Origin of the sequence: Anaerovibrio slackiae (assembly GCF_009695585.1) — a bacterium.
In the GTDB taxonomy this organism is placed as follows: Bacteria; Bacillota; Negativicutes; order Selenomonadales; family Selenomonadaceae; genus Anaerovibrio; species Anaerovibrio slackiae.
In genome coordinates this window covers 1-57,671 of record NZ_VUNR01000009.1, presented here as the reverse complement: position 1 = coordinate 57,671, position 57,671 = coordinate 1, and the positions used below count along the sequence as shown (strand labels likewise).

43 protein-coding genes, 3 tRNA genes and 1 pseudogene (1 of these 47 running past the window's edge) are annotated in these 57,671 nt (G+C 51.3%); 3 read left to right on the top strand and 44 right to left on the bottom strand.

Annotated elements, in window-relative coordinates; translation table 11 throughout:
• The 5 genes from FYJ84_RS06220 to FYJ84_RS06200 all read right to left on the bottom strand — a co-directional run.
• On the bottom strand, positions 1–422 hold the 5' end (the start) of the coding sequence (locus FYJ84_RS06220; RefSeq protein WP_154406732.1) for a pullulanase X25 domain-containing protein. Its footprint begins 2,692 nt before the window's first position; the window shows 422 of its 3,114 coding nt (coding positions 1–422); its start codon is at positions 420–422; its stop codon lies beyond the left edge, outside the window.
• 380 nt (positions 423–802) lie between these two features.
• The gene (locus FYJ84_RS06215; protein WP_154406731.1) at positions 803–2,179 is read right to left on the bottom strand and encodes an S-layer homology domain-containing protein; all 1,377 of its coding nucleotides are present in this window, start codon (positions 2,177–2,179) and stop codon (positions 803–805) included.
• A gap of 347 nt (positions 2,180–2,526) precedes the next feature.
• Positions 2,527–4,020 carry a 4-alpha-glucanotransferase gene (malQ, locus tag FYJ84_RS06210; protein WP_154406730.1) on the bottom strand — a complete coding sequence of 498 codons (1,494 nt, stop codon included), beginning with the start codon at positions 4,018–4,020 and terminating at the stop codon, positions 2,527–2,529.
• Positions 4,021–4,025: 5 nt separating this feature from the next.
• Positions 4,026–4,877, bottom strand: a complete 852-nt coding sequence (locus FYJ84_RS06205) for an endonuclease/exonuclease/phosphatase family protein (RefSeq protein WP_154406729.1) — start codon at positions 4,875–4,877, stop codon at positions 4,026–4,028.
• A 312-nt stretch (positions 4,878–5,189) separates the two neighbouring features.
• Positions 5,190–7,406 (bottom strand): PTS transporter subunit IIBC, encoded by a 2,217-nt coding sequence (locus FYJ84_RS06200; protein ID WP_154406728.1) that lies wholly within the window; start codon positions 7,404–7,406, stop codon positions 5,190–5,192.
• Between the two features lie 296 nt (positions 7,407–7,702).
• Between FYJ84_RS06200 and FYJ84_RS06195 the strand changes: the two genes are divergently transcribed.
• Positions 7,703–8,764: a LacI family DNA-binding transcriptional regulator gene (locus tag FYJ84_RS06195; protein WP_205764124.1), complete on the top strand. Its 1,062-nt coding sequence runs from the start codon at positions 7,703–7,705 to the stop codon at positions 8,762–8,764.
• A gap of 247 nt (positions 8,765–9,011) precedes the next feature.
• Here FYJ84_RS06195 and FYJ84_RS06190 read toward each other — a convergent pair.
• From FYJ84_RS06190 to pth, 6 genes and pseudogenes are all read right to left on the bottom strand, one after another.
• Positions 9,012–9,887: pseudogene (locus tag FYJ84_RS06190) on the bottom strand (HAD-IC family P-type ATPase); the annotation flags it as partial.
• Positions 9,888–10,124: 237 nt separating this feature from the next.
• Positions 10,125–11,681, bottom strand: coding sequence for an ABC-F family ATP-binding cassette domain-containing protein (locus tag FYJ84_RS06185; RefSeq protein WP_154406725.1), 1,557 nt, complete (start codon positions 11,679–11,681; stop codon positions 10,125–10,127).
• A gap of 4 nt (positions 11,682–11,685) precedes the next feature.
• Complete coding sequence (locus FYJ84_RS06180; RefSeq protein ID WP_154406724.1) at positions 11,686–12,696, bottom strand: phenylacetate--CoA ligase family protein; 1,011 nt, start codon at positions 12,694–12,696, stop codon at positions 11,686–11,688.
• Between the two features lie 20 nt (positions 12,697–12,716).
• On the bottom strand, positions 12,717–13,496 hold the full coding sequence (locus FYJ84_RS06175) for a CheR family methyltransferase (RefSeq protein WP_154406723.1): 780 nt from the start codon (positions 13,494–13,496) through the stop codon (positions 12,717–12,719).
• Positions 13,497–13,624: 128 nt separating this feature from the next.
• Positions 13,625–14,803 (bottom strand): radical SAM protein, encoded by a 1,179-nt coding sequence (locus FYJ84_RS06170; RefSeq protein ID WP_235901372.1) that lies wholly within the window; start codon positions 14,801–14,803, stop codon positions 13,625–13,627.
• A gap of 109 nt (positions 14,804–14,912) precedes the next feature.
• Entirely contained in the window at positions 14,913–15,587 is a 675-nt protein-coding gene (gene pth, locus FYJ84_RS06165; RefSeq protein WP_154406721.1) for an aminoacyl-tRNA hydrolase, read from the bottom strand.
• 438 nt (positions 15,588–16,025) lie between these two features.
• Between pth and lgt the strand changes: the two genes are divergently transcribed.
• Positions 16,026–16,823, top strand: coding sequence for a prolipoprotein diacylglyceryl transferase (lgt, locus tag FYJ84_RS06160; protein WP_154406720.1), 798 nt, complete (start codon positions 16,026–16,028; stop codon positions 16,821–16,823).
• Between the two features lie 192 nt (positions 16,824–17,015).
• Here the strand turns inward: lgt and FYJ84_RS06155 are convergent, their stop codons facing one another.
• The 4 genes from FYJ84_RS06155 to FYJ84_RS06140 form a co-directional block, all read right to left on the bottom strand.
• Positions 17,016–18,185 carry an FprA family A-type flavoprotein gene (locus FYJ84_RS06155; RefSeq protein ID WP_154406719.1) on the bottom strand — a complete coding sequence of 390 codons (1,170 nt, stop codon included), beginning with the start codon at positions 18,183–18,185 and terminating at the stop codon, positions 17,016–17,018.
• 152 nt (positions 18,186–18,337) lie between these two features.
• Positions 18,338–21,460, bottom strand: a complete 3,123-nt coding sequence (locus tag FYJ84_RS06150) for an efflux RND transporter permease subunit (protein WP_154406718.1) — start codon at positions 21,458–21,460, stop codon at positions 18,338–18,340.
• Positions 21,457–22,701, bottom strand: coding sequence for an efflux RND transporter periplasmic adaptor subunit (locus tag FYJ84_RS06145; RefSeq protein ID WP_154406717.1), 1,245 nt, complete (start codon positions 22,699–22,701; stop codon positions 21,457–21,459). The genes FYJ84_RS06150 and FYJ84_RS06145 overlap by 4 nt, the downstream gene beginning before the upstream one ends.
• Before the next feature lie 241 nt (positions 22,702–22,942).
• Complete coding sequence (locus FYJ84_RS06140) at positions 22,943–23,815, bottom strand: polysaccharide deacetylase family protein (protein ID WP_235901370.1); 873 nt, start codon at positions 23,813–23,815, stop codon at positions 22,943–22,945.
• Positions 23,816–23,999: 184 nt separating this feature from the next.
• Between FYJ84_RS06140 and FYJ84_RS06135 the strand changes: the two genes are divergently transcribed.
• Positions 24,000–24,200 carry a DUF1858 domain-containing protein gene (locus FYJ84_RS06135; protein ID WP_154406716.1) on the top strand — a complete coding sequence of 67 codons (201 nt, stop codon included), beginning with the start codon at positions 24,000–24,002 and terminating at the stop codon, positions 24,198–24,200.
• Between the two features lie 125 nt (positions 24,201–24,325).
• Here FYJ84_RS06135 and FYJ84_RS06130 read toward each other — a convergent pair whose 3' ends face one another.
• From FYJ84_RS06130 to FYJ84_RS05990, 29 genes are all read right to left on the bottom strand, one after another.
• Entirely contained in the window at positions 24,326–25,900 is a 1,575-nt protein-coding gene (locus tag FYJ84_RS06130; RefSeq protein WP_154406715.1) for an AAA family ATPase, read from the bottom strand.
• A 251-nt stretch (positions 25,901–26,151) separates the two neighbouring features.
• Positions 26,152–27,363: an AAA family ATPase gene (locus FYJ84_RS06125; protein ID WP_205764123.1), complete on the bottom strand. Its 1,212-nt coding sequence runs from the start codon at positions 27,361–27,363 to the stop codon at positions 26,152–26,154.
• A gap of 98 nt (positions 27,364–27,461) precedes the next feature.
• The gene (locus FYJ84_RS06120; RefSeq protein ID WP_154406714.1) at positions 27,462–27,665 is read right to left on the bottom strand and encodes a hypothetical protein; all 204 of its coding nucleotides are present in this window, start codon (positions 27,663–27,665) and stop codon (positions 27,462–27,464) included.
• Positions 27,666–27,782: 117 nt separating this feature from the next.
• A complete protein-coding gene (locus FYJ84_RS06115) occupies positions 27,783–28,727 on the bottom strand; it encodes an Rpn family recombination-promoting nuclease/putative transposase (RefSeq protein WP_205764122.1) in 945 nt (314 codons plus the stop codon).
• A 250-nt stretch (positions 28,728–28,977) separates the two neighbouring features.
• Entirely contained in the window at positions 28,978–29,922 is a 945-nt protein-coding gene (locus FYJ84_RS06110; protein WP_154406712.1) for a nitronate monooxygenase, read from the bottom strand.
• A 162-nt stretch (positions 29,923–30,084) separates the two neighbouring features.
• Entirely contained in the window at positions 30,085–30,489 is a 405-nt protein-coding gene (locus tag FYJ84_RS06105; RefSeq protein WP_154406711.1) for a biotin/lipoyl-containing protein, read from the bottom strand.
• A 111-nt stretch (positions 30,490–30,600) separates the two neighbouring features.
• Positions 30,601–32,136: a methylmalonyl-CoA decarboxylase subunit alpha gene (gene mmdA, locus FYJ84_RS06100; RefSeq protein WP_154406710.1), complete on the bottom strand. Its 1,536-nt coding sequence runs from the start codon at positions 32,134–32,136 to the stop codon at positions 30,601–30,603.
• 44 nt (positions 32,137–32,180) lie between these two features.
• Positions 32,181–32,603, bottom strand: a complete 423-nt coding sequence (gene mce, locus FYJ84_RS06095; RefSeq protein WP_154406709.1) for a methylmalonyl-CoA epimerase — start codon at positions 32,601–32,603, stop codon at positions 32,181–32,183.
• A 23-nt stretch (positions 32,604–32,626) separates the two neighbouring features.
• Positions 32,627–33,649 (bottom strand): methylmalonyl Co-A mutase-associated GTPase MeaB, encoded by a 1,023-nt coding sequence (gene meaB / locus FYJ84_RS06090; protein WP_154406708.1) that lies wholly within the window; start codon positions 33,647–33,649, stop codon positions 32,627–32,629.
• A gap of 105 nt (positions 33,650–33,754) precedes the next feature.
• Complete coding sequence (locus FYJ84_RS06085) at positions 33,755–34,147, bottom strand: cobalamin B12-binding domain-containing protein (protein WP_154406707.1); 393 nt, start codon at positions 34,145–34,147, stop codon at positions 33,755–33,757.
• A 20-nt stretch (positions 34,148–34,167) separates the two neighbouring features.
• Complete coding sequence (locus FYJ84_RS06080) at positions 34,168–35,814, bottom strand: acyl-CoA mutase large subunit family protein (protein WP_154406706.1); 1,647 nt, start codon at positions 35,812–35,814, stop codon at positions 34,168–34,170.
• Positions 35,815–35,832: 18 nt separating this feature from the next.
• On the bottom strand, positions 35,833–37,338 hold the full coding sequence (locus FYJ84_RS06075) for an acetyl-CoA hydrolase/transferase family protein (protein WP_154406705.1): 1,506 nt from the start codon (positions 37,336–37,338) through the stop codon (positions 35,833–35,835).
• 554 nt (positions 37,339–37,892) lie between these two features.
• Positions 37,893–37,969 (bottom strand) — tRNA-Pro (locus tag FYJ84_RS06070).
• Between the two features lie 37 nt (positions 37,970–38,006).
• Positions 38,007–38,083, bottom strand: a tRNA-Arg gene (locus FYJ84_RS06065).
• 7 nt (positions 38,084–38,090) lie between these two features.
• Positions 38,091–38,167: transfer RNA gene (locus tag FYJ84_RS06060), tRNA-Pro, on the bottom strand.
• A gap of 158 nt (positions 38,168–38,325) precedes the next feature.
• Positions 38,326–38,673 (bottom strand): Hpt domain-containing protein, encoded by a 348-nt coding sequence (locus FYJ84_RS06055; RefSeq protein ID WP_205764121.1) that lies wholly within the window; start codon positions 38,671–38,673, stop codon positions 38,326–38,328.
• A 126-nt stretch (positions 38,674–38,799) separates the two neighbouring features.
• Positions 38,800–39,822: an endo alpha-1,4 polygalactosaminidase gene (locus FYJ84_RS06050; protein ID WP_154406703.1), complete on the bottom strand. Its 1,023-nt coding sequence runs from the start codon at positions 39,820–39,822 to the stop codon at positions 38,800–38,802.
• An 87-nt stretch (positions 39,823–39,909) separates the two neighbouring features.
• Positions 39,910–41,973 carry a hypothetical protein gene (locus tag FYJ84_RS06045; RefSeq protein ID WP_154406702.1) on the bottom strand — a complete coding sequence of 688 codons (2,064 nt, stop codon included), beginning with the start codon at positions 41,971–41,973 and terminating at the stop codon, positions 39,910–39,912.
• 82 nt (positions 41,974–42,055) lie between these two features.
• Positions 42,056–43,513, bottom strand: coding sequence for an exopolysaccharide Pel transporter PelG (gene pelG / locus FYJ84_RS06040; protein WP_154406701.1), 1,458 nt, complete (start codon positions 43,511–43,513; stop codon positions 42,056–42,058).
• 61 nt (positions 43,514–43,574) lie between these two features.
• A complete protein-coding gene (gene pelF, locus FYJ84_RS06035; protein WP_154406700.1) occupies positions 43,575–45,002 on the bottom strand; it encodes a GT4 family glycosyltransferase PelF in 1,428 nt (475 codons plus the stop codon).
• Positions 44,999–46,819: a DUF2194 domain-containing protein gene (locus tag FYJ84_RS06030; RefSeq protein WP_205764120.1), complete on the bottom strand. Its 1,821-nt coding sequence runs from the start codon at positions 46,817–46,819 to the stop codon at positions 44,999–45,001. Before FYJ84_RS06030 ends, pelF begins: the two co-directional genes overlap by 4 nt.
• Positions 46,806–47,702 carry a hypothetical protein gene (locus tag FYJ84_RS06025; protein WP_154406698.1) on the bottom strand — a complete coding sequence of 299 codons (897 nt, stop codon included), beginning with the start codon at positions 47,700–47,702 and terminating at the stop codon, positions 46,806–46,808. Before FYJ84_RS06025 ends, FYJ84_RS06030 begins: the two co-directional genes overlap by 14 nt.
• A gap of 1 nt (position 47,703) precedes the next feature.
• A complete protein-coding gene (locus FYJ84_RS06020; RefSeq protein WP_154406697.1) occupies positions 47,704–49,797 on the bottom strand; it encodes an NAD-dependent epimerase/dehydratase family protein in 2,094 nt (697 codons plus the stop codon).
• A gap of 490 nt (positions 49,798–50,287) precedes the next feature.
• The gene (locus FYJ84_RS06015) at positions 50,288–51,475 is read right to left on the bottom strand and encodes a methyl-accepting chemotaxis protein (RefSeq protein ID WP_154406696.1); all 1,188 of its coding nucleotides are present in this window, start codon (positions 51,473–51,475) and stop codon (positions 50,288–50,290) included.
• A gap of 231 nt (positions 51,476–51,706) precedes the next feature.
• Complete coding sequence (sstT, locus tag FYJ84_RS06010) at positions 51,707–52,933, bottom strand: serine/threonine transporter SstT (RefSeq protein WP_154406695.1); 1,227 nt, start codon at positions 52,931–52,933, stop codon at positions 51,707–51,709.
• A 246-nt stretch (positions 52,934–53,179) separates the two neighbouring features.
• Entirely contained in the window at positions 53,180–55,657 is a 2,478-nt protein-coding gene (gene leuS / locus FYJ84_RS06005; protein WP_328596343.1) for a leucine--tRNA ligase, read from the bottom strand.
• 129 nt (positions 55,658–55,786) lie between these two features.
• Positions 55,787–56,065 carry a DUF4160 domain-containing protein gene (locus FYJ84_RS06000; RefSeq protein ID WP_154406694.1) on the bottom strand — a complete coding sequence of 93 codons (279 nt, stop codon included), beginning with the start codon at positions 56,063–56,065 and terminating at the stop codon, positions 55,787–55,789.
• Positions 56,058–56,327, bottom strand: a complete 270-nt coding sequence (locus FYJ84_RS05995; RefSeq protein ID WP_154406693.1) for a hypothetical protein — start codon at positions 56,325–56,327, stop codon at positions 56,058–56,060. The genes FYJ84_RS06000 and FYJ84_RS05995 overlap by 8 nt, the downstream gene beginning before the upstream one ends.
• Positions 56,328–56,354: 27 nt before the next feature.
• Positions 56,355–57,395: a leucine-rich repeat domain-containing protein gene (locus FYJ84_RS05990; RefSeq protein ID WP_154406692.1), complete on the bottom strand. Its 1,041-nt coding sequence runs from the start codon at positions 57,393–57,395 to the stop codon at positions 56,355–56,357.
• Positions 57,396–57,671 lie beyond the last annotated feature (276 nt).

The following is a 57,671-nucleotide window of genomic DNA, read 5'->3' as shown; positions in this document are numbered from 1 at the left end:
GCGGCATCGTAGGTAAATGTTACTTCGTGGTCATGGAGAAGCCTCAGGGCAATGTTTGGGCCGTCCTTGACGCCGTCCTTGCCGTAGTTTTCATCCCAGCTGCCGCCGATGGCAATCTTGAAGTCGTAGTTGCCTGCGGCCAGCTTGCCGGTGAAGATGTATTTGCCGTTGCCAGCCGGCTGGAATAAGGTTGCCCCATCGGCAGGATTCCAGTCAGAAGCAGCTCCCAGCTCATCCTGAAGGCTGCCTACTAATACTACATCGCCTGCACCTACTGCACTGGCGGCCTCTGTATGTGCTATCCTCAGCAATGAGAGGCTGTCGAAGGCTGTTGGTGCGGTTACAAGGGCTGATGGTGCAGCCAATAAGGTCAGGGAAAGCGCCATCCCCACTGAGCGCTTTAAAATCTGCTTGCGGTTCATGTTTGATACTCCTTCTTTCTTATTCGTTAAAGTTCGTGCAAACACAGTATTTGTTAGTGCATACACTGTGCTTTCTGTTCAGACCTTTAGGCAGGGCCATGATAGTGCCCATCAAAAACACACTCTCGCTCCTCATTCAGCCTCACGTTACTAACATTCATCTATCGTGCTGCGCACTCTGATGAATGAAGTAACGAGGCTGAACAAAGGTTTTCGCTGGGCACATATCATGTCCTTTGCCTTTTTGTCTGAACAGTAGCTGCAGATTACTTAAATTCGTACTCCATATCTGCAAAAAGTAAAAGGGGGAACTGCCCCTTGCCCTGAGGGGCATCGAACAGTTCCCTGTATAAATAGATATTATGGACTTCTTAATTAGATTAGAAGTGGAAGTCAACCTGAGTGCGGAGCAGGCTACGGTCAAATGCCTTATCACCGCTAGCATAGTCACACTTCTGCTGGCTGAACAGGGTTTCCCACTCAACATTCTTGGTAGGAACATACTTAAAACCTACAATCCAGCCCTTGCTGCCGAATGGAGTAGAACCCCACTCATCATCACCGGCGATAGTACCATTCTCGCCATACTTGAAGTAACGAGCATACAGGCCGAAGGAACCTGGATCCTGCAGATTGGTGCCCTTGTAGTTCAAACGAACTGCAGCGGACTTGTTATTGTTATCTGCATTGGTCTGAACATAGTCACCGATGAGACGTACATTCTTAGCAACATCAGCAGCAGCAGATACAACAAATGCATTGTCACGAGTCACATCAACAGTCTTGTAAACATAATTTGGTTCATAAATAGTACCAGCAGCATTATGCTTAAACGGATTTACAGGATCAAGGCCAGCAATCTCACCAGTCTGATATTTGTCACCCTTGCTCATGTCACTCTTTACATAGTTCAAATTGATGTCTACGCTGTGACCGATGGAACCCCAGGTACCAATACCGTAGATGGATTCCTTATCGCTGGTGCCAGTGGAAGAAGCATAGATTGCACTTGCAGTCAGGCCGGTGCCCTTAATTGGAATACCTGCCTGTACACCATCGGTTTCAGTACCGAGGAGTACGTTCTGGAAGCCCAAGCCTCTCCACGCACGACCTACGTTCACCCATGCGCCGTTGTCAAAGTTACCTTCTACCCATACACGCTTGATGTTACCATCATGGCCGGACCAGGTCTTCTGGGAATACTTGCTGAAGCCAGTGTTGTAGCTACCGTCATCGCTGTAACGATGGTGGGTTTCAATCTGGGTCTTTACAGTCCAAGTATCGTTTACCTTGTAGTCACCGCGCAAATCCAGATAGAAACGGTCGTTGCTACGATCTACACCCTTAACATCCTTGTCATCATGGTCATACTGGGCACGGAAGAAACCATTGAACTTAACCTTACCAACTTCGTTCTTCAGATCCTGCACATCAGCAGCGAGAGTCTTCAGCTCGGAGCCGTACTCTGCCTGCATCTTCTCAATGAGAGCGCGGTCTGCAATGTTAGCAGCTTCCATCTTATCGGTAGCACGGGCTACGATAACAGCCATCTCGTAACGGCTGATGGCGCGGTCACCAGCATAAGTACCATCAGGCATGCCCTCGATGATACCGTCCTTTACCAGCTGGTCTACAGCCTGATAGGACCAGTGATCCTTTGGTACGTCTGCCAAGCTGCCTTCTGCTGCCATAGCAGTGCCGCTGATGCCTGCTGCCAAAGCCATGGCAACGGCTGCGCTCAAAATCTTCTTGTTCATCAAATTCTCCTCCTAATAAAACAGATACGTTTTCTTCCCCTGCCACGCAAAGCAAGGGCTTCATCTATAATGACCGGAAAAGAACTCGTCCACATCGTCGCCTAATGCTTCCTTGTTCCCATCAAGCATAGCCAGAGACACACGCTTTTCCGGACATTCACAGGCAGAAAATGCCTGAGTGCGCCAAATTTGGTTTGAAAAAGCCCCCCCGCCGCCCCCGTTCACACACACGGAGACGGCTTTTCGGCTTTTCTTTTTTGCAGACACCCGGATACGGGGTGTTAATGTAAGCAGGCACCTGCAAGGTGTCATATATATTGAAAATAAAGGGGCAAATTTAAGTGGGATTACAGCCTGCCGAAGGTCTCGGCAGTGTGGCGGATTTCCTGTGCCAGCTTGCTGGTGAGAGCCTTGCCGGACACGCGCCATCTCCAATTCTGGCCTACAGTAGAAGGCTGGTTGGTTCTGGCGGAATTATCCAATCCCAGGTAGTCCTGCATCGGAATGATGCAGGTAGCTGCATTGCTGCGCATTGCAGCCGCAATCATCGGTTTATGTAAATCCTTAATAGGAGTCTTAGCATCACACAGATAGTCCCTCACCATCTGCATTTCCTGCTTGTTGATACTCTTGAACCAGCCCTGGAGGGTTTCGTTGTCGTGAGTACCGGTGTAGACTACGCAGTTCTCAATGTAGTTATGCGGCAGATAATCACTTGCTGCACCGGTGTCGCGGGAGTCAAAAGCAAACTCCAGCACCTTCATGCCTGGGAAGCCGCTGTCCTTTACCAGCTGACGCACGGTATCGGTCATAAAGCCCAAATCCTCGGCGATTACCCTTCTGTCACCCAGGCGCCACTTCATTGTATTGAACAAATCCATGCCCGGGCCCTTTTCCCAATGTCCGTTGGTTGCATCCTTGGCACCATACGGAATGCTGTAATATTCATCAAAACCACGGAAGTGGTCGATACGCAGAACATCATACATGTTGAAGGCATACCATACGCGGCTCATCCACCAGTCAAAGCCGGTCTCGCGATGGTAATCCCAGCGATAAAGCGGATTGCCCCACAGCTGGCCGGTAGCGGAGAAGCCATCCGGCGGACAGCCTGCCACAGCAACAGGATTGCTCTTGTCATCCAGCTGGAACAGCTCAGGATGTGACCACACATCAGCACTGTCCATGGCAACATAAATCGGAATATCGCCTACAATCTGAATGCCCTGGCTGTTGGCATAGTATTTCAAGTCCTTCCACTGGCAGTCAAACTTGTACTGCAGGAACTTCTGGAACTCAATATCAAAGTAAAGCTTGTTTCTGTAATGCTCAATGGCATAGCCGTAACGGAGCTTGATATCCTCAGGCCACTCGTTCCAGCACTTGCCGCCGAAGAAATCCTTCAATGCCATGAACAGGGCATAGTCTTCCAGCCACCAGGAATTCTCATTGACAAAACGATGAAAATCGCCATTATCGTTGATATGGCTACGCTCATAAGCCTTGCGGAGCAGCGGATAGCGTCCCTCGTACAGCTTTGCATAGTCAATATCATCATCCTTGCTGCCAAAATCAACAGCAGCAGTCTCCTCTGCGGTCAGCAGCCCCTCACTGGTAAGCCAGTCCAGGCTGATGAAGTATGGATTGCCTGCAAAGGTAGAAAAAGACTGATACGGTGAATCGCCATAGCTGGTAGGCACCAGCGGCAAAATCTGCCAATAAGTCTGACCGGCTTCCTTCAGCCAATCAATAAATCTGTAAGCGGTTTCATCAAAGCAGCCGATGCCGTACTTGGATGGCAAGCTGCTGACAGGCATTAAAATTCCTGCACTACGTTTCATCGTTTTCAGTCCTCCAAATCAATTACCACGCCATAGTGATCCGAAATCACAGGCTCGTTATTTCCGTTGAAGCAGACTCTGCTCTTTTCTACGTCTGCCTGCTCATTGCACCAGATGTGATCAATGCGCATTCCATTCAGCATGTCCGCCTCGGACAGCTTATCTCTCCATCCATCTATAACACCCTGGACAGTAACGCCAGAGTCCTTATCTTTAGCCAGCAGGTATGTATCATGCCAGCCGCTGCCGGCAATCAGGTCATACCCCTCGCCGCGAACCTCCGCCGGGCTGTTGAAGTCACCCATAAGGAATATCCTGCCCTCATGCTTGTGGGCAATAACCTCATTCTGAAGCTTCTGCCACTGCCCTTCAAAAGGCTCTACCTCGTCAGTCCACCAGCCAAGATGCACTGTATAAAACCAGTCCTCCATACCGGCAGGACGCACACCCAGGGCGTAGCGGGTACGCCAGTTGCTATAGTCAGCATCCTTGCTCAAAAGCACCACATTGGTCTCGGCTATAGGCTTCTTGCTAAGAATAGCCAGCCCTTCATCATACTTGCTGTAGCCCAGCTTCATAGGCAGCCAGGTCCAGTTATAGTCCAGACCCTGCTTCCTCAGCTCAGCGGCCACAAGGGCTACATGGTTGTCAGCCTTCAGATGCCGTGACTCTTTGCCATTCCTGCACCTGCCATTTTGCAGCACAGGCACAGCCTCAGGAAAATCAGCAGTCTGATTGACTTCCTGCATAGCGATAATATCAGGCTGGAGCTTGGCAATATGCTCAAGGAAGTTCTTTGTCTTTTCATCATAATTTTTCTCAATAATGCTATGGGTGTTAATACTCAAAAGCCTCATGATATTGCAAACCTCCAAACTGATACTATATAACAGTCATAACTTAGTCACAGATACGTTGTAATCTGTTACATGTATAATATATGTTTTGATAGGCACTGACGCAAAGCGGTCCGGCGGTTGCCATGACCAGGCATTGAGACGCGCCTCGGTACTTAGCGACTCGCAAGCCGTTAGGCGCAGCGAGAGCTTAGTACCGCTAGGCGTGGATAATAGCGCGAGCGTGCCTGGCATGGCATCGTCGGACCGCTATTACCCAATCCTAACGAAATTACTATTAATACTACTTGTTACAGAATGTCTCTATCTTTATTAAAGAATGTCATTGATATCAGACTTCAGTACATCAGCCTTAGGACCATATACAGCCTGAATACCATTGCCCTTTACGAACAGGCTCTGAGCACCCTCAGCCTTCCAAGCTGCCAGGTCAGCAACCTTGGAGCTGTCCTTTACGGTTACACGGAGACGAGTGAAGCAGGAGTCAACCAGCTCAATGTTCTCGCGACCGCCCAGCAGAGCGATGATACGCTCAGCCTGGCCATCGTCAGCACCAGAGGACTTCTTGGAGGAACCCTTCTCAGCAGCCTCATCAGACTCGGAGTCAGAGTAGTTGCCAAGACGGCCCGGGGTAGCGAACTGGAACTTGCCGATTGCATAGTAGGAAACAGCAGCACCAATGATGAAGAACACGATAACAGTGATTACGAAGTTTACAACATCGCCCATCAGGCCGGCATTGCTTACCATAGGAAGACGGGATACGAACTCCAGGTTACCAAAGGAATGGAGACGGAGGTCAATCACGCCAGCCATTGCGAAGGCACAGCCCTGCAGAATAGCGTAGAAGATATACAGAGGAACTGCACAGAACATGAACATGAACTCGATAGGCTCGGTAACACCGGTCAGGAATACTGCCAGTGCAGTAGAGATGAACATGGACTTGTAGAGGTGACGCTTGTCAGCATCTACACGACGATACATACCAAATGCGAAACCAATCAGCAGACCGGATGCACCAATCATCTGGCCAACCTTGAAACGGGCAGGGGTTACAGTTGCCAGCAGCTGCTCATAAGAAGCAGTATCGCCAGCCTTGAGGAAGTTAATCAGGTCGTTAATCCAAGCCAGCCACAGCGGATCCTGGCCATATACGGTAGTACCGGCACCGAGACCGGTCTGTACTACATAGGTACCGCCGAGAGCGGTGTAGTTTACAGGGATAGTAATCATGTGATGGAGACCGAATGGAAGCAGGAGACGCTCCAGAGTACCATAGATGAATGGTGCCAGCAGCGGTGCAGTATCGGAGGAGTTTGCAATCCAGATACCGAAGCTGTTGATACCGCCCTGAATAGCAGGCCATACCAGAGCCATGATGATGGAGATGATTGCAGAGTATGCAATAACTACCATCGGAACAAAACGCTTACCATTGAAGAATGCCAGTACATCAGGAAGATTACGGAAGTTGTAATACTTGTTGTAAGCAGTTGCGCCTACGAAACCGGAGATAATACCTACGAATACACCCATGTTCAAGGAAGGTGCACCCAAAGTGCTAACGAAGTAATCCTTTACCAGGAGCTCCTGGCCAAACAGGGAATAAACAACTGCATCAGGGTTGCCCAGCATGTCACCGGAAACACCGAAGATGGAACCGGTAATACGGGTAATCAGGCAGAATGCGATAATAGCTGCGAATGCACCGCCGGCACGCTCCTTTGCCCAGGAACCACCGATTGCGATAGCGAACAAAATATGAAGGTTAGCAATGATTGCCCAACCCATATTCTCAAGAACCTGTCCCAGAGTCATCATGGCGCTGATATCACCGCACCACAGCTGGAACACCTTACCGATGGATAATGCCAGACCTGCGGCAGGCATTACCGCTACTACTGTCAGCAGAACTTTACCAAGATTCTGCAGCAAATCAAAGTTAATCATTGATTCCTTATTCTCCTTTTTCTCCTCTTTCTTAGCCACCGGCTGAGGCTTTGCTTCAGCCTTCTTCGGAGCTGCTGCCTTGGCAGGCTCCGGAGCACCCTCTGCCTGGCACTCAATCTGATAAACAGGCTTCTTGCCTGGTGCAACAGTCTCACCAATTGCAATGTTTTTCAGATTGCCCTCTGGGCCACCGCAGAAAATAACAGGTGTTACGGACTCAATATTGTGCTCCTTGAGGTAATCAAGGTCAACACGGGCTATTGGGTCACCAGCCTTTACCTTGGTGCCTGCTTCTACTTCTATAGTAAAAGGAACACCTTTAAGGCTTACTGTTTCCAGGCCTACATGCACGAGAAGCTCAATCCCGTCCTCTGTCTGGAAGCCAAATGCGTGACCGGACTCTGCAATAGTGGTCAAGGTACCATCTACAGGGCTGCAAATGCGGCCATCGCTTGGGATGATGGCTACGCCATCACCGAGGATTTTGCCGGAAAAGACTGGATCCGGCACATCTGCCAATGGAACCACTTTGCCGTTCAGCGGTGAATATACCGCCGTCAAAATCGACTTTGCCATAATATCTACTCCTTCTCTTTACTAGGGAAATTTCAGCGTCTTTGAAACGCTTCCTCCACGAAGTGTTTCTTGTTTCTGAAACCCTGTAGCTATATTAAACCACATTTCTGCAAATAATGCAACACTTTTTTCATGAAACTTGAAATTTTTTTTGAAATGTGATACATTGTATATGAAAGAAATTGGACAAAGTTTCATTTTCCCTCCATATAATGGCTGCAGCATAGCTACCTGCTGCCAATCAAAGTGAAAGCTACGCAATATTATAGATGTACACATGTGAAAGGAGCCTATTTATGGCAGTAACAATCCGCGACGTAGCGGCTCTGGCAGGAGTTTCCCCTGCAACGGTATCCAGAACCTGCAACAACAATCCCGCCATCAGCGCAGAAACCAGGGAGAAGGTATGGCAGGCAATCGCCCAGCTGGGCTATCAGGTCACCTCCTCCGGCTCGGGTGCAGCAGACACGGAAACAGGTCCTTCCGGCAGCAGGAACAGCTCCGGCAAGCCCCAGACAATCGGCATCATCATGCGCCCCCAGGCACAGAAGGGCTACGACAACCCCTTCGTCACCCGTTCCATCCGTGGCATCAGCCAGGAGGCCATGGAGCAGAACTACTCCACCATCGTGGTTTCCGGGGAAACCTACGAGCAGATGCTGGAATATGTGAAGAAGCTGACCTCCCGGCAGCGGGTGCAGGGCTTCGTCTTCCTCTACTCCGCCCTGGAGGACCCGCTGATTTCCTACATGCACGAAAAGGAAATCCCCTTCGTGGTCATCGGCAAGGCCAGCGCCTATGTCAATGACACCATATATGTAGATAACGACAATCTGGTGGCAGGCCAGGAGGCCGCCAACTACCTGATTTCCCTGGGGCACAAGCGCATTGCCTTCGTCTGCGACAACATCTCCCAGATATTCGCCTACGAGCGCCACGCAGGCTTCCGCTTGTCCATGATGCAGAACGGGCTGGATGTGCCTGAGGAATACATGCTGTACGGCATCTCCATGCCCCTGGATGAAACCTCGGCCCTGGCAAAGCTTTTGATGGGCAGCAATCGCCCTACAGCTCTGATCATTGTGGACGATACAGTAGCTATGGCAACGCTGCAGCTGTGCCATGAAATGGGGCTGAAGCTGCCGGAGGACCTGTCCATCATCACCTTCAACAACTCCATCATGGTAAAGCTGGCCAATCCGCCCCTGACCACCATCGACATCAACTCCCGCCAGCTGGGGGTGGAGGCGGCCAGCCAGCTCATCAACCTGATTGAGCATCCATATATGACCGCCACCAAGATTATCGTGCCTCACTACCTGGTAGAAAGAAAGAGCTGTCAGGCGCCAAAAGAATAATAAAGATGCAAAAATGGTGAACTTTTGTGTAAATCTCATTCAAAACTTCACCATTTTTATGAATTTAGCCTGAAAATATAGCCATAAGTTGTGCAACTTCATCATGTTTCGTTGCACAACTTATGGCTTTTTTGTTACATCTTGTTTCATGAAATTTGCATGAATTTCATTCTTGATTATCTTTTGGGTATATCTTGATTATTTTTGTTTCATTTGTTGCACAGCTTTTTGATGAACTTCAGCAACTTTATCTCAAAAGTTTTTTCTGAGCCGGTGCCAATATCCTGGCACTGTTCAGCACCACTGCCAAGGTGGCAGTATTGTGTATAATAGCTGCCCAGAGAGGTGTAATCACGCCAAGGGCACCCAGCAACATGGCAGCTGAGTTGACGGTGATGGTGGCTGTGAAGTTCTGATGTATCAGCCCCATGGTGCGCCTGCCCAGCTGCAGTGCCTCAATCAGCCGTGTCGGATCCTCAGAGCGGATAGTAACAGCCGAGGTCTCCGCTGCCAGATCTGTCTGACGGCTCCCCAGGGTGGTTCCCACATGGGCAAAAGCAAGAGCCGGAGCATCATTGATACCATCCCCCACCATCATCACTGTCCCCCGCTTTTTCAGCTGCATGACATAATTTGCCTTATCCTCCGGCAGCACCTCTGCATGATAGGAATCAATATCCATTTCCCTTGCTACCTGGGCCGCCACTGCCTCCGAATCACCGGTCAGCATGACAATCTCATCCACACCGTAACGGCGCATCTGATTCAGTGTCTTTTTCATCAGGGGACGGATAGGATCCTTGATGCCGATAACCCCCAGCAGCATACCGTTTCGTGCCACATAGATGTAACCCATGGAGATATCCTCAGGGTGAATAAGCTCCATGCCCTCAACACCCCGCTCCTGCATCAGCTTGCAGCTGCCCACCAGCACATCACCGCCGGAAAAGCCCTCGAACTCAGGCACCACGGCGGCCATGCCCCGTGCCACAATCGTCCGGGAGGACCTGTGCTGCGGCACCGTCCACTGCTGTGCCTGCACATACTTCTGAATGGCAATGGACAATGGATGCACCGAATGCTGCTCCGCTGATGCCGCCAGCAGCAGCATTTCCTTCTCCGATTATTGCTAATGAAAATGATTTTTATCTGCAAAATTATTTTTTTGCAGCAAAAAACCGCACCACAGGCTAACAGCTGTGATGCGGTTACTCACCATAACTCAAATGATATACGGCCTCTGCCGGCAACTTGACATACTTCCCATGGTTAAAGGCAGGGGCTTTACGGCACATTCGGTAATGACAAAATACTGCTGCAACATAATAGCAAAATACTGCCAGCAGGCATAAGCCTGTCCTCAGATAATCTTGGTGGTCCAGCCCTCAATATTCCACACGCTGTCCACCCAGTCTTCATAAAAATCCGGCTCATGGGACACCAGCAGGATGGCACCCTTGTATTCCTTCAGGGCGCGCTTCAGCTCCGCCTTGGCATCCACATCAAGATGGTTGGTAGGCTCGTCCAGCACCAGAAGGTTTACCGGCTTCTGCATGATCCTGCACAGGCGCACCTTGGCCGCCTCACCGCCGGAGAGCACCATCATCTTGCTGGTGATGTGCTCATTGGTAAGGCCGCAGGCCGCCAGTGCCGCCCTGACCTCGAACTCCGTCATGCCGGGATATTCCTGCCAGATTTCCTCGATGGCGGTGTTGTCGTTGCCCCGGTTGGACTCCTGCTCAAAATAGCCGGGACTTACAAACTCACCCAGCTCGATTTTTCCGGCAATAGGCTTGATCTGCCCCAGCAGGGTTTTCAGCAGGGTGGTCTTGCCCAGGCCGTTGACGCCCCGGATGGCCACCTTCCTGCCCCGCTCCAGCTGCAAGTCCACAGGATTGGTCAACGGTGTGTCATAGCCGAGAACAAGCCGCTTGGCCTCAATCACGAAGCGGCTTGGCGTGCGGTCCATCTGAAAATGGAAGTGAGGCTTCGGCTTTTCCGTGCGCTTTTCCAAAAGCTCCATCTTGTCCAGCCGCTTCTGACGGGAATTTGCCATGCCACGGGTAGCCACCCTGGCCTTGTTCCGCTGGATAAAATCCTTTTCCTTGGCAATCTCCGCCTGCTGCCGCTCATAGGCGGCATCCTCCTGCCGCCGCTTGATGGCATACATCTCCTGAAACTTCTCATAGCTGCCGGTATAGCGTGTCAAGGTGGCATTTTCCACATGATAAATCACGTTGGTAACGGCATTGAGGAAAGGCACATCATGAGATACCAGGATAAAGGCATTCTCGTAGTTCTGCAGATAATTCTTCAGCCATTCGATATGCTCCACATCCAAAAAGTTAGTAGGCTCGTCCAGGATGAGGATATCCGGGCTCTGCAGCAACAGCTTCGTCAGCAGCACCTTGGTGCGCTGGCCGCCTGAGAGAGCATCCACCGGCTTGTCCAGGCCGATATCCCGGAGCCCCAGGCCGCTGGCAACTTCCTCAATCTTGCTGTCCAGGGTGTAGAAGCTGTGAGCCTCCAGAATGTCCTGAATATCCCCCACATCAGCCATCATCCTGTCGATTTCCTCCGGTGATGCCTCCCCCATCCTGTCATAGCAGTCCAGCATTTCCTTTTCCAGCTTGTACATCTCGTCAAAGGCCGTTTTCAGCACATCCCGGATGGTCATGCCCGGCTTCAGCACCGCATGCTGATCCAGATAGCCGGTAGTTACCCGCTTCGCCCATTCCACCTTGCCCTCATCGGGAGTCATCTGCCCCGTAATGATAGAAAGGAAGGTTGACTTGCCCTCGCCATTGGCGCCAATCAGGGCAATATGCTCCCCCTTCAGCAGCCGGAAGGAGGCATCCTCAAAAATCGTCCTCCCCCCAAAGCCATGGGATACATGCTCTACATTTAAAATACTCAATACATCACACTCCTGATTTATCCTGCACTGCCTGCCATACCACACCGGCATACTCCGTAGGGGATGCCAGCCGCATCAGCGTCCTGCCGCAAGGGCACTCATCATCCAGGCGCATCACCGCCTGCCCCGTGCGATAGCGGAAAATCGGCATCGCCTCGGCAGCCAGGGCGGTCAGCACCAGCTCTCCCACCTTGTGAGGCTCCGTAATCAGCTTGTCAGTACCATACTCCAGAATCTCAGGATAAAAATAATCCTCCTGCACATGATAGCCGCTGCCCTCGCTGCACGGAAAGATAATACCGCCGCAGCCCATTACCGGGGAATTGTACAGGGTAGTAGTCTTCGCCTTCAGCCGCTGCTGGATATAATAATGGTTCGGGTTCTGCAGCCCTTCCTCCATGCAGATAATCTTCGGCAGAAACAAATCATCTGCTGAAATGCCGCTGGCCTGCAGCATCACCACCAGCTGTGTCACCTGCTTGAAGTCGCTGACCAGCACATCAATATGGCAGGTAGTAATCAAATCCTTGATGCTCTCCTGATTATTGCCCAGCAAAATAACCGTCACGCCCATGTTTTCCAGGGCATACTGCACATCCATCAGACGGCTGTCAGAGGCCTCCCCCAAGAGCCCTACCACAGTAGCACCATGCACTCCCTGAGCCACCATCACCCTGGTCATCATCTCAATCTGATAAGCCAGGTCGCCGTTGGTATACATCTTGATAACAGGCTTGCTGAAGCCGATGCGGGAAATCCGCAGCACGGCACTCAGGGGCAGAGTCAGCAGGTTGTACACGGTAGTACCGTCTATCTCCTCACTGGTAGTCAGGGGCAGCTTCTGCAAATCCTCCAGGGACTGGATTGACTGGCCATTCAGCCCCTGGCCGGTAAACTTCTTGTAGTAGAAAGCACTTTTCTCCATAGCCCAATGCATTTGCTTTTTCAGTTTTTTCAATTGCAGAGCAGACATGTCCTCCCTGCTCATCTGCTCAATGGTGGGATTAGCTATCATTATACTTTCTCCTTATAACGTCATAACGGCTTCTGATAGAAGAATGGCTGGTAACTGGTGTAGCCCAGCTTGCGGAAATTCAAAATCGCCTCCGTAGCACCTACAAAGAGAATCCCCCCCGGCTTCAATGCCTTGAAGAAATTGGCATACAGCTGATCCTTGGCTTCCTCCGTAAAATAGATAACCACGTTGCGGCACAAAATCAGATCAAAGCCGCTCTCAAAATTGTCCTTCAGCAGGTTGTGGCGCTTGAACTCAATGCAGCTCTTGATTTCGGAGCTGACGGCATACTTATCCCCCTGCTTGGTAAAATACTTTTGCTTGCGGGCCTCGCTCATGGCCTTTATCTCGTTCTCCGAATACACCCCGGCCTTTGCCTTGGCGAGGATTTCAATATCCAGGTCAGAGGCAAGGATGCGATGGCGCTGGTTCGGCGTCAAATCCTTCATAATCATGGCCAGGGAATAAGGCTCCGCCCCGATGGAGCAGCCTGCGCTCCAGATATTCAGCTTGGAGGAACGCTTTAAAAGGTCAGGAATAACATCCGTCTCCAGCTTGGCAAACTTGTCTGGCGTACGGAAAAACTCCGACACGTTGATGGTCAGGTACTCAATAAAAGCCGCAAAATCGTCCTTGTCCTGCACCACCTTGTCAAAATAAGCACTGTATTTATCGTAGCCGTTGCGGCGTGCCAGATTCATGATGCGCCGCTGCATCTGCGGTGCCTTGTATAAATCAAGGTCTATCTCCGTCTTTCGCTTCAGCTTCGCCTTAAAATCTTCCCAGTCTCTCTCGTCCATTTCATACCCCTCCGATTTCATTCTGCATATGTACTTACTATATTCAACACAAGGTGCTAAAAATCCTTTTTTTACGAAAAAAATTTTTAATCTGTAACCTTTTTCCTATTTTTTATACCTTGTTGATTTTATTTCTCCACATAATGGCTGAAGCTGCCAATCACCAGCTGAGGATAAGCCTGGTGAAGCTCCTGCAAAAACGCCCTTGTGCCCACGCACTCCGACTGCTGCTCCGGCATAATCGCCAAAAAGGCATCCGGGTCAATATTCAGGTTCCGCACCTGAATCATCTGCACCGGCAGCTCCCGGAAAAACTCCTTCCAGGCAGCCAGTTCCTCTGCCCGGTCATTGAACCCAGGGAAATACAGCATATTCAGTGACACATAAATCCCCTTGTCCAGGGCATAGCTGATGGACGCCTTCACATCCGCCAGCCGGTAGCTGCTCCTGTAATAGGCAGCATAGCTCTCAGGAATGGCGCTGATGATGCTGACGCGCATGGTATCAAGGCCCGCATCCACAATCTTCCTGATGCCCTCCGTATAGCCTGCGTTGGTGTTGATATTTATCTGCCCCCTGCCGGTCCTGGCACGGATGAGCCTGATGCCTGCACTGATGTTGTCTGCCGCCAGGGAGGGCTCACCTTCGCAGCCCTGGCCGAAGCTGATGATTCCCTCCGGGGCGGATTCCAGATGATAGATGCCGATGGCCGCGATTTCCTCCGGGGTGGGACGGAATTTGATGCGGCTCTGAGGGGAGGGGCAGCACTCCGCAGGCTGCAGGGAAATGCAGCCGAAGCAGTTGGCGTTGCACACAGGGGAGGTAGGTATACCGCACTCCCAGCGGCGGTAAAAGAGATTCTCCGCCGTGCAGCAGTGCCATTCCAGGGAGCAGTTGGCCAGGTGCTCCACCAGGGGATTATCCGGCAAATCCTTCTTTACCTTCCTGACCAGCTTTTTCAGGTCATGGGTGTTGTAGTTTGCCGGGTCCCACTTGTGGTTTTCATCCGTGTAGATGGCAGCGGCATACAGCTCGTCTTTGTACACAGCCACTGCCGTATAGCCGTAGAGTGGCAGCTGCCCGGCATCCTCCAGCCGCTGAAAGCCCGGCAGCAGGGTACGGGTATAGCCTGCCGGCAGGATGGCAGCCACCGCATTGCCGGTAAGGGGCATCATCTCCCCGTCCCCGGCAACTCCCATGGCCTGCCTGTCCGGCAGGAACATCAGGTCAGCACTTTCCGGCAGGGGAATAAGGTCTTCCGGGGTAAGAGGCCGCAGCTGGCTGCCGCTCCTGCCCACAGCTCCCATGCCCGGCGCATCAAAAATCTCGCCGTTCTCATCTGCGTAAAGAGCCGTTATCTCACAGCCTGCCCCATTGGCTGGCGGCAGATTTCTGCCCCCCTGCTTTTTGCCTTTCTTAGCCATTTTCCCCTTCGCCTCCTTCGCTTCCTGTACCTGCCTGTCCATTTCCATCACAGGCTGCTTGCTTTTCCTTCTTTGCCTTCTTTTCCTTCTTTGCCTTCTTTTCCTTCTTCGGGTTATATTTGTTCATGGCCATATCATAGCCCTCGCTGACAATGCACTCCACCGCCGGCAAAAGATACTCTATGGCTTCCCGGATTTTCAGCACATCCTCATCGCTGAAAGGAGCCAGCACATGATTGATAACGCTCCAGCCCGGCAGCGGACGTCCCACGCCAATCCGCACCCTGCCGAACTTCTCCGAGCCAATATGGGCAATCAATGACTTGATGCCGTTATGCCCCCCGGCACTGCCCTTTTTCCTGATGCGCACCATGCCTGCCGGAATATCCATATCGTCATGGACAGCAATCACATCCTCCGGCTCCAGCTTGTACCAGCGCATCAGCGGCCCTATGCACTCGCCGCTGTTATTCATATAGGTCTGAGGCTTCACCAAAAGCACCTTTTCCGCGCCAATCCGCGCCTCTGCCACCAGTCCCTTTTCATGCTGCCGCCAGTCACCGGCCCCCAGCCTTTCCGCCAGGGCATCCACCAGCATCCAGCCTACATTATGCTTCGTCCTGGCGTATTCGCTGCCGGGATTGCCCAGGCCTGCAATTATCTTCATATCTTCTGCTCCCTCTAAAAAAATAAACATCATGCGCAGGGCTTATTTTCCCGCCTGATGCTAATTAACTTGCATTTTCCTTATCCATGACGTATAATGATTATAAGGAAGAGGCATACCGGTAAAACGGCTGCTCCCATTGAACAGTTCAGGAAGAACCGCCTAAGTTTGGAAGCTGCAGGCGGTTTTTCTTATGCCTTGATAGCCACTATACAAATCGTCACCAGGAATACTAGTGTCAAAAAATCGTACAATGTTATAGGCACCACCCCCTTACGGGAGCAGGATTAGCCGCCTACCGTGCTGGTACACCTATCTCGATACATTGTACAGGAATTATACCCTTATGGCAAGCCTTATATGGCAAATCTTATGTGACAAGCTTTATAGGGCAGCCCTTACGCGACATGTCTTATAAGGCATCAGGAGGTCATGAACATGCATCAATATCTATTTTATATAGGAGATTTCCCCATCCGGGCCTACGGGCTGGTGCTGAGCATCAGCATCATCATCGCCACCGGCGTGGCGTATTTTCTGGCCAGGCAGGACGGACGCTACCATGAGCATGTGGCAGATATCGGCATCTACTGCGGCCTGAGCGGCCTTTTGGGGGCACGGCTCTGGGACGTGTTCTTCTTTGACTGGGATTATTACCAGCACCACCTGACGGAAATCCTCAACGTGTGGCAGGGGGGCATGGCAATCCAGGGAGGCGTTATCCTGGGTGTCATCACCGGCATCCTGTACTGCCGCCAGCACAAAATCGATATCCTGGCTATGATGGATATCTGCGCCCCTGCCATCATCTTCGGCCAGGGGCTGGGACGCTGCGCCAACCTGCTGAACGGCGATGCCTTTGGGGCACCTACCGGCGGAAGCTTCGGCATCCTCTATCCCCAGACCACCCTTGCCTACCACACCTACGGAGCACAGCCCCTGTGGCCTGCCGAAATCTGGGAAGGCCAGCTGGATTTTCTCATCTTCGGCCTCCTGCTCCTGTACCGCGCCTTTCCCCACGCCAAAGGACAGGCCTTTGCCCTCTATGTCATGCTCTACTCTGCCGCTCGTTTCTGCCTTGAGTACCTGCGGGGGGACTACACGGAGCTGGTGCTGGGCATCTTCAAATCCGCCCAGATGACCAGCGTCATCGCCTTTGCCCTGGCACTGGCAGCCTTCATCTACTGTGCCTACAGGGAAAAGCAGCAGGGCAAAAAAACTCATAAAACAACTTAAAAACACAAATGCTGCATAAGAGCAGCACAAAATATAACCGCCGCACAAAAACAACACAAAAACATAAATGCCACACAAAAACAAAGGAGCAATACCCCGCGGTACTGCTCCTCTTTTTTTAGAAAAATCTCTCAGCTTCTGCAAGCCATCAGCCAGCTCACGCTCACCTGCACCAATCGACGGACTGATGAATTATGCTTCCTTCAAGCCCATAACGGCATTCTGCAGCTCCTTCAGCACCTTTGGATTCGGGGTGTTCATAATCTTCTGCATTGGCAGGCAGATTTCCACCTTGCACTCCTTCAGTCCTTCCTCCACCTGGCCGATGCTCTGGCCGCCCCAGCCATAGGAGCCAAAGGCAAAGCCCTTCAAGCCCTTCGGTGCCAGCCCCTTCATGTAGCACAGGAAACCGGCTACGCTAGGCATCATGTTATTGTTGAGGGTTGGAGAGCCCACAGCAATGTACTTGGCATCCAGAAGCTCCGTCATCACATCGGAGATATGGTCGGTGCGCAAATCAAACAGCACCGGCTTCACGCCAATATGGTAGAAAGCATCTGCCACATTCTTGGCCATAATCTCGGTAGTATGCCACATGGTATCAAATACCACTACAGCCTTATCAGACTTCTTGAAGCTGCTCCAGTCCTGATAAGCCTGCACAATATCCGCAATATTGGTGCGCCAGGACACGCCATGGCCGGTGAGAATCATGCTGATTTTCAGCCCTGCCAGAGCCTCCACTGCCTTCTGGGCCTGCATGCCATACGGCATCAGGATATTTGCGTAGTATTTCTTTGCCTGATGCATAACCTCGGTAAGGTCCACCTCGTCAGCAAAACGCTCAGTAGTTGCCAGATGCTGGCCAAAGCCGTCATTGGAGAACAGAATCTCCTCCTCCGGGCAGTAGGTCACCATGCTGTCAGGCCAGTGCAGCATAGGGGTAGTCACAAAGGCCAGGGTGCGCTTGCCGATGGACAGGGTATCCCCCGCCTTCACAGTCACATAATCCTTCTCCCCATAGCGGCCGGTCAGCCCCTTGAGCCCATTCGGGTCGCTGGTGACAATCCTGGCATTAGGGCACTGCTGGGACATAAAAGGAATACCGCCGGAATGGTCCGGCTCCACATGGTTGGACACGATATAATCAATCTTGGCCGGGTCCACAATATTGCGGATGCGCCCCAGCATCTCCAGGCAGAAAGGAGCCTTCACCGTATCAATCAATGTAATCTTCTCATCCATGATGAGATAAGCATTATATGTAGAACCTCTCTCCGTGCTGTAGCCATGGAAGCTGCGCATGGAGTAATCCATAGAACCAACCCAGTAAATATCCTTCTTCACTTCTACAGGTAACATTAAACTTTAACCACCTTTCCAAGCACAAATAACAGTGCAATACTGCAGCGCAGCAATGCAATAACGTTGCAACGCTATAATGATGCAATACTGCCATAATACGTTAGACAAATTTCCTATATTAGTTAATATATAAAAAAACCCCATGCATGTCAAGATATATTTGCCTTTGAAAAACATTTGCGCCTGAACAGGCTTCCCCAGGTACGAGGCGGATAATTCTCAAAAAACATGAAGATAATTGGTATGACAATTAACGTAAAAATCGTAGAGGTAATCAAGCCGCCGATAATAACCCAGGCCATGCTGACACGTGTCTCCGCCCCCTCCGTCATAGCCAGGGCCGTAGGCAGCATGCCCACAATCATGGTAATAGTCGTCATAAAAATCGGCTTCAGGCGCACCTTGCCTGCCTCAATAATGGCATTCCAGGCCGAATAGCCCCGCTCCTGCAAGGTCATGGTATAATCCAGCAGCAGGGTGCCGTTCTTTGCCACCACGCCGTCCATCACCAGTATGCCAATCATGGAGTACAAATTCAGGGTATTGCCCGTAAAGAGCAGGAACAAAAGGGAGCCAATCAGCCCCAGCGGCAGGGAAAACATACGGATAAAAGGCGTCAGCACCGACTCATACAGCACTGCCAGCAGCATGTAGATAAGCACCATGGCCATCAAAAGGGCCATAACCAGCTGTTGATAGGTATCATTCATATTGGTGGCCTGCCCCTTAAATCTGTAGCTGACAGTCTCATCCAGCTGCATCCCCTGCAAATCAGCCTCCACCTCCTGAATCACCTCATTCAGGGGCCTTGCCCCGATATTGGCACTGATAGAGATGGCCCGCTGCTTATCCACACGGCGGATGGTCACAGGGCCGGTGCCATATTTTATATCAGCCACATCCCCCAGAAAAACAGTCCTATCGCCTGTAGATACAGGGATGGCGGAAATATCCGACACCTTGTAGCCATCTGCCCCCTTGAAGCGTACCTTGATATCAGTATCCTGATTTTCATTCAGGGGATCATTCACCAGGGTTCCGGCACTGCGGCCGGAAATCACCGAGCTCATAGCACTATCAATATCCCCCAGGGACACCCCCATGGTACGGATTTTTTCCCTGTCCACGGTCATTTGCAGCTCCGGCAGCCCCTCCGTATAGGTGCTGCTTACATCAGAAATGCCATTGCCCTTTTCCTTCAGCATCTCCATGATGCGGTTTGACTCTGCAATCAGCTTCTCATTGTCACTGCCCCGCAGTTCAATCCTCAGTGCGCCCCCATTGCCGGGGCCGCCACCGCCGGACACGCCTGCCACCGAGGTCTGGGTTTCCATAATGCGGATATTAGCACCATTAAAATCATTATTTTTCACAAACTGCCGCAGCTCATTGGTCACATCCCAGATACTGCGGCTGCGGTCGCTGCGGTTCACCAGCTGCACCTTGATGCGCCCCTCGTAGGCATTACTGCCGCCGCCACGAGTGAGATAATACTTCACCTCCGGCACTGTATCCAGCTTGTCCTCCAGCACCTTCAGCACCTTGTCCGTTTCCTCCACGGTACGGCTTACCGGCAGCTCCACCATAATCTGAAAGCTGCCTTCGTCAGAACGAGGCATATACTCCGTACCGATTACGCTGGTAGGCACCAGCGTGATTACCCCCGCAAAAAGCCCCAGGGCAGACAGCAGCACCGCCTTCTGATGATGAAAGCTCTTGCGGAGCAGCCTTTCATAATGCACCACCGCCCAGCGCTCCACATTGTCCATAAAATCCCACAGCCTGTGCTTTGGCACCTGCCAGCCCTTTTTAAAGAGCTGGGAAGCCAGCATAGGCGTCAGGGTAAAGGACACAAACAGGGAAAACATGCCGGCAAAGACAATAGTCAGTCCGAACTGGCGGAAAAACTGGCCTGTCATGCCGGACATAAAGGCAATAGGCAAAAAAGTCACCGCATCGCACAAAGTAATGGCAATAGCTGCCATGCCGATTTCATTACGTCCCCTTTCCGCCGCCTCAGCAGGCTGCTCCCCCATCTGCAGATGCCGGACGATATTTTCCAGCACCACGATAGAATCATCCACCAGAATACCGATGCACAGGGTCATGCCCATCAGGGACATCATGTTGAAGGTAAAACCGGCTATGTACATAACGAAAAAGGTGGCAATCAGGGAAGTAGGAATAGCCACCATAACCGCTGCCGTAGAACGCCAGCCCCGCAGGAACAGGAAAAGCACCAGCCCCGTGGTACACAGGCCCTCCACCAATGTTCCCAGCGTATTGTGCAGGGCAGTATTCACATAATCCGCATCATCGCTGACCACCGTAAAGGTATAATCAGGATTCTTCTCCCTCAGCTCCGCCAGCTTCTCGTGGATATTCCTTGAGGTTTCCACCACATTGGCATCACTATTCTTGTAGATTTCCAGATTGACAGCCGCCCTGCCGTTCACCCTGCCGATGCGGGCAGTCCTGGCATCCTGATGGCGAATATCCGCCACCGCCGTCAGGGGCACCTGCTGCTTGACAGTATTCTGCACAAACAGCTTTTCAATGTCCTCCACATGCCTGTACTGGGCAATCATCCGCACATCAGACCGGGAAGTATCTGTATAAATCGTACCGGATGGCAGCAGCTGATTCTCATTCCTGATGGCGCTGACAATATCATTCATGGTCAGCTGATAAGCCGCCATCCTGCCCCGGTCCACCTCTACGGCCACTTCCCGGTCAACGCCGCCCCGGACCTCAATCTCCGAGACGCCGCCTGCCTGCTGGATAACATCCGCAAACTGGTTATCCACCTTGGCATAGAGCCCCGACAGGGGCATATCCGCCGTAACAGCAATCTCCACAATAGGCTGGTCATTTTCATCGTGCTTGATAACCACCGGCTCCTCTGCCTCATCCGGCAGCTGATAGCGGATGCTCTCCACCTTCTTGGTGGCATCAATAGCCGCCTGGTCCGCATCTGCATCAAATTCCAGCTCCAGCCCCACCCTGCCGCTTTCGTAGCGGGCAGAGGAATTCATGGTCTTCACATTGGACAGGGAAGAAAGGGCATCCTCAATAGGCTTAATCACCTGCTGCTCAACCGACTCGGCATTGGCCCCCGGATAGCGGACAAAGACTGAAACATAAGGCGTATTCAGGGCAGGCAGCAGCTCCACGCCTATACGGTAAAAGCTGAACATGCCCAGCACCACAAAAAACAGCACAATCATGGAAATGCCGATGGGACGCTTAATGGAAAATCGTGTAAGATTCATGACTCTCCAGCCTCCCCGGCACTATCCTCCTGCTTCGCGGCAGTCTCCTTGACCTTTACCCTCATATCATTCTGCAGCCTGTCCTGGCCGGAAGTCACAACCAGCTCCCCTTCCGAAAGGCCTTCTACAATCTCAGCCTCCTTATCATTCATCAGGCCGATAGTCACCTGCTTTTCCTGCACTGTGCCCGTATTCTCATCATATACATACACGGATGTACGTCCATTTTTTGTCAGGATTGCTTCCTTGGGCACAAACAGCGTGTCCTTCTTCTGCAAAATATCTATGGCAGAGCGGGCAAAGAGCCCGGACTTGATTGCCGACCTGTCAGCATCCAGGGAAATACGCACCATAAAGGTTTTGCTGTCATCACCCATGGCAGGGCTGACAAAGACCAGCTTGCCGGTAAAGTCCTGCCCCATGGCATCAATAGTAACATTCACATCCATGCCCGGCTCCAGCACGGCCGCATCATTTTCCGACAGGCTGCAATCCACATAAATATGGCTGTTATCCACCAGCGTCAGCACCTTGGAACCTGCGGTAAGATAGCCCCCCACCTCGGCATTCCGGTAGCTGATTACCCCGTCCCGGGGCGCCCGGAGAAACATGTCACTGCGCTGCTTTTCCAGTGCCTTCACATTGTACCTGCTCTTGACGGCTGCCAGCTCCTTGGAACGGACACTGGCAGGAGTGCCGCCTCCCTCCGACTGGTTGGCCAGGGAGTCATAGGCAGCCTTGGCCGTCACATACTGGTCACGGGCAGAGTCCAGGGTATCCTGGGAAATGGCCCCGATGGAGTACAAATACTGCTGCCGGTCATAATGCTGCTTCTGAATATCGTAGGCCGCCTCGGCCTTGAGGAAGTCGGCATAGTAGCCAGCCTGGGTAGTCACCGCATCAGCTCCTGCCGCCTCGGCCTCCGCCCGGGCCTGCCCGATGGCAATATCCAGGTCCTCCGTATCCTGCACCAGCAGAATCTGTCCCTCTTTCACCCGGTCCCCCAGCTCCACATTCACCGCCGTTACCCTGCCGGCATACTTTGGTGACAAGGTAATGCTGGCATCCGAAACAGTCTGCCCCGTCAGGGAAATATGCTTTGCCAAATCCCCCCGCTGCAGTCTGTATACCTCTACCTGCGTCAGCTCCTGCTTCTTCGGGCCGCCAGCCTGCTGCTCTGACACCCGGTAAGCCACCATAAAAATAATCAACAGCAGGCAAATCACTCCTGCTGTCAACATCTTCCTATTCCTCAGATTTTGTATCTGATGTCTCACAAATTACCATCTCCAGCATCCGTCCTGAAATTCAACTAAATTTCACTTAAAAATTCACTTAAAATCTACTCAAATTTCACCTAAACCTCATTAAAACCTTACTTAAGCCTCACTAAAATCTTACTTAAATCGCACCTGATTTTCAATTAAAGCTAAACACCAAAACACAACAGAAGCTTTTTGCTTCCTGTCATCATACAGGGCATCAATTTTTAACCCAGCCGTACTTGTACAGCAGCGGCAGATATTGAATACGCTCCAAAAAATCCTTATTGGTATTTTCCGTATGGAAAATAGGTACACGCTCCAGGGCGTACACATTGCTTTCCCTGCTGACATTATCATACTTAATCGTAAAAGCCCCCTTGTAGCCTGCCTTCTGCACCAGCTCCGCTATATGGAGATTATATGTGCCGGTAGGATAAGCCATAAAATCAGCATCAATCCCCAGCTTGTTCTTGATAGTATCTCTTGACTTGGTAAGCTCCTTGGAAATCTCCTCATCGCTTGCCTCCGTCATGGACTTGTGGCTATAGGTATGGGATTCAATGGAAAAACCATTATCTGCCAGCTCCTTTGCCTGCTCCCAGGTCATATAGTTGTCATACACCCCCAAAAAGCCCGTCACCACAAAGATTGTCCCCTTGAAGCCGTACTTCTTCATAATCGGATAGGCATTGGTATAGTTGTCCTTATAGCCATCATCAAAGGTAATCAGCACCGGCTTCTCTGGCAGCTCACTGCCATTGACGATGAACTCATACAATTCCTCCGGCGTAATGCTGGTATAGCCATACTCCTTCAGCCACTTCATGTGCTGCTCAAAATCCGCCAGCGGTACGGACAAGGACATGTGCTCATCCACCACCTTGTGGTAGTTCAGCACCATCACCGTCCGGGGATCATCCTGCACCGTCACCTGTGCCACCGGCATAGCTGCCGCCTCCTGCTTCTCCGGCTGCAGCTGCACCGCCATGGCCACCACCAGGCAGACCACAGCCGCCACCAGCCCATAGATCAGCTCCCTGCTGGAAAGCCTCTGCAATTTTTCTTTAAATTTATCTTTCAACATGTCCATTATATCCCCCAAATATTAAAATTACATTAAAATGATTATCATTTCTTTAATTATACACACCAACCGGCAAATTTCCTGCCTGTCCTTCTATTATACATTTTTTGCTCAAAAACTCAATCTGTGATATAATATTTCCGTCTGGAGAAGACAAATAACGAGCAAATCTTTAAGGAGGATTTTTTATATGACTATCACCAAAGAAATGTCCATCATGGAGGTTGTTACCAACTACCCTGACACCGTACCTGTATTCATGCAGGCCGGCATGGGCTGCATCGGCTGCGCCGCTGCCCACTTCGAGAACATCGAGCAGGGCGCCATGGCTCACGGCATCGACATCGACGAGCTGATCACCGCCCTGAACGACGTCGTTCCTCAGCAGTAATGCCTGACCAGCAAGCCATAAGCTAGTATTACAAAAAACAAACGCTCTTATTGCCTGATTTCATTACCAGGTCAATAAGAGCGTTTTTGTTGTATGCTGGAAAAAATTGCCTAAAAAACTGTATATTACATATTTTTTATGCTCCTGATCTCACAGGTATGATGCTTACTTTCCCTATCATAGCTTAGCCCCACAATAATAATCTCACCCTTATACTGCTGCAAGACACCCATATATCTGCGTTCCAATATCTGCCTGATTGCCGTTTCCGCAGTTTTATCCACCTTGAGCTCCACCAGAATTGCCGGCCTGTTGCCTGACTCACGGCGCGGCAAAAAGGCAAAATCCACAAAGCCCTTACCGCTTGGCAGTTCCCTGATAACCGTGTAATAAGCAGGAGCAGTGAAATATGCCATCGTCAATACACAGCTCAGCGAATTTTCGTCATTATACTTGAACACGGATGTGTAGCTTTCATGAGCAACCTCTATCATCTCCGCCACCTTATCCGAGTCTTTATCTATTGTTGCCCATAGCAATTTATCACAATTAGAAATAGCTTCAGCAATCTCCTTCCACTGCCCTGTCTGAAGAGCCGATTGAAAGGCTGTAGCCACTTCATAATTAGGCATATATGCCTCTTTGCGTTCCGCATCATAGCCCAGGTAGCCCAGATGTATCAAGGCAGTCAGTGCATCATCCTTGGAATTAATTCCCAAGAAATCATTTTTAAAGTGAATAACATTCACATCAGCCCTGCCGCCTGCCAGCATATTCAGCACATCATCCTTCAGCCCGGAAAAATTCAAGGTAATAAAGCGATTAATCATCGTGAAAGATGATGTATTGCGCCAGTAAGAATCCAGCGATTGATTAAACATAGCACTATACACTGAATTTGGATTATACATGTGCAACCCATTTATCAGGTAGCCATTATACCATGTTTTGACCGAATCAAAATCCATCTCAAACCTTTCACACAGCTCTCTTACCTCTGCCTCAGTAAACCCGAAGTACTGTGCCAGATTTTTTGAGTCCAGCATGGTATATTCCGCAAAATTATTCAGTGCAGACTCATTTTCTATTTTCTTTATAGGCAATATGCCGGTAATATAAGCCAGAGCCAAAAAGGACTTAGACTCCTCGCTCTTGAACAAATCATGCAGGAATTGCAGATATAAATGCACTACCTCCGGCTTGTCACCATAGTTGCGCACCACGCAATCCCACTCATCAATGATGATTACCAGCTGGCGATTTGTTTGCTTATAAACATCATTAAGAATAGTAGCAATTGGATTATCCAGCTCAATAATATCAGGCAAACTTCTCTTAATATCATTATAAAGCACTTTCTTGATACCGGCTACAATATTGTCCTGATATGTCCCCTCAAAGGAAGATATATCCAGGTGGATGACATTATATTTGTTTAAATGCTTCGCAAAATCCCTATCCTCAGCAATCCTAAAGGGAGCAAACAGCTCTCTGGAATCACTGCCAAGACTGTAATAAGCATCAAGCATACCTGCCGCCTGGGATTTGCCAAACCGCCTGGCATGACTCAGGGCAATGCACTTATACTCCGTTCCCAGCACCCTGTTGGTATGGCGTATCAATTCCGTCTTATCTACATAAATAAAGCTTCTAACTGCCTGCTTAAAGCTTCCGTTATCAGGATTAAAATATGTCCCCATCACACTCACCTCCAACCTGTAGCAATCTCACGAAAAACCGTCCACCAAAATACAATTTATATAGGATGGACATTACAATTCATATCACTTTCATCTTTGAACCACTCACTCCTAACGCTTAGGCACTTAATGAAGCAGATTAGGTTAAACTTGGCAACACTCACTGCAAAAACACAAGCAAATTCTCATATTTCTCCAAATTATCCCTAATGTAATCACGCTTGAAGGAAGCAAACTCACATTTCACCATATCATTCTACCCTATCCAGCAATTCCAGCTTCATTTTCTGATAATCTGCCATAATATCCAGTGCCAAATAATCAGGAATTTTATCAAGATAACTTTCCAAATGCATAATTTCGTTGACATCATCATCTGTCAGCTTCTCCTTGCCATACAGCTCCTGATATCTGGCAAATTTCTTTTTCAGCTCATCTGAAAGCTGGGAAGCACCAAAATACCCTTCTACAACACCCTTATAAGGAATATTGGATAATCCTTCCTCCGTATTCACCAAAGTCTTATTTTCGAAATCGTAAATGACAACATTAGAGATGGAATTCAGGATAAATGGCGAATGGGTGCTGACAATAAACTGAATATTCGGGAAAAGTTCCGTCAGCATAGGCAAAATGTTTTTTTGCAATGACAAATGAAGATGAGCTTCTATCTCATCTATTAAAACAATCCCTTCCAGGTCATATTTGTTCTTTGCCTTATGCTCCATACGTATCATCAGGTCTGTCACAATATCCAAAACAGCGGCATAGCCACTGGACAAGGCATCAAAAGCAAACGGCTCCCTGCCCTCCTCCATGATATAAAAAGCATAAGTTTCAATATCAAATTCCAGATGCACACTCTGGTTATCAAAAATCCGTTTTAAAATACGGTCAAAATTCTCAAACCACCTGCTGATTTCATCGGCACGCTCATGCTTGCCACTGGTTGCATACAAAGCCTGGCTTGATTTCATATCCAAAAGGTATTTAACGAAATATTTCCCCGGATTATCATCAATAGCATACTTATCTTGAAAAACAACTTTTTCTATATGCTTTTCATTAGATATTTTATACTGGCGTTCTGCCGGATAATACGCAATGATAAATTCGCCTTTACATGATTTCTTCAAAATTACATTATGATCAGAAAACACAGCACAAAAATCTATATTTTTATTTGGAATATTCCGCTGTTTCTCCATTGCCTTTCCAGAATAGTTATCCCCTATTATTTCATAGTCATTTAGAGTAACATATTGGGTTAAAAAATCTCTCAAATATTCTAATACACTTGTTTTTCCACTACCATTTTTACCAGTAAAAATCAGATGTTTTCCATCAGGCAACTGTATTTTTATATCACGCAAATGACGTACCTTATTTATTTCTATATAGCCTATATACGCTCTCATAACTAACTTCACCACCCAACAAATTTTTTGTAAAAAACCGTCCACCAAAAATCACCTTTAGCGGACGGCTCCTCACACATTTCCTTATCTATGGCACAGGGCTAACACAAAAATGATACACAAATCCTTATGCCCAAGCTTTTTTACAATATAGCTGCTTTCTTGCCAATCAATGCCACCTGCTCAACCGTCATCCTGGCAACCTTGGCTACTACCTCGATGCTGATATTTTCCTTCAGCATATTCTGAATCATTTCTACCCGGCTTTTCTCTGCGCCAGCCAGCTCACCTGCTGCCCTTCCGCGAGCTTCGCCACGCGCCTCTACTCTATCCAATACCTCGCACATCTTAACTCCCTCCTGTCCATCAGCCAAATCATCCTGCACTTCAAAATAACGCTTATCACAGGTCAATACCAGCATTAACCTAAAAAAACTGTCAAAACACCATGCACACTAGCTTGCTTACAATATAGCTGCCTTTTTGCCAATCATTGCCACCTGCTCAACTGTCATCCTGGCAACCTTGGCTACTACCTCTATGCTGATATTTTCCCTTAGCATATTCTGAATCATCTCTATCCGACTTTTCTCTGCTCCAGCCAGCTCTCCTGCTGCCCTTCCACGCGCCTCTCCACGCGCCTCTCCACGCGCCTCAACTCTATCCAATACCTCGCACATCCTAACTCCCTCCTGTCCATCAGCCAAATCATCCAGCACTGCAACATAACGCTTGTCACGGGTCAATACCGACATCAGCTTCAAAAAGCTGTCAGTGTGCTGAATTGACTTATTGAGCGGTACATATTCACCATGCCTGCTCAGCTGCACAAAATAATCAGCAATAATCTGAAAATCACCTTTATACTTCTTCACCTGTTCAGGCGTAAGCCTTGGCACATCTATAAGATTTAGCTTGAAATCATTCACAAAGGGCTTCAAAACCTCTGGCACATCAATCACCTCATAAAGGCACAGAGGCTTTTTCCAGGGCCTTTTGCCAAAATACAGCACCAGAGTTATCACCGGATAGCGTTTGCCACGCACCTTACGCCTCCTGCCGGTACGCTTGTCCACCACAATCTCATCCTGATTAAGCTCATCCCGATAAGAAACACCATCATAGCCCATAACCCTGATTGGCATATCCAGATCAATAACCATCTGGTTTTCAACACCAACCAGGGCCAGGCGCAAATTGCAATTCAGATCCATGCAATATTTTGCCACATCCCGTTCCTGCTGGCGAAGAATACCATCAGCTGCCTTATACTGGGAAAACGGCTGGGCATCCACCAGGCTCTCCGCCTTGATAATTTCCCTGCCCTCAAACAGGCTGCCATTAACGATATCTGCTACAACATCATTATACGACTCAAAATTTTTCTGTGCAATATCCTTTTCCCCCATAAGCCTTACCCCCATCAATCATCAATCACCAATAATAAACATATATTATCATCTATAAATATCTATGCAGCCTGCCTTGTCACGCCTCACAGGCCAGACTGCACCAGCCCTGCGAAAAAACCGCCCGCCAAAAATCACCTTCAGCGGACGGCTCATCACACATTACTTACATAGCTGAACAAGTATGGCATCAACACGATACACAAGCACCATGCGCACAGCTTCTCTAAAAACTAGCAGCAACACAATCTTAAATTTTAATCTCTGCTGCGCCTGCCAGGGTTGCCCTAGCCTCAGCCATGAGATTTTCCATAATCACAGCCATCGGCTCAATCTTCTTCAAAGGCGTCAGGCTCTGACCAGCCTGCACCATGCCGTTCTCCACATCACCGTCCACGGCAGCCAGCTTGTTGGTGCCGGTAGCCATCTTCAAAAGGGTTTCCTTGTCAGCCTTGCCGGAGAACTCCAAGGCCTGATACTCGGTGGAGAACTTGTTCTTCACGCCCCGGACAGCACTCTTGATGGTCTGGCCTGTCACGATAGTATCCGTATCCACCGCCTCAATCAGCTTCTGCTTCATGTTCTCGTGGACAGGGCATTCCTCGGCAATCAGGAAGCGGGTGCCAATCTGCACGCCAGCTGCCCCCATCAGCAGGGCTGCCGCAATGCCCCTGCCATCAGCGATGCCGCCAGCCATCACCACAGGAATTTCCACCTCCGGGATAACCTGGGTCATCAATGCCATGGTAGTCAGCACGCCGATATGGCCGCCAGCCTCCATGCCCTCCACCACGATGGCATCCGCATTGTTATCCTGAAGCCGCTTGGCCAGCTTCACATTTGGCACTACAGGAATCACCTTGATGCCTGCCTCATGCAAAGGCTCCACATAAGGCACAGGATTGCCTGCCCCCAATGTAACAAAAGCAGGCTTCTCCTGGCAGATAACCTCCACAATCTCATCCTTGTTAGGTGCCATCAGCATCACATTCACGCCGAAAGGCTTGTCCGTCAGCTCACGGCACTTCCTGATTTCATCCCTTACATACTCCGTAGTGCGGCCGCCGCAGGAAATAATCCCGGCTCCCCCTGCATTGGAAACAGCAGCTGCCATTACCGCATCAGAAATCCAAGCCATGCCTCCCTGAATAACAGGATACTTTATGCCCAAAACCTCACAAATGCTCTTTGCCATAATACAATTACCTCCTAACTAATAGAAAACATAACAATATTATACCATTATTTCCCCTGCCAGAAAACATAAATTTGCAGAAAAAATGCCCATGCCGGGACTATACAGCCCTGACATGGACACCTCAATTATCAATTATGAATTATCAGAAATCAGCAAGCATTAGCCGATAACAGCCAGAACCTCGCCAGCCTGTACAGCCTGACCTGCTGCAACATTGATAGCCTTTACGGAACCATCAACAGGAGCAACGATCTCGTTCTGCATCTTCATAGCCTCAAGAATGAGAACTACCTCGCCAGCCTTTACTGCCTGGCCAACGGAAGCAACCAGCTTGATTACCTTGCCTGGCATTGGAGCGTTTACAGCGGACTCGCCAGCTGCAGGAGCTGCTGCCGGGCCTGCTGGTGCTGCAGGAGCTGCTGCTGGTGCAGGAGCCGGAGCTGCAGGAGCAGGTGCAGGAGCTGCAGGAGCCTTTGGAGCTGCAGGAGCTGCGCCAGCTGCCTTTACTTCCTCAACCTCAACCTCATAAGCGGTGCCGTTTACAGTAATGTTGAACTTTTTCATCTAATATACCTCCACAAACTTTCAATGATACAACGTATCCTTCATTATCGCTTAATTCAGCTTAATATAACTTCACGCCGCTTGCACAACGCGGCTAAAAAGCCTTATTTATTACAATGGAATATTGCCATGCTTCTTGGCAGGCATAGCCTCACGCTTGCTTGCACAAGCATTCAGGGCGGTAATAATCAGAGGACGGGTTTCAGCCGGCTCAATAACCATGTCGGCATAACCGCGCTCAGCAGCCTTGTACGGAGTTGCAAACTCATCCACATAAGCCTGGGTGTTCTTTGCCTTCTGCTCAGGCTCATCACGCTTAAAGATGATGTTGGCAGCACCGGCAGGGCCCATAACTGCAATCTCGGAAGTAGGCCAAGCCATAACCTGGTCAGCACCCAGCTCGCGGCAGCACATAGCAATGTAGGAACCGCCATAAGCCTTGCGGGTGATAACAGTAACCTTTGGCACAGTAGCCTCAGAGTAAGCATACAGCATCTTGGCGCCGTGACGGATGATGCCGCCATGCTCCTGGCCAACGCCTGGCAGGAAGCCCGGCACGTCAACCAGATTTACCAGCGGAATGTTGTAGGCATCGCAGAAGCGGATAAAGCGTGCAGACTTATCAGATGCATCAATATCCAGGCAGCCGCCCATAACCTTCGGCTGGTTGGCAATAATACCAACAGTGCGGCCATCGAAACGAGCGAAGCAGCAGATGATGTTGGTAGCGAAATGCTGATGAACCTCATAGAACTGGCCATCATCAACCAGCATCCTGATGATTTCCTTCATGTCATAAGGAGCATTCGGGTTATCAGGAATAATGGTGTTCAGTGCCTCCTCCATGCGGTCAGGGTCATCATTGGTAGCAACGATAGGAGTCTCCTCCATGTTGTTGCTAGGCAGGAAGCTCAAGAGATAACGGATCTGCTGGATGCAGTCGTCCTCGTTGGCAGCCACGAAATGAGCCACGCCGGACTTGGTGTTGTGAGTCATGGCACCGCCCAGAGCCTCAGCAGTAACCTCCTCATAGGTTACGGACTTGATAACGGCAGGGCCGGTGATGAACATCTGGGAGCTCTTGTCAACCATGTAGATGAAGTCGGTAATAGCAGGGGAATACACAGCACCGCCAGCGCATGGTCCCATGATTACGGAAATCTGAGGGATAACGCCGGAAGCAGCGGTATTGCGGTAGAAGATACCTGCATAGCCGGACAGGGCATCTACAGCCTCCTGAATACGGGCACCACCGGAATCATTGATGCCAACAATAGGAGCACCCATCTTCATAGCCAGATCCTGAACCTTCCAGATCTTCTTGGCATGCATCTCACCCAGGGAACCGCCCTCTACGGTGAAGTCCTGTGCAAAAGCATAAACCAGGCGGCCATCAACAGTACCATAGCCGGTAACAACGCCCTCAGCCGGCAGGTCCTTCTTCTCCTGGCCGAAATTGGTGCAGCGATGCTTTACGAAAGCATCCAGCTCAACGAAAGAGCCTTCATCAAACAGCTTGGCAATACGCTCACGGGCAGTCATCTTGCCCTTCTCATGCTGCTTTGCAATGCGCTTCTCGCCACCGCCCATCTCGATGTGGGCTTTCTTTTCCTTCATAAGTTCAATCTTTTCCTGAACTGTAGCCATTTTTTACCTCCTAAACAGCCCCATAAAACCTTGGCTGGATTCTATTATCTGTCCTCATGCTGGCAGAGCTCCAAGAGCACGCCATAAGTGGACTTCGGATGAACAAAGGCAATATCTGCACCGCCGGCACCCTTGCGAGGCTTGGTGTCAATCATCTTGATGCCCTTCTCCTGCAGGTCAGCAATAGCTGCAGGCAGGTCGTCAACCCGGAGAGCGATGTGCTGGATACCGCCACGGCCGCCGTTCTTCTCAATGAACTTGGCGATAGGGCTGTCAGGCTCGGTAGCAGCCAGCAGCTCAATCTCGGAGCCGTTCGGAGTAGGATTGAAGGTAGTGGTAACCTTCTGCTCTGCAACAGTCTCCTGGCCGGTGCAAGGAAGGCCGATAGCAGTCCAGAAATTCTGAGTCTCCTCCAAATCGTTTACAGCAACACCAATATGATCTACACCTAAAATCTTGAATGCCATTTAGCATACCCCCTAAATAAAAATTACTCTTTTAACATATCCTGCATGATATTGGCAACCACAGTATAAGGGTCGGTCTCCCTTGCCTTAATCTGAGCTACATACTCATCCAGCTTGCCGGTTGCACTCAGCTTGCCGGTAATATACTTGCCAATATTGCTATGAAGAACATCCAGCATCTCGTTCTTGGTACGCTGGGTGCGACGCTGCTGCAAAATGCCCGTCTCACTAATGTACTTGAAATGCTTTTCGATGTTCTCAATGGTTTCAGTGATACCTTCATTCTGGCTGGCAATAACCTTCTGGATAGGAGGCCGCCAAGCCATACCTTCTGCATGCTTCGCCACGTTCAGATGATGGAACTGGTCAGCCAGAGCCTTCTCCGTGGAGGTCTGCTCCGCCTGCATGCCGTGGGCATCAAGGTCAAGCATCATATTCAGCTCACGGACGAGCTTGTCAGCCCCATCATGGTCAGCCTTGTTGATGGTGAACACATCACCAATCTCCAGGATACCTGCCTTGATGGCCTGAATGTCGTCGCCCATGCCCGGAATCAATACGACCATTGTTGTATCTGCAGCCTTTACTATATCAACCTCAGACTGTCCCACGCCTACGGTCTCTACAAAGATAACATCCTTGCCGAAGGCGTCCATAGCCTTTATGGCATCAGCAGTCTTATGTGACAAGCCACCCAGGCTGCCGCGGGTTCCCATACTACGAATGAAAACACCCTCGTCCATGGTCAGGCCGTTCATGCGAATACGATCACCTAAGATAGCACCACCGGTAAATGGGCTCGTAGGGTCAATAGCAATAATACCAACAGTCTTTCCCTGGGCACGATAGGCCTTTGCCAGCTTGTCAGTCAGGGTACTCTTGCCGGCGCCCGGAGGGCCGGTAATACCCAGGACAAAGGCATGGCCTGTATGAGGATACAGCCGCTTCATAATATCCACAGCCTCATCATACTCGTTTTCGATGGCAGTGATAGCACGGGATAAAGCTAGCCGGTTGCCTTTTAACAGTTCTTCTACAATGTCCATTTTGCACCACCAATAACCTGCACACCGGCATCCTCGGCTGCAGCCCCCCAAAAAAAGGAGCCGCAGCCTCAAACGCCAAATTATCTATCCGACACTATCAAGGACTTACTTTACGTTAGCCTTGATGAAATCAACAATAGCACTGGTCGGGGTACCAGGAGTGAATACCTCTGCAACGCCTGCTTCCTTCAGAGCCGGAATATCGGTCTCAGGAATAACGCCGCCGCCGATGATCAGCACGTCATCCATGCCCTTCTCGCGAACCAGGTTCACAACCTTAGGGAACAGGTGCGGATGAGCACCGGAGAGGATAGACATTGCAATAACATTTACGTCCTCCTGCAGGGCTGCCTCAGCAATCTGCTCAGGAGTCTGGCGGAGACCGGTATAAATAACCTCAAAGCCTGCATCACGCAGTGCACGGGCAACAACCTTGGCACCGCGGTCATGACCATCAAGACCCGGCTTTGCTACTAATACTCTAACGCGCTTTTCCATTCTACTTTACCTCCACAATATTACAGATTTACATGAGCTTCATACTCACCGAATACTTCACGCATTACGCCGCAGATCTCACCGAGAGTAGCATAGGTGCGTACAGCATTCAGAATGTGCGGCATGAGGTTCTCATTCTCATCCTGGCAAGCAGCCTTCAGGTCAGCCAATGCAGCCTTTACAGCCTCATTGTCACGCTTAGCCTTCATAGCAGCCAGACGCTCGCACTGAGCAACGCCAACGGAAGCATCAACCTTCAGGAGGCCCTTAGGAGGCTCTTCCTCAATCTGGAACTTATTAACACCAACGATGGTCTTTGCACCGGACTCAACATCCATCTGCCACTTATAAGCAGAATCCTGGATTTCCTTCTGGATGTAGCCCTTCTCGATAGCAGCAACAGCACCGCCGATTTCATCAATCTTGTTGATGTACTCCCAGGCCTCTTTCTCAATCTTGTTGGTGAGGGCCTCTACATAGTAGGAGCCAGCCAGAGGATCGATTACATCAGCCAGGCCGGACTCGTAAGCCACGATCTGCTGAGTACGCAGAGCGATCATTACGGATTCCTCAGTTGGCAGGGCCAATGCCTCATCACGGGAGTTGGTGTGGAGGGACTGGGTACCGCCCATAACAGCAGCAGCAGTCTGGAGAGCAACACGGATGATGTTGTTGTTAGGCTGCTGAGCAGTCAGCATGGAGCCAGCAGTCTGGGTGTGAACGCGCAGCATCATGGACTTTGGCTTCTCAGCGTGGAAACGCTCCTTCATAACCTTTGCCCATACGCGGCGGGAAGCACGGAACTTGGCAACCTCCTCCAGAACGTTGTTGTGAGCGTTCCAGAAGAAGGACAGACGGCCGGCAAAATCATCGATGTGCAGGCCGGCCTTGATAGCAGCCTCGCAGTATGCAATACCATCAGCAATGGTAAATGCGATTTCCTGGGAAGCAGTGGAACCAGCCTCACGGATATGGTAGCCGGAGATGGAAATAGTATTCCACTTCGGTACATTCTTGGAGCAATACTCAAAGATGTTGGTAATCAGACGCATGGAAGGACGTGGAGGGAAGATATAAGTACCACGTGCAGCATACTCCTTCAGAATATCGTTCTGAATAGTACCCTTCAGCTGGTCTGCAGGCACGCCCTGCTTCTCAGCTACTGCAATGTACATAGCCAGCAGTACGGAAGCCGGAGCATTGATGGTCATGGAGGTGGAAACCTTGCCCAGGTCAATCTGGTCAAAGAGGATTTCCATATCAGCCAGGGAGTCGATAGCAACGCCTACCTTGCCAACCTCGCCCTCAGAGATAGGATCATCAGAGTCATAACCAATCTGGGTTGGCAGGTCAAATGCGCAGGAGAGGCCGGTAGCGCCGGACTCAATCAGGTAACGATAACGCTTGTTGGACTCAGCAGCAGTGGAGAAGCCTGCATACATGCGCATGGTCCAGAAACGGCCACGATACATGGTAGGCTGCACGCCGCGGGTATAAGGATACATGCCAGGATAGCCGATTTCATCAGCATAGTCGGTATCCTTGATGTCCAATGGAGTGTACAGACGCTGCTCCGGCAGGTTTGGACGCTCCGGGAAGCGGGAAATTGCCTTTTCTACGCTGGCATTGTACTTATCTAATCCAGCCTGAATTTTCTCATTGCTCATAATTCAAAAAACCCCCTATTACTTCTTCATGGTGCCGGTTGCCTGGAATCTCTCATGCCAGGAGAGTGCCTCCTCAAGGATGTGAGGAGTATGAGCGCTCTTGGTTGCTGCCAGAGCCCTCTCATAATAATCCATCAGCATTGGCTTATAATCAGGATGTGCGCAGTTCTCAATGATAACCTTTGCTCTCTGGCGAGGGGACAGGCCGCGGAGGTCTGCCAGGCCCTGCTCGGTAACAATAATATCCACATCATGCTCGGTGTGGTCAATATGAGAGCACATAGGCACGATGGAGGAAATAGCGCCACCCTTTGCAGTTGAAACTGTAAAGAATACGGTCAGGTATGCGTTGCGGGCGAAGTCGCCGGAACCGCCGATACCATTCATCATCTTGGTACCCATGATATGGGTAGAGTTTACGTTGCCGTAAATATCGCACTCGATGGCGGTATTCATGGCAATAACGCCGATGCGGCGTGCCACCTCAGGGCTGTTGGCAACCTCCTGAGGGCGGAGCACGATGTGCTTCCTGTACTCCTTGATATTGTCATAGAAACGCTTCAGGCCTTCCGGAGACGGGCTGAGGGAAGTACCGGAGGCAAAGTTCAGCTTGCCTGCATCAATCAGGTCAAACATGCCGTCCTGGATAACCTCGGTGTACACGGACAGATCCTTCAGGTCAGACTCAACGAAACCGCTGATAACAGCGTTAGCCACAGCGCCTACGCCGGACTGGAGAGGCAGCAGGTTCTTCGGCATGCGGCCAGCCTTCACCTCATCATGGAGCAGATGGATGAAGTTCTGGGACATCTTCCTGGAGTTCTCATCAATCTCGCCCAGCGGACGAACCCGGTCAGGAATATCGCAAGGCACGATAAACTTGATCTTGTCCGGAGTGCATGGGATATAAGGAGTACCAATCCTGTCATTCGGCTTTACAACCGGGATTGGCAGGCGGTTTGGCGGATCCAGAGGAACATATACGTCGTGCATGCCCTCCAGCTCCAGCGGCTGGCTGGTATTTACCTCCACGATAACCACGTCAGCAGTCTGCACATAAGAAGCAGTATTGCCCATGGAAGTAGTCGGGATAATATTGCCTTCCTCGGTGATAGCGCAAGCCTCAACGATAGCCACATCGATCTTGCCGCCCATGTATCCGTAGCGAGCCAACTGAGCAGACTCGGACAGATGCAAATCGCAGTAGTCAATCTTGCCGCTGTTGATTGCATTTCTCATATCCTTGTTGGTCTGGTATGGCATACGGAACTTGATGCCGTTTGCTCTTGCCAAAGCACCATCTTCCTCATCACCGGTAGAAGCGCCGGTCCAGAGGTTAATCTGGAAGTGCTCCTTTTCCATGCGGGCTGCCAATGCCAGAGGCACAGCCTTCGGATAACCGGATGGAGTAAAACCACTGGTACCAACATTCATGCCCGGCTTGATGAAAGCTGCTGCTTCCTCAGCAGTAACGATCTTCGCCTGTAATTCCTTGTTGCGTACGCGATTGAGAATATCAATCATCAATAAATCCTCCCCTGTTTATATTACCTAGAATTTTTCCATGAACTTCACCCCGATAACCCTTAGCCAGCTCAGTTCATAACCTAAAGTTATCGCCACTTTATAAAATAGTTATTGTGAAATTCATAGTACATATTTAGCCTTATTAAAAGAATACCACTATAAATAAATTCAGTCAAGTAAAGGTTTTCATCTTGTTTTATCGTTTTTAGAAATAACTTAAACTGTTTTTCACCGTTGGAACAATATACCTTCCATAAATACATTTTAGGGTTTGATATGTAAAATTTATTTGTCCAACATTTTTTGATAACTAAAAGTAATTACCTTATCTGGCCATCAGCAAAATTCATTTACCCTGCCCGGCTTCCCCAGAAAAAAATTCCGGCTTTTTTCGCACTTCCTTCCATTTTGCCGCGAAAAAATGTACAACAAATAATCAGGACAGCCTGACCGCGCACCAAGCTAAAAAAAATCCCCCCACCATCCTGGCTGAGCAAAAATGAAAACGCAAAAAAGGCCTCTCATCACTGAGAAGCCTCTGCCTTGCAAACTGGTCGGAGCGACAGGATTCGAACCTACGACCCCCTGGTCCCAAGCCAGGTGCTCTACCAAACTGAGCTACGCCCCGATACTGAATCTATATAAAATTTATCAAAATCACAAACTGGTGCGACTGGAGGGATTCGAACCCCCGACCCACGGCTTAGAAGGCCGTTGCTCTATCCAACTGAGCTACAGACGCGTAAAAATGGTCGGAGCGACAGGATTCGAACCTACGACCCCCTGGTCCCAAGCCAGGTGCTCTACCAAACTGAGCTACGCCCCGACAACGCAAGAAATATTATGCCACATTTCACAACTCTTGTCAAGAATTTTTTCATCTTTTTCAAAAGCCCGTCTCAGCTCTTTCCTGCACAACATTTGTAATTATACCAGCACTCAAAAACAAATGCAAGCATTTTTCAATACTGCCACCAAAAATTTTTACCCTGCAAAAGATTCCAGGTCAGCGTGCATCTCCATCAGCCTCTGATATGTCTCCATGGCATCCTCAGGCATCCTCCCGGCACGCAGCACCTCCACCATGCCCACAATCAGCTCATAGACAGGGGTAATGCCCATATTGGCACTGATGCCCTTCAGGTCATGGGCAGCCTCAAAGGCACCCTTCACATCACCTGCCTGCAATGCCTCCCCCAGCCTGGCAAAGCTCTTGTCAGCCACGAACTTTCCATAGCACTTGGCATAAAAAGCCTCATTGTTCAAAAACCTTCCCATTGCCTCATCTATATTGCAGCCATAAGCAGCCAGCTTATCAGTCAACGCTGACATATCAAACACCTCCGCAAAACAACCCCAAAATAATCCCCGAACAATCACCTGCGCCACGGCTGAAAAATTCCCAGCCATGGCAGCGGCCTGAAATCTCAAAAATTCTCTAACCCATATTCTAACAATTTATTCGCCATTTGACAAGCTTTCAAAGCTATAAAACACATCCACCACATCCAGAAACACCCCGTCAAAACCACCAGCCAGAATAATGTCCAGATAGCTGTCAGGACCTCCCATCAGCATGTCCTGCCAATCCTTCTGCCAGTAGCGCACCCGGAAGTTTCCCTCCCAGTCCTCATTGCGCTCCCACAGCCAGGCAGGCGGATTTTCCTTCCAATCCTCCTGCCAGTAAGGGCGGTATTCCTCCGCCTCCCCCACGCTCATGTAGGCAGCCACCAGCCGCCTTGCCCCTGATGGCTTGTGCTGCAAGAGAGCCACCTCCTGCCTTGTCAAAGGGCTATCACCGTAGTATGCATCCACGATGAGCAAATCGTAGTTGCTGGCAGCCAGGGCCTGCACATAGGCCTCCCGGGAGGCAAAAGCCTCAGGATTCAGCAGTACCAGATAGTTCCGCGCCTTTTTCAGCTCAGGGCAGGGCAGGTCATTATCACTGTGGGGAAGCCCCTCAGGCAGCCTGTCCAGCTCCCGGCGCCCGGACACCCAGCCCAGATAGCCCAGGCTCCTGTCCTCCCGGTAGGCACGCTGCACGTTCCCCGGCTCCCGGGCATAATCCAGCACCAGGGGCACCACCCCTGCCCTGCGGGCATTGTCCAGCAGCCTATGATAATTGTCCTGTTCCTCCGGGGGCATAGCCTTGTCCATTTCCATGTCCCAGCCAAAATTCACCGACTCAGCCATCACGCCATCCAGCCCCTGCAGCAGACTGCCATAATCCGCCTCCGGCAAAAGCTCGTTAGGCTCCATCAGCCCGGCGCCCCCGTTGGCGATGACAAAAAACTCACTGCCCCGCCCGGACACCCCATACTCCTTGATTTTCCCAATCAGCCCCGCCATCTCCCGGCGATAGGCAACAGACTCATCCGCCCCGGCTGCCGCCTTCCTGCCGCCAGCGGCATAGACGCTGATACACGCCAGCAGGATGGCCGCACAGGCACACAGCAAAACAATCTTCATTCTACCTTCCATCCCAAAACTCCTGTTAGATTCCCTTCCAGCCACAAAATCCCTTCCAGCCACAAATTCCTGTCAAATTCCTGTCAATTTCCCACTTAATCAAAAACTCCTGTTATAGCTCATCATCACGCCCCAGCCCCGATAATTGGCATCACCCTGCTGGCGCATCACAGCCCTTTCCACATCAAGGGACAGGCTGTTCCTGTCATCCAGGCGCCAGTCATAGCCCAGGGACACAGAGAACCGCCTGCCGGAGCTGTATGACTGCCGCGTCAGGGGATCATAGGCCGCCCCTTCCGCCCTCAGCCAGTTGGCAAAAAGCCGCAGCTGCCGCCTGTCATCAAACCTGTGGAACCAGCCGCCCCCGTAGTAGAGGCGGTGCACACCGGCGCCCCCCATGGCGGCATCATCGTAGGCAGCCGCCCGGTCATATGACCAGGCACTGTACACAGCCCAGGAATCCAGCTTCGTAAACCAGCTGCGGAAATACCCCCTGCCTGCCATGCCGTCCCCCTCGGTAAAGCTGTAATTGTTCACCGCCCCGGTCATAGAGGAACGGCTATTTTTCGTATATTGCAGCTTCACCATGTACTGCCGGGCTTCATCCGTATGCAGGTATTCCAGCTCGTTGGACCAGATACTGCCGGGATGCACCACCGAGGCAGGATCATCCCAGGAATTTGCATAGCTGCCCCTGAAGGCATAGGCACTGCGCCAGGTCCATGCCGTGTATTTATCCACATGCCTTGCTACCTCCAGCCTGGGCGTAAAATTCCACCCCTCCCCGAGGCTGCCATAGGGAGCCAGATAATCCGGCACCACTGCATTATCGTGCATCCTGCTCTCCCCTGTAGGCAGGTTGACATCCAGGCCGTAGCGCACATCATACACAGGATGCTTGTTGGCATACATGGCACTGACCGTAGTATCTGTCAGGCCGCTCATCTCGCCATCAGCCAGCCCTGTATGGGAATACACATAGGCATTGCTGATGGACAGCTCCCTGCCATAGCCTGCCCAGTAGCAGGAATAGGCATCATACAGCTGATGGCCCGCTGCCGCCCCCTGCCAGCTGTAGTACCCCAGCCTGTTCTGGGCGCCGGAGCCATCCCCCAAGTGCAGCAGGGAAGCCTTTGCCTCTATCACTGCCTCAAAGCTGTCATTGCGCTCCAAGAGAGCCTGGAAGCACGCCTTGTTGGCCTCTGCCTGCTCATTCTGGCAGATAGCCACATCCTGCTGGCAGTCCAGCACATCCTGCTTATTTCTCGCCAGCTCCCTCTCCAGCTCCAGCACATACCTGCGGCAGTCAGCCTCCGCTTCCTCCGCCTCCCGGCACTGCTCCTTCAGCTCATCCAGCCGCTCGCTGACGCTGTCAAAATACTCCCTGGCCGCATCAGCCTCCGCCTCCAGCTGCTCCATCCGCGCCCAGTAGGCATCAATGGCAGCCTGTGCCTCGCTGAGCCCATCAGCCCCATCGCCGGTGCTGCCAGCCGCTGCCGAAGCAGCAAAGCGCATCTCCAGCTCCGGCAGGCGGCTGTTCTCAAAACCGGCTTCCTCCCAGGCCGCCTCAATCCACTCAGCCCGCTGCCTCTCCCGGAGGGACAAGCCGCCATCTTCCGCGGCAGCCGCCTCCGCAGGCCGCTCCAGGGCTGCCGCCTGCTGCACATCCAGCCTCTGCTGCAGCTCCGCCCGGGCCTCATACCACACCGGCAGGTAGTCTGCCACCGCCTGCTGGCTGGCCACCGCCTGCTCCGTGAGCCTTATCCGCTCAGCCCGGGTTTTCTGCAGCTCCTCTGCCGTCAGGCGCACCTGCTCCTCCGCCTGCTGCCTGTTTTCCTCCGCCATGCGCAGGTTCCCGGCAGCCTCCCGGCAGATGCCCTCCGCCTCCTCCAGATAGCTCTGGGACAGTGCCGCGTTCTTCGCCGCCTCCCCCACATACTCCTTCGCCAAATCAAAGGCACGGATATTGGCAAGATTATTCTCCATATAATCAAAATCGCCATAAATATCCTGCAGCACATTGAGGGTAACCGCATCCGCCCGGAGGGGCGCACCGGCAGCCAGCCCCGTCAAAAGAGCCGCAGCCGCCTTCTTCCGGCAGTGCATCCTCTCGCGCCGCCGCTGCAGATTCAGCCGCCGCCTCTTAACCCGTGACATTCTCATCAGCCCTGTCCCTCCTTTCCGGCAAAATCTTTTTCAGCAAAATACACTCCATCAAAATCCATTCCATCCCAATTCCCTGCCATCAGGCATTTCTCTCCTGCCTGTCCCTGTACAAAAACGCCGCCAGCCGGGAGAACACCCCGTGGGGCGCCTCAAAAAACACCGGCCTGCCGCAAAATACATAATAGCTGATCCGCTGGCAGAAATGCTGCAGCCTCATCACCGCCACAGCACAGGCCAAAAGTGCCGACAGGAAAAAGGTAAAGCCGTAGCTTGCCTCCCCCAGCCACAGTCCGCCAATGCCCAGCACCATATTTGAAAGCAGGAACGCCCCGGCAATCATCAGGGCCCCATGCTGGTCCTCCAGGTACAGCAGCAGGGTATAGACCACCTGCAGCACCGCATTAAAAAACGCCCCCAGCACCAGGATCCTGTAGATATTCACATCCTGATAGCTGACGCCCCCCATGGACAGGAGATACCCCCCTGCCGCCAGGAACATCAGGCTGAACACCAGCTGGAACTCCATGATGTTCTTGAACTCCGTCCACAGGGTATGCAGGAGCTCCTTCCTGGCGTCCTCAATATCCTGAAAATTCCCCTTCTGGGTAATATAGGTAAAATACACCGCATACTGCTCATAAAACTTCAGCTCCATGGATACCACGAACATAATCATGGTAGGCAGGATGGACAAAAAAGCATAAAAAGTCACCACATCATACCTGGGGGAATACAGATAGGTATCCGCCACAGTCACCCCCCAGGGGCCCTGCCAGATGATGAAATTCGCCGCATAAATAGCCAGGGTATAGAAAAACGCCACCCCGAACAGCCTGTAGTGCACCTCGAAATACGGCAAAAACTCAAAATTCATCCCCTCTGCCGGATAGCCGAAATACCTGGCAATCTGCACCATGAAGCAGCACACAATCACCCCCGTGCCGATGCACATGGCCACCATGGAGCCCAGCACCGGCTCCATAAAGGCAAAATGCAAATTCGCCCATGCCAGCAGCACGCTGATGGCGCCGCCGCCCCCATAGCTGAGGAAAATAGACTTGTAGTCCTTCAGGGCCGTCAGGTACACCCCCTGCAGCCACACTGCCGACATCTCCATAAAGAACACATAGGCAGCCAGCTTCAGCTCAAAAGCCAGGGGCTTGTCCCAGTAAAAAGCCACCGCCGCCACCGCCCCCAGAAGCTGGGAAATAAAAATAATGCCGTAGCAGGAGGCAGTCACATTCTCATATTCCCCCTGATAAAGCTTGTCCGCCAGATACCTGGTAATCACCATGGCAAAGCCGCAGGTGAGCAGCTGGGAAAACACAAAGGGATAAATCACCGAGGCAGTATACAGCTGCCCTGCCCCCTTTGCCACCCCGTACTGCACAAACAGCAGCTGAATCAAAAGCACCATGGAGGTCAGCAGGGCAAAGGGCCCCGCCGTAATAATGGCGGAATAGCCATATGCCATAGTCTGCCCCGTCAGGGTACGCCTGTCAAAAAGCCTTTTCAGCTCAAATCCGATACCTGCCATCAGCCCTTCACCTCCATCCTCTCATATTTCCCATCAATCTTCCGGCTTCTCATAATTGCCATCAATCTCCCGGCCTCTCATACTTGCCATAAATCTCCCGATAGGAGTTAATAAAATTCTCATAAGTATACCCATTTTCCACCCGCTGATAGCCGATGTTGCCCATCCTGCGCCTCAGCTCAAAATCCCTGCCCAGGCGGATGATTTCCTTGGCCATCTGGCGGTAATCCATCGGCGCCACCACGGCACCGGCCGTGCCCAGCTCATCCCCGGTAGCGCCGTAGATAAGCTCCCGGCAGCAGCCCACATTGGTAGTCACGAAGGGACGCCTTGCCGCCTGCCCCTCCAGCACCGCCAGGGGCTGCCCCTCGCTGATGCTGGACAGCACCATGATATCCAGCTTGGGCAGATACTCCGCCACATTCACAGAGCCCGTGAACTCCACATTCCTCAGCTGCAAGGTCTCCACCGTCTGGCGGCACATCTCATAGTATTCCTTGTCCTCCCCGTAGGGGCCGATAACCTTCAGCACCGCATCAGGGAACACCTGCTGCACCAGCAGGAACGCCCGCAGCATAGTTATGATATCCTTGATAGGCACCACCCTGACCACGCCCCCAATCACCAGCGGGCCCTCATGCTGCTGCAGCTCCCCGATATGCCGGAACCTTTCCATGCGGACGCCATTGGGCACAATCCTTATCTTGGCCGGGTCGCAGCCCAGCTCCTGCTCGATAATCGCGTTCTGCTCAAAGAGCGTCACCACCATGTCCGCCGAGCGGTAGGCAAGCTTGGCAATATTATAAAAATACTGAATCCACACGGACTTGAAATCACCCTTGGCCCAGCCGCACTTGACGATTTCCGTCTCCCTCTCCCGGGAGTAGATGCCGTGCTCCGTAATCAAAAACGGCTTTTTCTGCACGCTGGCTGCCAGGCTGCCGATAATGCCGCAGTACCCCGTTGCCACGCTGTGGTACACATCCGCCTCCGGCAGGGGCTGATGGAGAAAATAAAACAGCGGCAGCAGCATGGAGCGCATAGTCCAGAAAAAATCCGTAAAGGGCAGGTAGCTGTACCTTTTCCTGTACACCTGGCTGATAATATCAAAAAAATCGCTGCTCATAAAAATCGCCAGGGGGCTGCGGATTTTGCCCTTGTGCTGGAAAATCTCCGCCATGGCACCTATATCAATAGGCTTTTCCCCCATGACCAGGTCATAGATGCAGTTTCTCTCCGCCTCAGACAAAATATTCTCCTGCAAGGAAGGCGACTTGCAGCTGAGGATTTCATCCAGAAAAACCTCCTGAATCCCCGTCACATTTGCCGGGAACTTGTATTTATACTTTCCCCTGTCCTTTGCCTCCGCCCCCATGGCGTAGATAAAGAACTCATACTCAGGAAAGCCCTCCATCAGCATCTGTATCCAGGAGGACACGCCCCCCACCACATATGGATAGGAGCCCTCCACCAACAAACATATCCTCATTGCTGTTCACCTGCCCATTCCACGGCAAATTCCGGCTGCTCCACAGTCAGCACATAGGCATCCTCCTGCACCTTCTGCACCCTGCCTCCCTGCACGGACACAATCCCCTTGCGGCTCCGCAGGATAAAGGTCACAGGGCGGCTGAAATTCCAGCAGTGGATTTTCAGCCCCTCCGGGCTGCGCTCCAGCCGGTAATCCATGGCAAAATAATTCTCCATGATGTCCGCCCCCTCGGAGGCAGTGGCAGGCTCCAGCCAGCCAAATCTGGTATTCACATCAGAGAGGAAATCCCCCATGCCCTTCTTCATCATCTCCCAGGTCAGGTTCTGGCTTTCCTCATAGAACATCTCATCAGGATGCACAAAATGTGAAAACACGCCGTTGTAGTTTATCACGTTATAATTTTCCCACACATCCTCCGGCAGGGGCACATAGCCTGAGGACACCCGGGGAATTTCGCAGGTGCCATCAGGATTCACCCGGAAATTCTGAAAATACTCCTTGGCGGTAGCCAGGCCGTTATACAGGGAAGCATACACCCTGAGATGAGGGAAGACATTCTTCAGTGCCTGCTTCCCCTCCGGGCTCAGGATATTGGAGGGCGGCACATAGGAGTGAATCTCATAGCCGGGATATACCTCCTCGATATAACGCTTCAGCTCCCTGAGGGATTCCTCCATATCCCCCTGGCTCTCCCAGGTATTGTAGCCCAGATGGTCCTGGCCGTAGCCCGCAGGGGCCAGGGACTGATGGTTGTAGCCGTGGATGCCCAGCTCACCGCCGGCCTTCAGAAGCTCCCTGCCGTAGACAATCAGCCCCAGCCGCGCCGAGCCGTCAGACAGGGGAGCAAACTCACCCTTCACCTGGCTGCCGTAGGTCTCAATCACCAGCCCGGTATATTTTACATTGTACTTGTCTCCATTGTTCAGCATCTCCGGCCACCACAGCTTGCGATAAAAATCCGCTGTGTTCATGCCTGTTTCCTGATAAATCCGCTCAAACTTGCCCTCCGGCACCGGCGAAGGAAAATCATCAATAAAGTACAGCTTCATATTCATCACAGGATAGGCATAATCCTCATGGAGCTGCCCCAGCATGGCGGTATACATGCCATAGCTGTTCTTGTCGTCACGCTCCCGCTTGTTGCAGACAAAATACCTGCCCTTGCCGTCCCTGTGGGACCAGACCACAGGCTGCCCGTCAGCAGAGGTCACCTCCACCTCCGACTCAGGGGAAAGCCTCACCTCCGCAATGGAGGTGCTGTAGACGGCAGAATCAAAGCCGAAGCCCTGCAGGCCTATATACATGCTGCCCGGCACCCTGACACCATAGGCATTGTGCTCCTGCCCCACGGACAGGACACCCAGCTTCTGCCGGAGGCTGTCCGTCAAAAGATCATCCTGCAGCTGGCTCAGCACCAGCACCGTGCCCCCTTCTGCCACATACTGCTCTATTTCCGGCAGGCAGGGGATATCCTTCAGCCTGTTGGTAGCCACCACGATGCCGCCAAGGTCCTCCGGCAGCCCCTCCGCCTTGTGCAGGGGCAGCCGCACAGCCTCCTTCTTCTGCTCCGTCAGGATTTTCTCAATCATGTGCCGCCGCAGCACGCTCTGCACCTCGCCGGCATCATAGATGACCAGCACCCTTTCCCTGGGCAGCCCTGCATAATCCTCTTTGCCGGCAGCCTCCCCCATAGAGGCGTTATTGCTCCAGGGATTGATGTGCAGAAAGACATCCAGGCGGTTCAGCTGAAAAAAGACGCCCAGTGCCGCCACAATAAAAAACGTCACCCATATTTCCTTTTTAAAGCCCTTCACGGAACGCCCCTCCCCAGTAACGCAAAATCCGCAGAGCATCCGGTGACAGCCTTGCCCGGCTGCCCTTCAGCTCTGCCAGCTTCTTCTCCATCAGCTCCGGCTGCCTCATGGCGTGATACAGCTTCATGTAGAGGATATACGGCTCCTCCCGGTCAGGAAATGCCTGCTGAAAACTATGGCAATCCCTTTCAGCCTCACCATAATCCTCCAAAAAAATTTCCTGATTGATTTTTGCCTGCATATACTCATCATTCTCAGGTTCCTCCTGCAAAAGCCTGGCCAGAACCTCCACATAAATCCTGCCCTTTTCCTTCTTGGTAAGGGCATCCACAAAATCCTGGGACAGATAATCCGCCAGAAGGCCTGCATACTCCCTGACCTTTTCCGGCACCGCCTCCTGCCGAAGCTCCGACTCCAGCTCTGCCAGCTGTCCCTCCAGCTCCTCAATATGCCCGGAAATCATGGACACTGCATAGTAGGCTATCTCCCTGTCCGTATCGTAGGTAGCCATGCGCAGCACCTTGGGATTGTCCAGCACATTCTGCTTGACAGCATCCAGGAACACCTTGCGCTTTATCTGCACATCCTCCACCAAAAATGTATCGTGGAGGGGAATGACATTCTCATCGTAGCTGATAAGGTTGGTAAATACATTGTTTCTGTTCATCAGCTTGTGGGGATCAATCCTGTTCTGCATAAACCGCAGGCTGTACAAAAGCCTGGTGATGCCCACAGCCAGAACCCCTGCCCCCGGCAGCAAAAGCACGATACCGGCCTCGGCCAGTGCCTGCCGCCTGTCAGCCTTCATGGCCACTGCCAGATACACTGCCCCTGTCAGCAGCAGGTGGCAGCCCATGCATATCAACAACAGCTCATCACTCATCCTACACCAGCTCCCTGCTCTCCAATACCTCTATGCCTCGATGCAAAAGCCGCTGCCGTACCAGCTGCATGCCCGTATCATCCACATCATGCAGCAGCAAAAATACCCTGTCTTCCTTGAGCCCCACCGCATCCTCCTGGCGGATAGCCCCTGACAGCCTGCTGTCCAGCTCCTGATAGCTCATACCGGCACAGGACAGCTCCAGCAGCACGTTCCTGACATTCTCCTGCAAGGCAGCACGGGTTCTGAGCCCCTTTTCCAGCTTGGCGAACTCCTCCGGCTGCAAAATCCTGGTCTGAGGCACAAAGCGGCGGCTCTGGATGCCTTCCTCGTAGAGGTACGCCTTGCCCATGGCCATGGAAATCAATCGGGAAGTCACCGACAGCAAGTTCTGCTGATAGATGCTCCACTGCTCAAAATTCATGCCATAAATCTCGATGACTGCAATCATCCTGCCATCGTAGATAATCGGTGCCGCCAAATCAGGCAGCCCCAGCTGCAAGCCGTGGTTGACAAAGAGATGGTGGTTGGCCAGCATGTCCATGATGTAGGGATTGTCCTCCGTCCGCCTGGAATGAGGCAGCTGGGCAGTCCTGTCCCCCAGGCGCACCTTCTGGCGCAGGTAGAACTGGTCCTTGCCCATCACGTAGATGGCCACGTTCTGGGTGCCCATGATGCGGCCTGTCACCGCTGCCGCCTGGGTGAAGATGTCCTCCACCTCGACAGTATCCAGCTGGCGAATAATGCCGTACAGCCAGCCGATGCTGTCATCGGAGTTGATGATCTGATGATAGAGCTTGTCCTTTATCTCTATGGATTTCTGATAATTCTCCTGCAAGAAGCTGTACCTTCTGGCAAAATGATTCAGCTTGTACCCCAGGGAATCAATCTGGCTGCGCCAGCTGTCGCTGATATAGCCGGTGAAGACACCCAGGAACAGATAGGTGGAATAGTGGAAGATATTCTCCGGCACATAGAAAATGCTGGAAATCTCACCGTGCTGGTTGAGAAGCCCCCAGGTCAAAAGAGCCATGGAGGGCAGCACAGCAGGCAATGACTGCTTCTTGCCGTAGAGGATGCCCATGATAATGATGTAGATATAGGCAATATCCAGCCCGGTGGCGCTATTGACAGGGGTTTTGCCCTGCAACAGGCTGAGAATTACAATCACCACAAAAAGCCCTATGTTTTCCAGATAGGGCTTATATTTTTCCAGTCTGCTATTTTCCTTTTCAGAAGCCTGTTCAGGCTCCCTGTCACCGCCAGCAGCCGTTCCCGCCTGGCTGCCTGCGTCCGCCGCACCGGCTCCCCCATGGGTGGCATACCACTCATAGACAGGCTTCAGCATTTCAGCGGCACGGTACTTGGGCTTTAACTTCAGCTCATAAGCTTCTGCCGCAGCCTGCCCTGCCAGATCTTCCCCCTCTGCTCCGCCATCTGCCCCGCTCTTTGCAGCGGTCCAGCAAAACTCATTGCCCTGCCCCAGAATATCCACCTGGGGCAGATTGACAAACCCGTTCACAGTCAGCACCACCTGCATGAAGCTCATGGCTTCCTCCGAGGAAACTGCAATCCGCTCCTGCTTTATTTCCTGCTGGATAATCATCAATATAGCATGGGCGGCATCCTCGCTGTACAGCACGGGCACCGCCACATCATCACGGCCATGGAGCTGGAACTTCTCCTGCTCACAGGCAGCACAAAAGAACCGGGCAATAACGCTGTCCTCGCTGGCGATGCCCTTGCCGAAGACCTCCGGCAAAATAACCACCGATGACTGCACGCCATGCTCCCGGCTCCATGCCAGCACGAACTCCTCTGAGTATGCCTGCCGCGCCCCGGCACTGGTCACATACAAAAACCGCCCTGCCTTGTACTGCCTGGCATCATACAGAACCTGCAGCATATCCTGCCCGCAGTCCCTGCCGGCAAAATACACCACAATCTGAGGATTGTACAGCTTGAAGCTGTCCTCTCCTGCACCAACTACATCCCAGCCTTCCTTTTGCAGCTTTTCCTTCAGGATTTCCCTCATAAAGCCCCTAGTGCCAGCAAAAAGAACACTTCTCCTAAAAGCATTTTTATTGTTACTCATAACACAGCCCTAATCCCCATAAAAATAATACTTGCTTTATATTATATACTATTATGGCAGCACATGAATAGAATTTTAAAAAAATTTCAGTTTATACAGCGGTCGGCAGTAGCAAGTTTCGTCAGTCTCCAGGCTTCCCCTTTTCAGGCTTGCTCGTAAAGTCAGAATTAGTTGCTACAGTTGCATACTAATTGAATGCAGTTGGATTATTATGTGCATATCTGTTCAGACAAAAAGAAGGACAGGTGCGGCATGTACCCAAAGAAAACCTTGAGTGCAGCCTCGCTTCTTAGCGAGTGCGAGCGTAAGCGATGCAGGAGCTTAGAAGCGCGAGGCTGTGCTAAGAGCGAGAGCGAGTTTTCTATGGGTACTGCCGCTACCTGTCCCTTTATAATGTCTGAACAGAGTCCACGAAGTATCAAACCATTTTAGTCAGTATGTGCACGAAGTAACAAACCGGCACTACGACAAACTGAAATTTACAAAATAATTAAACCCGGAAATTGGTAACCTCGGTCTGCATTTCCTCAGCCAGATTTGCCAAAGCAAGGGAAGCTGCCGCAATCTCCTCATTGGAAGCAGACTGCTGCTGGGTTTCCCCGGAAATAACCTTGGTGCTTTCATTAACCTTGCGGCTGATTTCATCCATAGAATCCACAGCAAAGACAATCTTCTCCGCCCCCTGGGATACCACATCCACCGCACTGGTAATGCCGTTCATCTGCCCCTGAATATGATCGATTTTCTCAATAATAGTGCCAAACTGGCTGCCCACCTGGCGGATGGACTCAGTACCTCTGGCAACCTCGGCAGTGCCCTGCTCCATAGCCTTTACAGTGTCCTGGGTAGCCTGCTGGATGGAGGTAATATTCTCCTTGATATGCTTGGCTGCCTCCTGGGACTCTGCCGCCAGCTTGCGGACCTCCTCCGCTACTACCGCAAAGCCCTTGCCTGCCTCACCGGCACGGGCCGCCTCAATAGCCGCATTCAGTGCCAGCAGATTTGTCTGGTCAGCAATAGAAGAAACAGACTCCACAATCTGCCCGATGGCCTCGGACTGCTCACCCAGCCGGTTGACCATGTTGGCAGACTCGTGCACGCTCTTTTCGATGCTGCCCATCATCTCCACAGCCTGCTCCATCTGGTATGCCCCCTCATGAGCAGTGGTTGCCATATCCTCCGCAGACTGCCTGGCAGTATCCGCCTTCTCGGTCATGGCTATAATATCGTTGAAAATACCATCGATTGCTTCCATGGAAGTGTTCAAATCCTTGACCTGATCCTCCATGCCCTGGCTGACAGAACCCACATGCTCGGCAATCTTGATGGCGCTGTCAGCTGACTGCTGGGTATTGGCAGTAAGCTCCTCCGAAGAAGCCGCCAGCTGCTGAGAGATATTTGCCATCTTCTTGATAAAAGCCTGATACTTTGCCACCGTTCCATCACCAGACTGACCATGGGACACCGCCACCGCCTGCGGGGCAGAATCCTCCTCCACCATGGCCAGCAGCTTGCCATTTGTCCGTGCCAAAGTAATCAGAAGCAGCCCCTCAACTATCAGCAATGCGTATACCAGGACAGCAGGCATCGCATCAGAAGCTATTGCTATTATGGCTACCAAGATAGCCATTACCCCTGAAATTGTTGACAACAATGGCGTATAATTTTTCGACGACATGAAAAAACCTCCTCCACAAATCCTTCTGCCATCTTACATTTAGAAAAAAGCAGCCTGAGAAATCCCCTTCCCAGACTGCAAAATCTACCCATAAAGTAAGCATAAGGTTACACTTCTCAATGTAAGATTATACACCAGATTCCTTTACAGGTGCAATGTATTTTTGTCGTTTTTGTATGAACAAATGATAATAATTAAATTTGCATTTGTGCGAAATTAAACTCTTAACTTTTACAACTCGATGCTCTCGCCTTTGTTCAGACGGTCATGATACTCAGCAGTAGCTGCAAACAGGGCATCAGTAGAGGAATTGAGGGCCGTCTCGCAGGAATCCTGCACCACGCCGATGATGAAGCCTACACCTACAGCCTGCATGGCAATATCGTTGCTGATGCCGAACAGGGAGCAGGCCATAGGAATCAGCAGCAGGGAGCCGCCGGCCACGCCGGAAGCACCGCAGGCACCTACCGTAGCCAGTACAGACAATACAATAGCGGTAGGTATATCAACGCTGATGCCCAGGGTATGGGCAACTGCCATAGTCATGACAGTGATGGTAATAGCTGCGCCCTCCATGTTGATGGTAGCACCCAGCGGAACAGATACAGAATAAAAGTCCTCGTCCAGCCCCAGCTTCTTGCAGAGCTCCATATTGACAGGGATATTTGCCGCAGAGCTTCTGGTAAAGAAGGCAGTCACGCCGCTCTCCTTCAGACAGCGCAGCACCAGAGGATAAGGATTGCGCTTCAGGAACACAAAGCTGATAATCGGGTTGACGATAAAAGCCAGGGTAAACATGCAGCCTACCAATACCAGCAGCAGCATGCCATAATCAATGAAAATAGCCAGGCCGTTCTCAGAAACTGCGGAGAATACCAGGCCCATAATACCAAACGGAGCCATCTGGATAATCCAGAACACTGCCTTGGACACAACAGCGGCAAAATCAGCCACTACATTGCGGGTTTCCTTGGAAGCCAGCTTCTTGAAGCCCATGCCGAAAATAATCGCCCAGCAGAGGATGCTCAGGTAGTTGCCGGTCATAACGGCAGAAACAGGATTTGCCACCACATTGGTGAGAATAGTGGTAATAATCTGCCCGATGCCATCCGGTGCCGCATTGTTTGCCGCATCAGTAAGCTTCATGGTCACTGGAAACAGTACACTGGCAGCCACAGCCGTAGCAGCAGCCAGCAGGGTGCCCAGCACATACAGGAAAATTACATTCTTGAAGCGGCCGCCGATATCACCGGCAGCATTGGCCAGTGCGCTGATAACCAGCACAAATACCAGCACCGGCGCAACGCCCTTCAGCAGGCCTACAAACAAGGTACCAAAAATCGGCACCACGGTATTCTCAGGCAAAGTCAGCGCAAAAACCGCACCGATCACCATGCCGATTACGATGCGCAAAATCAGGCTGATGCTCTGCCATTTTGCAAAAGTTGCACTCATCATAATAAAAGAACTCCTCCATAAAATAATATTATAATAACCCAAGCGCCATAATATTGTAAACGTAGGCTGAACACATGTCAAGTTTTTTCCACTACACAAGTACAATGGTAATTTTTTCCTTCTCTCGCGTACATTGCCGGCAAAATTTTTGCATAAAAAAGTGCAGCAAACGCACAAAGCTTGCCATGTAAAAAGGTGCGCCCCGCCAAAGCAGGGCACACCCAAAATTCCCACGATAAATGAAATTTACTTTACCACAATATTTACCAGCTTGTCAGGCACGCAAATCATCTTGACAATGGCCTTGCCGGCGGTCAGCTCCTGCACGCGGGCATTGGCCTTGGCAGCTACCTCCATCTCCTCACGGCTGATGCCGGTAGCAATCATGATGCGGTCACGGACCTTGCCATTGATCTGCAAGACAATCTGCACCTCTGCCTTGACCGTAGCCGCCTCGTCGCACTCAGGCCACTTCTGCTGATGCACGCTGCCCTCTCCGATGAGGATGCTCCACAGCTCCTCGGTAATATGCGGCGCAAACGGTGCCAGCAGCTTGATAATAGCCACGGAAACCTCCCGGACCAGGTTGCCGTTGATGGTCTCGCTGTTCTGGAAAGCATAGAAGGCGTTCACCAGCTCCATAATAGAGCTGATGGCGGTGTTGAACATGAAGCGGTCGCGAATATCCTCCGTCACCTTCTTGATGGTGGTGTGGAGCACGCGGCGCAGCTCCTTTTCCTCCTCAGTCAGGCTGCTGACATCATACTCATCCTGACCGGCCTTGATTTGAGCCTCAAAGGTCTCCATGATGCGCCATACACGCTTCAGGAAGCGTGAAGCACCGGCAACGCCCTCATCGCTCCAATCCAGGTCACGGTCAACAGGAGCCGCAAACAGGATAAAGAGCCGGGCCGTGTCCGCGCCATACTGGGCGATAATCTCCTCCGGGGAAACCACGTTGCCCTTGGACTTGGACATCTTGCTGCCATCCTTCAGCACCATGCCCTGAGTCAAGAGGTTGGTAAACGGCTCGGAGAAGTCCACCATGCCTGCATCCCTCAGCACCTTGGTAAAGAAGCGTGAATACAGAAGATGCAGAATGGCATGCTCGATGCCGCCAATGTACTGGTCAACAGGAGCCCAGTAATTTACCTTGTCCTTGTCAAAAGGCAGCTTGTCGTTATGCGGGTCAGTGTAGCGGAGATAATACCAGGAAGAACAGATAAAGGTATCCATGGTATCGGTCTCACGCCTTGCCGGCTTGCCGCACTTAGGGCAGGTGCAGTTCACGAAGGACTCGCTCTGAGCCAGCGGCGAAACCGCCCCCTGCTCGAACTTCACATCCTCCGGCAGCATAACAGGCAGCTGGTCCTCAGGCACAAGCTGCTCGCCGCAGTCCGGGCAGTAAATCACAGGAATCGGTGCACCCCAGTAACGCTGACGGGAAATCAGCCAGTCACGGAGGCGGTAGTTCACGCGGCGCTTGCCAAAGCCCTCCGCCTCTGCCTTGTCCATGATGCCCTTCATGGCAGCCTTGATGTCCATGCCGGAGAACTCAGCGGAATTTACCAGCACGCCGGCCTTGTCCACATAAGCCTCGGTCATTTCCTCCAGCTTCAGCTCCCTGTCCTTCGGCTGGAGGGTGATGATGATATTCAGGTTGTACTTGGTAGCGAACATCCAGTCACGCTGATCCTCGGAAGGAACGCCGATAACAGCGCCTGTGCCGTACTCTGCCAGCACATAGTTGGTAACCCAGATTTCCACCTTGTTGCCGTTGAACGGATTGATGGCATAGAGGCCGGTGAAGATGCCTTCCTTCTCGGATTCGGAGGAAGTGCGCTCCATCTCGGACTGATTCTGGGCCTTCTTGCAGAAAGCCCTGATTTCCTCCGCCTTCGGATTGTTCTGGCAAATCCTCTCAATGAGCGGATGCTCTGCCGCCAGCGCCAGGAAGGTGATGCCGTACACGGTATCAGGACGGGTGGTATAAGCTGCAATCTTCTCCCCCAGCTCCGGCACATCCAGGCTGAACTCCAGGCCCTCGCTGCGGCCAATCCAGTTCTCCTGCATGATTTTTACGCGCTCCGGCCAGCCCTTCAGCAGATCCAGGTCCTTCAAAAGCACATCGGCATAATCAGTGATTTTCAGGAACCACTGGGACAAATCCTTCTTCACCACATCGGAATCGCAGCGCCAGCACTTGCCCTCGATAACCTGCTCATTGGCCAGCACCGTGCCGCAGGTCTCGCACCAGTTTACATAAGCCTTTTTCTTGTAGGCAAGCCCCCGCTTGTAGAAAAGCTGGAACAGCCACTGGGTCCAGCGATAGTAGTCCGGGCTGCAGGTAGCCACCGCCCTGTCCCAGTCATAGGACAGGCCCATCTCACGCTGCTGGCGCTTCATGTTGTCCATGTTGGAGTAGGTCCAGTCAGAAGGCTTCACACCGTGCTTGATGGCAGCATTCTCTGCCGGCATGCCGAAGGCATCAAAGCCCATAGGATGAATGACATTGAACCCCTCCATAGTCTTGTAGCGGGCCAGCACATCGCCGATGGAATAGTTGCGCACATGCCCCATGTGCAGATTGCCGGACGGATACGGGAACATCTCCAGGGAATAATACTTCGGCTTCTCCGGGTCCATCTCGGTCTTGTAGACATTCTCAGCCAGCCACTTGGACTGCCATTTCTTTTCTATGCTTTGCGGTGAATATTTCTCCACGATATAGCCTCCTAAAATATAAATTGGCCCTGGCTGAATACTCCAACCAGGGCATAAATTCGTAGAATCAACCACAGCATATTATATCGTATTTGACGGTTTATCGTCAACCGATATATAAATATGCTGTCAGCAATAAAATTTGATGCTGCCGACCTTAAAATGCTCTTTCCACGCTGAACAAATCATAAAAAACTGTGCCTGTATTATCTCAAGCAAAGTACCTAATTCCTTGCTGCTGATATGCTCAGGGTTGCTTGCCAATATGCAGCCGCCGCTTTTGGTCAGCCATATTTTTGCAGCATTTTTCGATGGCCTGCCTTTAGATACATGCACATGTATAGGCTCATCATTTTCATTCGACCAAAAATAAACCTTGTAGCCAAATATTGAAAATAAGCTAGGCAATATTCATCCCCCCGGAGGCACCATACTTATAAAATAAATGTGCATTGTTATGCAAAAATTCCTCAAAAAACTTTATCTCATCATCAGAAAAGCCATCACGAATTATCCACTCATACTCCGGCAATTTGCACCTGGCCGTTTCAAATCCTTTATCCGTTGGACGCTCAAAATGCACTTCAACCTTCTGCACACCAGCTTCCTCAAAAACGTTAGTATAAACAATTTCTGTTGCATCTGCCAATGTCATATATGGATAAATCATAAAATCCGCCTCCTATTCTATGCCATATCATCTTTCACACTTTTCACTGGCAGTAAGCTGTACGTCAGGATTGATTGCCTGCAATTTTGCCAAAACACTTCTATCCAGCCTCATGCAGCCTGCAAAAGAATCCTCGGCAATCTCAGCCAATGCAGGTGATAGTTCCATGCCAATGAGATTTATGCATCCGGCAAAAGCACCATTGCCAAGCTTCTTCACCCCATCCGGCAGTTTTATACTGGTCAGGCTTACACAGCCGGAAAAGGCTCCATCCCCCAGCTCCGTAATACCTGTTGGCAAATCAATGCCTTCCAGGCTTCTGCACTTGAAGAAGGCACCCACGCTGATTTTCTGCAACCCTCCCGGCAGCAGGGCACGCTCAAGGCTGCTGCACCCGGCAAAAACCCCCTGGCCTATCTCAGTCACACCGGCTGGCAGCACAATGCTCTCCAGGCTGCTGCACTCAGAAAAAGCACCGGCACCGATCTTAGTTATGCCTGCTGGCAGCTCAATCCGGCACAATCCGCTGCAACCGGCAAAAGTTCCCTGGTCTATCTCAGTCATGCCGGAAGGCAATTTGATGCTGCTGAGGCTGCTGCACCTGTAAAAAGCACCTACGCCTATCTTTCTTACGCTGTCCGGCAAATCAATGCTGTTCAGCCCGCTGCAGCCGGAAAAAGCCCCCTGCCCTATCTCAGTCACCCCTGACGGCAGCCTGATGCTGCGCAGATTATTGCAATACCTGAAAGCATACTCACCGATGGCAACCACAGTCACCCCGTCAATAACAGGCGGAATGCTGAGATTGCTCACATGCTTCCGTGCACCTGTCACAGCTATGCCCCCCGGCACATGCTCATAGGAAAGGTCAGTACCGCAGTAGCCTGCCGCATCCGCATAGCCATTCTCATAGGCCTTATGCAGCCAGTACATGCCCTGTTCCTCGTCATTCTTTTCCTCAAACAAAAGCTTCCCCAGCATAAACATGGACTTGGCATTGCCTGCCTCCGCCGCTCGCCTGTGCCACGCGATAGTTTCATCTATATTCTCGCTTATATTTCTTTCCATACGAATCAATATCCCTTTCTGACAGCCATGCTTCCATCACAACAACTACCTCCCATTATAACACATAACCCTGACAAAAAGAAAAGTCATTTCAACGCATAGCCATGATTCATAGGGCCGCTGCCCCTGCCAAGATCCAGCATATCTGCCGGGAGTTTGACACTTCTAAACAGAAAAAATGCCTCTCAGCCCTTGTAATTATTGCAATCTCGCTGTCAAATTTTTCGTTTTAATATATAGTATTTTATAGTATTATGTGGTATAATAAGACGAGGA

Excerpts from the sequence above, each read along its gene's own strand:
- FYJ84_RS06215 (WP_154406731.1), bottom strand. The coding sequence starts at position 2,179 with ATGAACAAGAAGATTTTGAGCGCAGCCGTTGCCATGGCTTTGGCAGCA.
- malQ (WP_154406730.1), bottom strand. The coding sequence starts at position 4,020 with ATGAAACGTAGTGCAGGAATTTTAATGCCTGTCAGCAGCTTGCCATCC.
- FYJ84_RS06205 (WP_154406729.1), bottom strand. The coding sequence starts at position 4,877 with ATGAGGCTTTTGAGTATTAACACCCATAGCATTATTGAGAAAAATTAT.
- FYJ84_RS06200 (WP_154406728.1), bottom strand. The coding sequence starts at position 7,406 with ATGGCAAAGTCGATTTTGACGGCGGTATATTCACCGCTGAACGGCAAA.
- FYJ84_RS06195 (WP_205764124.1), top strand. The coding sequence starts at position 7,703 with ATGGCAGTAACAATCCGCGACGTAGCGGCTCTGGCAGGAGTTTCCCCT.
- FYJ84_RS06180 (WP_154406724.1), bottom strand. The coding sequence starts at position 12,696 with ATGATAGCTAATCCCACCATTGAGCAGATGAGCAGGGAGGACATGTCT.
- FYJ84_RS06175 (WP_154406723.1), bottom strand. The coding sequence starts at position 13,496 with ATGGACGAGAGAGACTGGGAAGATTTTAAGGCGAAGCTGAAGCGAAAG.
- FYJ84_RS06170 (WP_235901372.1), bottom strand. The coding sequence starts at position 14,803 with ATGGGAGCTGTGGGCAGGAGCGGCAGCCAGCTGCGGCCTCTTACCCCG.
- pth (WP_154406721.1), bottom strand. The coding sequence starts at position 15,587 with ATGAAGATAATTGCAGGCCTGGGCAATCCCGGCAGCGAATACGCCAGG.
- lgt (WP_154406720.1), top strand. The coding sequence starts at position 16,026 with ATGCATCAATATCTATTTTATATAGGAGATTTCCCCATCCGGGCCTAC.
- FYJ84_RS06155 (WP_154406719.1), bottom strand. The coding sequence starts at position 18,185 with ATGTTACCTGTAGAAGTGAAGAAGGATATTTACTGGGTTGGTTCTATG.
- FYJ84_RS06150 (WP_154406718.1), bottom strand. The coding sequence starts at position 21,460 with ATGAATCTTACACGATTTTCCATTAAGCGTCCCATCGGCATTTCCATG.
- FYJ84_RS06145 (WP_154406717.1), bottom strand. The coding sequence starts at position 22,701 with ATGTTGACAGCAGGAGTGATTTGCCTGCTGTTGATTATTTTTATGGTG.
- FYJ84_RS06140 (WP_235901370.1), bottom strand. The coding sequence starts at position 23,815 with ATGGACATGTTGAAAGATAAATTTAAAGAAAAATTGCAGAGGCTTTCC.
- FYJ84_RS06135 (WP_154406716.1), top strand. The coding sequence starts at position 24,000 with ATGACTATCACCAAAGAAATGTCCATCATGGAGGTTGTTACCAACTAC.
- FYJ84_RS06130 (WP_154406715.1), bottom strand. The coding sequence starts at position 25,900 with ATGGGGACATATTTTAATCCTGATAACGGAAGCTTTAAGCAGGCAGTT.
- FYJ84_RS06120 (WP_154406714.1), bottom strand. The coding sequence starts at position 27,665 with ATGTGCGAGGTATTGGATAGAGTAGAGGCGCGTGGCGAAGCTCGCGGA.
- FYJ84_RS06115 (WP_205764122.1), bottom strand. The coding sequence starts at position 28,727 with ATGGGGGAAAAGGATATTGCACAGAAAAATTTTGAGTCGTATAATGAT.
- FYJ84_RS06110 (WP_154406712.1), bottom strand. The coding sequence starts at position 29,922 with ATGGCAAAGAGCATTTGTGAGGTTTTGGGCATAAAGTATCCTGTTATT.
- FYJ84_RS06105 (WP_154406711.1), bottom strand. The coding sequence starts at position 30,489 with ATGAAAAAGTTCAACATTACTGTAAACGGCACCGCTTATGAGGTTGAG.
- mmdA (WP_154406710.1), bottom strand. The coding sequence starts at position 32,136 with ATGGCTACAGTTCAGGAAAAGATTGAACTTATGAAGGAAAAGAAAGCC.
- mce (WP_154406709.1), bottom strand. The coding sequence starts at position 32,603 with ATGGCATTCAAGATTTTAGGTGTAGATCATATTGGTGTTGCTGTAAAC.
- meaB (WP_154406708.1), bottom strand. The coding sequence starts at position 33,649 with ATGGACATTGTAGAAGAACTGTTAAAAGGCAACCGGCTAGCTTTATCC.
- FYJ84_RS06085 (WP_154406707.1), bottom strand. The coding sequence starts at position 34,147 with ATGGAAAAGCGCGTTAGAGTATTAGTAGCAAAGCCGGGTCTTGATGGT.
- FYJ84_RS06080 (WP_154406706.1), bottom strand. The coding sequence starts at position 35,814 with ATGAGCAATGAGAAAATTCAGGCTGGATTAGATAAGTACAATGCCAGC.
- FYJ84_RS06075 (WP_154406705.1), bottom strand. The coding sequence starts at position 37,338 with ATGATTGATATTCTCAATCGCGTACGCAACAAGGAATTACAGGCGAAG.
- FYJ84_RS06055 (WP_205764121.1), bottom strand. The coding sequence starts at position 38,673 with ATGTCAGCGTTGACTGATAAGCTGGCTGCTTATGGCTGCAATATAGAT.
- FYJ84_RS06050 (WP_154406703.1), bottom strand. The coding sequence starts at position 39,822 with ATGGAAGGTAGAATGAAGATTGTTTTGCTGTGTGCCTGTGCGGCCATC.
- FYJ84_RS06045 (WP_154406702.1), bottom strand. The coding sequence starts at position 41,973 with ATGAGAATGTCACGGGTTAAGAGGCGGCGGCTGAATCTGCAGCGGCGG.
- pelG (WP_154406701.1), bottom strand. The coding sequence starts at position 43,513 with ATGGCAGGTATCGGATTTGAGCTGAAAAGGCTTTTTGACAGGCGTACC.
- pelF (WP_154406700.1), bottom strand. The coding sequence starts at position 45,002 with ATGAGGATATGTTTGTTGGTGGAGGGCTCCTATCCATATGTGGTGGGG.
- FYJ84_RS06025 (WP_154406698.1), bottom strand. The coding sequence starts at position 47,702 with ATGAGTGATGAGCTGTTGTTGATATGCATGGGCTGCCACCTGCTGCTG.
- FYJ84_RS06020 (WP_154406697.1), bottom strand. The coding sequence starts at position 49,797 with ATGAGTAACAATAAAAATGCTTTTAGGAGAAGTGTTCTTTTTGCTGGC.
- FYJ84_RS06015 (WP_154406696.1), bottom strand. The coding sequence starts at position 51,475 with ATGTCGTCGAAAAATTATACGCCATTGTTGTCAACAATTTCAGGGGTA.
- sstT (WP_154406695.1), bottom strand. The coding sequence starts at position 52,933 with ATGATGAGTGCAACTTTTGCAAAATGGCAGAGCATCAGCCTGATTTTG.
- FYJ84_RS05995 (WP_154406693.1), bottom strand. The coding sequence starts at position 56,327 with ATGATTTATCCATATATGACATTGGCAGATGCAACAGAAATTGTTTAT.
- FYJ84_RS05990 (WP_154406692.1), bottom strand. The coding sequence starts at position 57,395 with ATGGAAAGAAATATAAGCGAGAATATAGATGAAACTATCGCGTGGCAC.